General features: G+C 73.3%; 75 protein-coding genes. 10 read left to right on the top strand and 65 right to left on the bottom strand.

Annotation, left to right across the window (positions count from 1 at the left end; all coding sequences use genetic code 11):
* Positions 1 to 274 precede the first annotated feature (274 nt).
* From D5H75_RS38415 to D5H75_RS42415, 16 genes are all read right to left on the bottom strand, one after another.
* Positions 275 to 907 (bottom strand): hypothetical protein, encoded by a 633-nt coding sequence (locus tag D5H75_RS38415; protein WP_119931550.1) that lies wholly within the window; start codon positions 905 to 907, stop codon positions 275 to 277.
* 69 nt (positions 908 to 976) lie between these two features.
* Positions 977 to 1492: a hypothetical protein gene (locus tag D5H75_RS38410; RefSeq protein WP_119931549.1), complete on the bottom strand. Its 516-nt coding sequence runs from the start codon at positions 1490 to 1492 to the stop codon at positions 977 to 979.
* A 20-nt stretch (positions 1493 to 1512) separates the two neighbouring features.
* Complete coding sequence (locus tag D5H75_RS41075) at positions 1513 to 1722, bottom strand: hypothetical protein (RefSeq protein WP_147425433.1); 210 nt, start codon at positions 1720 to 1722, stop codon at positions 1513 to 1515.
* A gap of 1068 nt (positions 1723 to 2790) precedes the next feature.
* Complete coding sequence (locus D5H75_RS38400) at positions 2791 to 3045, bottom strand: hypothetical protein (protein ID WP_119931548.1); 255 nt, start codon at positions 3043 to 3045, stop codon at positions 2791 to 2793.
* A gap of 212 nt (positions 3046 to 3257) precedes the next feature.
* Positions 3258 to 3665, bottom strand: a complete 408-nt coding sequence (locus tag D5H75_RS38395) for a MarR family transcriptional regulator (protein WP_119931547.1) — start codon at positions 3663 to 3665, stop codon at positions 3258 to 3260.
* Between the two features lie 144 nt (positions 3666 to 3809).
* A complete protein-coding gene (locus tag D5H75_RS38390) occupies positions 3810 to 4199 on the bottom strand; it encodes an SLOG family protein (RefSeq protein ID WP_119931546.1) in 390 nt (129 codons plus the stop codon).
* A gap of 25 nt (positions 4200 to 4224) precedes the next feature.
* Positions 4225 to 5553, bottom strand: coding sequence for a hypothetical protein (locus D5H75_RS38385; RefSeq protein ID WP_119931545.1), 1329 nt, complete (start codon positions 5551 to 5553; stop codon positions 4225 to 4227).
* A gap of 85 nt (positions 5554 to 5638) precedes the next feature.
* On the bottom strand, positions 5639 to 6001 hold the full coding sequence (locus tag D5H75_RS38380; protein ID WP_119931544.1) for a hypothetical protein: 363 nt from the start codon (positions 5999 to 6001) through the stop codon (positions 5639 to 5641).
* The gene (locus tag D5H75_RS38375) at positions 5998 to 6543 is read right to left on the bottom strand and encodes a crossover junction endodeoxyribonuclease RuvC (RefSeq protein ID WP_119931543.1); all 546 of its coding nucleotides are present in this window, start codon (positions 6541 to 6543) and stop codon (positions 5998 to 6000) included. Before D5H75_RS38375 ends, D5H75_RS38380 begins: the two co-directional genes overlap by 4 nt.
* On the bottom strand, positions 6540 to 6842 hold the full coding sequence (locus D5H75_RS38370) for a hypothetical protein (RefSeq protein WP_119931542.1): 303 nt from the start codon (positions 6840 to 6842) through the stop codon (positions 6540 to 6542). The genes D5H75_RS38375 and D5H75_RS38370 overlap by 4 nt, the downstream gene beginning before the upstream one ends.
* A 60-nt stretch (positions 6843 to 6902) precedes the next feature.
* Positions 6903 to 7382 (bottom strand): hypothetical protein, encoded by a 480-nt coding sequence (locus D5H75_RS38365; RefSeq protein ID WP_119931541.1) that lies wholly within the window; start codon positions 7380 to 7382, stop codon positions 6903 to 6905.
* Positions 7382 to 7663, bottom strand: coding sequence for a hypothetical protein (locus D5H75_RS38360; RefSeq protein WP_119931540.1), 282 nt, complete (start codon positions 7661 to 7663; stop codon positions 7382 to 7384). Before D5H75_RS38360 ends, D5H75_RS38365 begins: the two co-directional genes overlap by 1 nt.
* Positions 7660 to 9225 (bottom strand): recombination directionality factor, encoded by a 1566-nt coding sequence (locus D5H75_RS38355; protein ID WP_119931539.1) that lies wholly within the window; start codon positions 9223 to 9225, stop codon positions 7660 to 7662. Before D5H75_RS38355 ends, D5H75_RS38360 begins: the two co-directional genes overlap by 4 nt.
* Complete coding sequence (locus D5H75_RS38350; RefSeq protein WP_119931538.1) at positions 9222 to 10292, bottom strand: hypothetical protein; 1071 nt, start codon at positions 10290 to 10292, stop codon at positions 9222 to 9224. Before D5H75_RS38350 ends, D5H75_RS38355 begins: the two co-directional genes overlap by 4 nt.
* A gap of 166 nt (positions 10293 to 10458) precedes the next feature.
* Entirely contained in the window at positions 10459 to 10806 is a 348-nt protein-coding gene (locus D5H75_RS38345) for a hypothetical protein (RefSeq protein ID WP_119931537.1), read from the bottom strand.
* A gap of 44 nt (positions 10807 to 10850) precedes the next feature.
* Positions 10851 to 11162 carry a helix-turn-helix domain-containing protein gene (locus tag D5H75_RS42415; protein WP_202638929.1) on the bottom strand — a complete coding sequence of 104 codons (312 nt, stop codon included), beginning with the start codon at positions 11160 to 11162 and terminating at the stop codon, positions 10851 to 10853.
* A gap of 197 nt (positions 11163 to 11359) precedes the next feature.
* On the opposite strand from D5H75_RS42415, the gene D5H75_RS38335 reads away from it, so the two are divergent.
* Complete coding sequence (locus D5H75_RS38335) at positions 11360 to 11890, top strand: hypothetical protein (protein WP_119931536.1); 531 nt, start codon at positions 11360 to 11362, stop codon at positions 11888 to 11890.
* Between the two features lie 109 nt (positions 11891 to 11999).
* Complete coding sequence (locus tag D5H75_RS38330) at positions 12000 to 12239, top strand: hypothetical protein (protein WP_119931535.1); 240 nt, start codon at positions 12000 to 12002, stop codon at positions 12237 to 12239.
* A gap of 50 nt (positions 12240 to 12289) precedes the next feature.
* Here the strand turns inward: D5H75_RS38330 and D5H75_RS38325 are convergent, their stop codons facing one another.
* The 4 genes from D5H75_RS38325 to D5H75_RS38310 all read right to left on the bottom strand — a co-directional run bounded on the left by D5H75_RS38325 (position 12290) and on the right by D5H75_RS38310 (position 14630).
* Positions 12290 to 12475, bottom strand: coding sequence for a DUF397 domain-containing protein (locus D5H75_RS38325; RefSeq protein ID WP_202638928.1), 186 nt, complete (start codon positions 12473 to 12475; stop codon positions 12290 to 12292).
* Positions 12469 to 13308, bottom strand: coding sequence for a helix-turn-helix domain-containing protein (locus D5H75_RS38320; protein WP_202638927.1), 840 nt, complete (start codon positions 13306 to 13308; stop codon positions 12469 to 12471). The genes D5H75_RS38325 and D5H75_RS38320 overlap by 7 nt, the downstream gene beginning before the upstream one ends.
* A gap of 223 nt (positions 13309 to 13531) precedes the next feature.
* A complete protein-coding gene (locus D5H75_RS38315) occupies positions 13532 to 13747 on the bottom strand; it encodes a DUF397 domain-containing protein (protein WP_119931533.1) in 216 nt (71 codons plus the stop codon).
* Complete coding sequence (locus D5H75_RS38310; RefSeq protein WP_119931532.1) at positions 13737 to 14630, bottom strand: helix-turn-helix domain-containing protein; 894 nt, start codon at positions 14628 to 14630, stop codon at positions 13737 to 13739. Before D5H75_RS38310 ends, D5H75_RS38315 begins: the two co-directional genes overlap by 11 nt.
* 268 nt (positions 14631 to 14898) lie before the next feature.
* On the opposite strand from D5H75_RS38310, the gene D5H75_RS42410 reads away from it, so the two are divergent.
* The 3 genes from D5H75_RS42410 (at position 14899) to D5H75_RS38295 (ending at position 16326) form a co-directional block, all read left to right on the top strand.
* Positions 14899 to 15039: a hypothetical protein gene (locus tag D5H75_RS42410; RefSeq protein WP_202638926.1), complete on the top strand. Its 141-nt coding sequence runs from the start codon at positions 14899 to 14901 to the stop codon at positions 15037 to 15039.
* Between the two features lie 553 nt (positions 15040 to 15592).
* Positions 15593 to 15826: a hypothetical protein gene (locus tag D5H75_RS38300; protein ID WP_119931530.1), complete on the top strand. Its 234-nt coding sequence runs from the start codon at positions 15593 to 15595 to the stop codon at positions 15824 to 15826.
* Positions 15823 to 16326, top strand: a complete 504-nt coding sequence (locus tag D5H75_RS38295) for an ATP-binding protein (RefSeq protein WP_119931529.1) — start codon at positions 15823 to 15825, stop codon at positions 16324 to 16326. The genes D5H75_RS38300 and D5H75_RS38295 overlap by 4 nt, the downstream gene beginning before the upstream one ends.
* A gap of 4 nt (positions 16327 to 16330) precedes the next feature.
* Here D5H75_RS38295 and D5H75_RS38290 read toward each other — a convergent pair whose 3' ends face one another.
* The 12 genes from D5H75_RS38290 to D5H75_RS38235 form a co-directional block, all read right to left on the bottom strand.
* Positions 16331 to 16741 carry a hypothetical protein gene (locus D5H75_RS38290; RefSeq protein ID WP_147425432.1) on the bottom strand — a complete coding sequence of 137 codons (411 nt, stop codon included), beginning with the start codon at positions 16739 to 16741 and terminating at the stop codon, positions 16331 to 16333.
* Between the two features lie 5 nt (positions 16742 to 16746).
* Positions 16747 to 17472: a hypothetical protein gene (locus tag D5H75_RS38285; RefSeq protein WP_147425431.1), complete on the bottom strand. Its 726-nt coding sequence runs from the start codon at positions 17470 to 17472 to the stop codon at positions 16747 to 16749.
* A 38-nt stretch (positions 17473 to 17510) separates the two neighbouring features.
* Entirely contained in the window at positions 17511 to 17915 is a 405-nt protein-coding gene (locus tag D5H75_RS38280; RefSeq protein WP_119931526.1) for a DUF6197 family protein, read from the bottom strand.
* Entirely contained in the window at positions 17912 to 18355 is a 444-nt protein-coding gene (locus tag D5H75_RS38275; RefSeq protein ID WP_119931525.1) for a DUF6197 family protein, read from the bottom strand. The genes D5H75_RS38280 and D5H75_RS38275 overlap by 4 nt, the downstream gene beginning before the upstream one ends.
* The gene (locus D5H75_RS38270; RefSeq protein ID WP_119931524.1) at positions 18355 to 18846 is read right to left on the bottom strand and encodes a DUF6197 family protein; all 492 of its coding nucleotides are present in this window, start codon (positions 18844 to 18846) and stop codon (positions 18355 to 18357) included. The genes D5H75_RS38275 and D5H75_RS38270 overlap by 1 nt, the downstream gene beginning before the upstream one ends.
* Positions 18843 to 19796 carry a hypothetical protein gene (locus tag D5H75_RS38265; RefSeq protein WP_119931523.1) on the bottom strand — a complete coding sequence of 318 codons (954 nt, stop codon included), beginning with the start codon at positions 19794 to 19796 and terminating at the stop codon, positions 18843 to 18845. The genes D5H75_RS38270 and D5H75_RS38265 overlap by 4 nt, the downstream gene beginning before the upstream one ends.
* A complete protein-coding gene (locus tag D5H75_RS38260; RefSeq protein WP_119931522.1) occupies positions 19789 to 20010 on the bottom strand; it encodes a hypothetical protein in 222 nt (73 codons plus the stop codon). The genes D5H75_RS38265 and D5H75_RS38260 overlap by 8 nt, the downstream gene beginning before the upstream one ends.
* Complete coding sequence (locus tag D5H75_RS38255; RefSeq protein WP_119931521.1) at positions 20010 to 20459, bottom strand: hypothetical protein; 450 nt, start codon at positions 20457 to 20459, stop codon at positions 20010 to 20012. Before D5H75_RS38255 ends, D5H75_RS38260 begins: the two co-directional genes overlap by 1 nt.
* Positions 20460 to 20541: 82 nt before the next feature.
* Positions 20542 to 20844: a hypothetical protein gene (locus D5H75_RS38250; RefSeq protein ID WP_119931520.1), complete on the bottom strand. Its 303-nt coding sequence runs from the start codon at positions 20842 to 20844 to the stop codon at positions 20542 to 20544.
* Positions 20832 to 21650, bottom strand: coding sequence for a hypothetical protein (locus D5H75_RS38245; protein WP_119931519.1), 819 nt, complete (start codon positions 21648 to 21650; stop codon positions 20832 to 20834). The genes D5H75_RS38250 and D5H75_RS38245 overlap by 13 nt, the downstream gene beginning before the upstream one ends.
* 19 nt (positions 21651 to 21669) lie before the next feature.
* Positions 21670 to 21933: a hypothetical protein gene (locus D5H75_RS38240; RefSeq protein ID WP_147425430.1), complete on the bottom strand. Its 264-nt coding sequence runs from the start codon at positions 21931 to 21933 to the stop codon at positions 21670 to 21672.
* A complete protein-coding gene (locus tag D5H75_RS38235; RefSeq protein WP_119931517.1) occupies positions 21917 to 22231 on the bottom strand; it encodes a hypothetical protein in 315 nt (104 codons plus the stop codon). Before D5H75_RS38235 ends, D5H75_RS38240 begins: the two co-directional genes overlap by 17 nt.
* A 327-nt stretch (positions 22232 to 22558) precedes the next feature.
* On the opposite strand from D5H75_RS38235, the gene D5H75_RS38230 reads away from it, so the two are divergent.
* The 3 genes from D5H75_RS38230 to D5H75_RS38220 all read left to right on the top strand — a co-directional run bounded on the left by D5H75_RS38230 (position 22559) and on the right by D5H75_RS38220 (position 24976).
* Positions 22559 to 23104: a ribbon-helix-helix protein, CopG family gene (locus D5H75_RS38230; protein ID WP_119931516.1), complete on the top strand. Its 546-nt coding sequence runs from the start codon at positions 22559 to 22561 to the stop codon at positions 23102 to 23104.
* 163 nt (positions 23105 to 23267) lie between these two features.
* The gene (locus tag D5H75_RS38225) at positions 23268 to 23975 is read left to right on the top strand and encodes a ParA family protein (protein ID WP_119931515.1); all 708 of its coding nucleotides are present in this window, start codon (positions 23268 to 23270) and stop codon (positions 23973 to 23975) included.
* On the top strand, positions 23972 to 24976 hold the full coding sequence (locus D5H75_RS38220; protein WP_119931514.1) for a hypothetical protein: 1005 nt from the start codon (positions 23972 to 23974) through the stop codon (positions 24974 to 24976). The genes D5H75_RS38225 and D5H75_RS38220 overlap by 4 nt, the downstream gene beginning before the upstream one ends.
* Positions 24977 to 25096: 120 nt before the next feature.
* On the opposite strand, the gene D5H75_RS38215 is transcribed toward D5H75_RS38220, so the two are convergent.
* The 21 genes from D5H75_RS38215 to D5H75_RS38120 all read right to left on the bottom strand — a co-directional run bounded on the left by D5H75_RS38215 (position 25097) and on the right by D5H75_RS38120 (position 41357).
* Positions 25097 to 26092 carry a hypothetical protein gene (locus D5H75_RS38215; RefSeq protein WP_119931513.1) on the bottom strand — a complete coding sequence of 332 codons (996 nt, stop codon included), beginning with the start codon at positions 26090 to 26092 and terminating at the stop codon, positions 25097 to 25099.
* Positions 26093 to 26311: 219 nt separating this feature from the next.
* On the bottom strand, positions 26312 to 27406 hold the full coding sequence (locus tag D5H75_RS38210; RefSeq protein ID WP_119931512.1) for a hypothetical protein: 1095 nt from the start codon (positions 27404 to 27406) through the stop codon (positions 26312 to 26314).
* A 132-nt stretch (positions 27407 to 27538) separates the two neighbouring features.
* A complete protein-coding gene (locus tag D5H75_RS38205) occupies positions 27539 to 27898 on the bottom strand; it encodes a hypothetical protein (RefSeq protein WP_119931511.1) in 360 nt (119 codons plus the stop codon).
* 135 nt (positions 27899 to 28033) lie between these two features.
* Positions 28034 to 28159, bottom strand: coding sequence for a hypothetical protein (locus D5H75_RS44450; RefSeq protein WP_277950004.1), 126 nt, complete (start codon positions 28157 to 28159; stop codon positions 28034 to 28036).
* Positions 28160 to 28213: 54 nt separating this feature from the next.
* Complete coding sequence (locus D5H75_RS38200; protein WP_119931510.1) at positions 28214 to 28459, bottom strand: hypothetical protein; 246 nt, start codon at positions 28457 to 28459, stop codon at positions 28214 to 28216.
* A 370-nt stretch (positions 28460 to 28829) separates the two neighbouring features.
* A complete protein-coding gene (locus tag D5H75_RS38195) occupies positions 28830 to 29330 on the bottom strand; it encodes a YkgJ family cysteine cluster protein (protein ID WP_119931509.1) in 501 nt (166 codons plus the stop codon).
* On the bottom strand, positions 29317 to 29562 hold the full coding sequence (locus tag D5H75_RS38190) for a hypothetical protein (RefSeq protein ID WP_119931508.1): 246 nt from the start codon (positions 29560 to 29562) through the stop codon (positions 29317 to 29319). Before D5H75_RS38190 ends, D5H75_RS38195 begins: the two co-directional genes overlap by 14 nt.
* Positions 29563 to 29627: 65 nt before the next feature.
* Positions 29628 to 30881: a DUF932 domain-containing protein gene (locus D5H75_RS38185; RefSeq protein ID WP_119931507.1), complete on the bottom strand. Its 1254-nt coding sequence runs from the start codon at positions 30879 to 30881 to the stop codon at positions 29628 to 29630.
* Positions 30882 to 30915: 34 nt separating this feature from the next.
* Positions 30916 to 31422: a hypothetical protein gene (locus D5H75_RS38180; RefSeq protein ID WP_119931506.1), complete on the bottom strand. Its 507-nt coding sequence runs from the start codon at positions 31420 to 31422 to the stop codon at positions 30916 to 30918.
* A gap of 371 nt (positions 31423 to 31793) precedes the next feature.
* Positions 31794 to 32264, bottom strand: a complete 471-nt coding sequence (locus tag D5H75_RS38175) for a hypothetical protein (RefSeq protein WP_119931505.1) — start codon at positions 32262 to 32264, stop codon at positions 31794 to 31796.
* The gene (locus tag D5H75_RS38170) at positions 32261 to 32704 is read right to left on the bottom strand and encodes a hypothetical protein (protein ID WP_119931504.1); all 444 of its coding nucleotides are present in this window, start codon (positions 32702 to 32704) and stop codon (positions 32261 to 32263) included. Before D5H75_RS38170 ends, D5H75_RS38175 begins: the two co-directional genes overlap by 4 nt.
* Positions 32701 to 33156, bottom strand: coding sequence for a hypothetical protein (locus D5H75_RS38165; protein WP_119931503.1), 456 nt, complete (start codon positions 33154 to 33156; stop codon positions 32701 to 32703). The genes D5H75_RS38170 and D5H75_RS38165 overlap by 4 nt, the downstream gene beginning before the upstream one ends.
* Complete coding sequence (locus tag D5H75_RS38160) at positions 33153 to 33620, bottom strand: hypothetical protein (RefSeq protein WP_119931502.1); 468 nt, start codon at positions 33618 to 33620, stop codon at positions 33153 to 33155. Before D5H75_RS38160 ends, D5H75_RS38165 begins: the two co-directional genes overlap by 4 nt.
* Complete coding sequence (locus D5H75_RS38155; RefSeq protein WP_119931501.1) at positions 33617 to 33973, bottom strand: hypothetical protein; 357 nt, start codon at positions 33971 to 33973, stop codon at positions 33617 to 33619. Before D5H75_RS38155 ends, D5H75_RS38160 begins: the two co-directional genes overlap by 4 nt.
* 5 nt (positions 33974 to 33978) lie before the next feature.
* Entirely contained in the window at positions 33979 to 34392 is a 414-nt protein-coding gene (locus D5H75_RS38150; RefSeq protein WP_119931500.1) for a hypothetical protein, read from the bottom strand.
* 68 nt (positions 34393 to 34460) lie between these two features.
* Positions 34461 to 35198 carry a hypothetical protein gene (locus D5H75_RS38145; protein WP_119931499.1) on the bottom strand — a complete coding sequence of 246 codons (738 nt, stop codon included), beginning with the start codon at positions 35196 to 35198 and terminating at the stop codon, positions 34461 to 34463.
* A gap of 307 nt (positions 35199 to 35505) precedes the next feature.
* Positions 35506 to 36744 carry an IS110 family RNA-guided transposase gene (locus D5H75_RS38140; protein WP_119931498.1) on the bottom strand — a complete coding sequence of 413 codons (1239 nt, stop codon included), beginning with the start codon at positions 36742 to 36744 and terminating at the stop codon, positions 35506 to 35508.
* Between the two features lie 201 nt (positions 36745 to 36945).
* A complete protein-coding gene (locus tag D5H75_RS38135; RefSeq protein WP_119931497.1) occupies positions 36946 to 37473 on the bottom strand; it encodes an NUDIX domain-containing protein in 528 nt (175 codons plus the stop codon).
* Between the two features lie 72 nt (positions 37474 to 37545).
* Entirely contained in the window at positions 37546 to 39246 is a 1701-nt protein-coding gene (locus tag D5H75_RS38130; RefSeq protein ID WP_119931496.1) for a hypothetical protein, read from the bottom strand.
* Between the two features lie 12 nt (positions 39247 to 39258).
* A complete protein-coding gene (locus D5H75_RS38125; RefSeq protein ID WP_202638925.1) occupies positions 39259 to 40719 on the bottom strand; it encodes an ATP-grasp domain-containing protein in 1461 nt (486 codons plus the stop codon).
* Positions 40716 to 41357: a nucleoside/nucleotide kinase family protein gene (locus tag D5H75_RS38120; RefSeq protein WP_119931494.1), complete on the bottom strand. Its 642-nt coding sequence runs from the start codon at positions 41355 to 41357 to the stop codon at positions 40716 to 40718. The genes D5H75_RS38125 and D5H75_RS38120 overlap by 4 nt, the downstream gene beginning before the upstream one ends.
* A gap of 135 nt (positions 41358 to 41492) precedes the next feature.
* Here D5H75_RS38120 and D5H75_RS42405 point away from each other — a divergent pair, with 135 nt between their 5' ends.
* Positions 41493 to 42830 carry an NsdA family TPR-like regulatory protein gene (locus D5H75_RS42405; protein ID WP_242454758.1) on the top strand — a complete coding sequence of 446 codons (1338 nt, stop codon included), beginning with the start codon at positions 41493 to 41495 and terminating at the stop codon, positions 42828 to 42830.
* On the opposite strand, the gene D5H75_RS38115 is transcribed toward D5H75_RS42405, so the two are convergent.
* The 4 genes from D5H75_RS38115 to D5H75_RS38100 all read right to left on the bottom strand — a co-directional run bounded on the left by D5H75_RS38115 (position 42827) and on the right by D5H75_RS38100 (position 44228).
* Positions 42827 to 43084 (bottom strand): type II toxin-antitoxin system RelE family toxin, encoded by a 258-nt coding sequence (locus D5H75_RS38115; RefSeq protein WP_147425429.1) that lies wholly within the window; start codon positions 43082 to 43084, stop codon positions 42827 to 42829. The two genes, D5H75_RS42405 and D5H75_RS38115, sit on opposite strands and share 4 nt — an antisense overlap.
* A gap of 6 nt (positions 43085 to 43090) precedes the next feature.
* Positions 43091 to 43384 carry a DUF6247 family protein gene (locus tag D5H75_RS38110; protein ID WP_119931492.1) on the bottom strand — a complete coding sequence of 98 codons (294 nt, stop codon included), beginning with the start codon at positions 43382 to 43384 and terminating at the stop codon, positions 43091 to 43093.
* 86 nt (positions 43385 to 43470) lie between these two features.
* Entirely contained in the window at positions 43471 to 43794 is a 324-nt protein-coding gene (locus tag D5H75_RS38105; RefSeq protein ID WP_119931491.1) for a hypothetical protein, read from the bottom strand.
* Positions 43791 to 44228, bottom strand: coding sequence for a hypothetical protein (locus D5H75_RS38100; RefSeq protein WP_119931490.1), 438 nt, complete (start codon positions 44226 to 44228; stop codon positions 43791 to 43793). Before D5H75_RS38100 ends, D5H75_RS38105 begins: the two co-directional genes overlap by 4 nt.
* An 85-nt stretch (positions 44229 to 44313) precedes the next feature.
* Here D5H75_RS38100 and D5H75_RS42400 point away from each other — a divergent pair, with 85 nt between their 5' ends.
* Positions 44314 to 44475, top strand: coding sequence for a hypothetical protein (locus D5H75_RS42400; protein WP_202638924.1), 162 nt, complete (start codon positions 44314 to 44316; stop codon positions 44473 to 44475).
* 217 nt (positions 44476 to 44692) lie between these two features.
* Here D5H75_RS42400 and D5H75_RS38095 read toward each other — a convergent pair whose 3' ends face one another.
* From D5H75_RS38095 to D5H75_RS38060, 8 genes are all read right to left on the bottom strand, one after another.
* Positions 44693 to 45382, bottom strand: coding sequence for an apurinic/apyrimidinic endonuclease family protein (locus D5H75_RS38095; RefSeq protein WP_119931489.1), 690 nt, complete (start codon positions 45380 to 45382; stop codon positions 44693 to 44695).
* Complete coding sequence (locus tag D5H75_RS38090) at positions 45379 to 45663, bottom strand: hypothetical protein (RefSeq protein WP_119931488.1); 285 nt, start codon at positions 45661 to 45663, stop codon at positions 45379 to 45381. Before D5H75_RS38090 ends, D5H75_RS38095 begins: the two co-directional genes overlap by 4 nt.
* Before the next feature lie 47 nt (positions 45664 to 45710).
* Positions 45711 to 46100: a hypothetical protein gene (locus D5H75_RS38085; protein ID WP_119931487.1), complete on the bottom strand. Its 390-nt coding sequence runs from the start codon at positions 46098 to 46100 to the stop codon at positions 45711 to 45713.
* 4 nt (positions 46101 to 46104) lie between these two features.
* Positions 46105 to 46449, bottom strand: a complete 345-nt coding sequence (locus D5H75_RS38080; protein WP_119931486.1) for a hypothetical protein — start codon at positions 46447 to 46449, stop codon at positions 46105 to 46107.
* A gap of 318 nt (positions 46450 to 46767) precedes the next feature.
* Positions 46768 to 47010, bottom strand: a complete 243-nt coding sequence (locus D5H75_RS38075; protein ID WP_242454757.1) for a hypothetical protein — start codon at positions 47008 to 47010, stop codon at positions 46768 to 46770.
* Positions 46994 to 47335, bottom strand: a complete 342-nt coding sequence (locus tag D5H75_RS38070) for a hypothetical protein (RefSeq protein WP_147425428.1) — start codon at positions 47333 to 47335, stop codon at positions 46994 to 46996. The genes D5H75_RS38075 and D5H75_RS38070 overlap by 17 nt, the downstream gene beginning before the upstream one ends.
* Before the next feature lie 18 nt (positions 47336 to 47353).
* Positions 47354 to 48517 carry a hypothetical protein gene (locus D5H75_RS38065; RefSeq protein ID WP_119931484.1) on the bottom strand — a complete coding sequence of 388 codons (1164 nt, stop codon included), beginning with the start codon at positions 48515 to 48517 and terminating at the stop codon, positions 47354 to 47356.
* Positions 48518 to 48968: 451 nt separating this feature from the next.
* A complete protein-coding gene (locus tag D5H75_RS38060) occupies positions 48969 to 49406 on the bottom strand; it encodes a hypothetical protein (protein WP_119931483.1) in 438 nt (145 codons plus the stop codon).
* Positions 49407 to 49528 lie beyond the last annotated feature (122 nt).

Genomic DNA, 49528 nt, shown 5'->3' with positions numbered 1-49528 from the left:
CCCAGGCCCGCGCGCCAGCACGCCTACGCCGGGCACGTGCCAGCACGCGTCGCGCTGGCGCGTGCTGGCACGTGCTGGCGGCCGATCCGCCCGCCAGCATGTGCCATGCCAGCATCCGCGCGGGCATGAGAAAGGCCCCCGGCTCGTCAGGGACGAGCCGGGGGCCGGTGGCCCCGGCGCAGCGGGCCGGGGTGTGCACGAGGCCCGGCGCGCGCTCGGGGCCGTGCGGTCCGCGTGCGGGGTGCAGGGAAGGCGCACGCGGACCGCAGCGCGCCTAGTTCAGGTTCGGGAGGCCGCTGTTGTCCACGACCTCCACGACCGTGACGTGCACGGCCGACGTGAGCGCGTAGGCCAGCGCGTTCACGACGATGGACAGGTCCCGCGCGCCGTACACGGCCGACAGGTCCGCGATCCGGTGGACCTCGCGCCGGACGGCGCGCAGGTCCTGCGGCTCGACGGCGGCGGTAGCCGCCCACAGCTCACCCACGCTGCGGATCACGGCCAGCGCCACGCGCCGGTCGAGGTCGTGGTTGATCAGCTCCTTTTCGATCACGGACACGGCGTCGTGGAGTACGGCGGGGTTCGCATCGACGATCACGTGCCCGGTCATCGGGCACGTGGTCACGTCCACGGACCGGCAGACGTCCTCGGGGTCGAGCCCCGCCATGACGAGCAGGGCGCGGGCGCGGGCGATGGCGTACCTCAGGTCCCCCTCCAGGGACTCGTGAGCCAAGGCGCACTCACCATCGGCGTCGGCCTGCTCGTGCACGTCGTAGACCTCGCGCCCGGCGATCTCGTGCAACCGGGTCGCGCGCTCCAACGCCTCGGTCACGGCTTCCCGGATGTTGACGTTGTGGAGCTGGGCGTTGTGGATCAGGGACTTCGGGAGGTTGATCGGGAGTTCCATGATCGGTCCTTGCTCTGGTCTGGGAACGGGGAAGGGGGGCGCTCCCCGCAGCGCCCCCCAGGGGTGGACCTACCTACGCGCCGTGGCGGGCTTGGGCGCGGGCTTGGGCGCGGACTCCGGCTTGGGCTCGCCGCTCTTGGCGGCCAGCTCCGCGCGAAGCCGCGCGATCTCCGCGTCCTTGGCGCGCTCACGCTGCGCGGCCCGGTACGCCTCGGCGGTCTGCCGGATCATGTTGGGGGTGAGCTTGGCGTACTGGTTCCACTCGTGCGTCGGGCTGATGCGGCCCAGCAGCGCGCGGCCCCGGTCGGACCGGAGCACGACCTTGGTCCCGTTGCGGTCCATGATCGCCTCGGGGAGGTCGCGCGCGTCGGCCGGGATGATCCCCTCCCGGGGGAACGTCTCGGGGGTCAGCTCCCCGGCGTCCGCGTAGGACATCACGACCGTGAGCGGGGGTCGCCACGCGGCGGCGCGGGCGAGCTTCTTCTCGTCCTTGCCGTCGGTGTCCACCCACCGCTCAAGCGCGGTGAGGATGGCCTCACCCGCGCTTTCGACGGCGGCGACCATGTCGGCGGTGTTGTCGGACATGTGATCTTTCCCTTCCGGGATCATGACGCGTCGCCCTGCTGCGGCGCGTCGGCGGGTGTGGGACCGGGCGCGGGCCGTGCCGCGTCCGGCGTCGTGGGGGCGGGCGCGTCCGCGCCCGCCGGGGCCGGAGTGGACTCCGGCGCGGCCTGCTGCGCGGCCTGCTGCGCGGCCTGCTGCGCGGCGGCCCTGCGGGCGCGCAGCGCACGCCAGGCCCACAGCGCGGAGATCACGGCCGCTGCCGCAGGGATGGCAGACCACGGAGACACGGGCGGCCCGGACTGCGGCCCTGCCGCACGCGGGCTTGCGTGCGGCTGTGCGGACGGCGAGTCGGCCGCAGGCAGGCCCAGCGCGGACGGGACCGCCGCGCCTGCGGGCGGCTGTGCGGGAGCCTGCGGTGCGCCAGGCGCGGCAGGCGGCGGCGCAGCGGCCGGAGGCTGCGCGGGCGCGTCAGGGGCCTTGGGGTCCTCCTGAGGGGGCCGGGCGGGCGCGGCAGGCGGCGGCGCGGCCGGGGGCGCGGCAGGCGCGGCGGGGGGCTGCGCGGCGGCCGGGGGCGCGGCAGGCGGGGCCTGCGGAGCCGGGGCCGGAGCCGGAGGCGCGGCGGGCGGCGGCGCGGCGGCCGGGGGCAGGGTCACCCGCTCGGTCGTGGTGGCCGTGGTGGTGACCTTGATCGTGACCGTGGCCGTGACCGTGGCCGTGACCGGGGGCGGGATCACCGTTTCGGTGATCTTCTCCGTGACGGTGACGGTCGGCATGATCGTTGTCGGCGTCGGGCACGTGCACGGGGGCGCGGGCGTCGTGGGCGTCGTGGGCGGGCCGATGATCGTCTGCGCCGGGACGCTCGCGCGGGCGCGGACGCCGGTGATCACGCCGGGGACGACCATAGCGGCAGCCGCGAGCGCGCCCGCCGTGTACCCAGCGATCTCCAAACCTGACCGTCGCTCTCGCATACCTCCATTCCAGCACACCGTTCCAAATGCACAACGGTCCGTTTGGATACAGCACGGTTACCATGAGAGCGCTTCTGAGCTGCGGAAACACAGAGATCGGAGATCGCTTCCCGGTCCGCATCCGGCCCCAGGGCGGGAAGATCATGCGCCGGATGCGGCGCATGATCACACCGGGTAGTCGGCGCTGCCGACTACCCGGTGTAGCTGGCGGTGGGCCATCAGGCAGACCGCCAGCGGGCAGGCCCCCGGCACAGCCGGGGCCTGCCCGCCCTCGGGGCGGGGTGCGGACAATGATCACTTTGCAGTCGCCGATCTTGTGCGTCGGCGCACGCGGCCGTGCGTGCGGGCCGCCTACTGCTGCGGGTCGTCCTCGTCCGGCGGGCGCGGCGGGATGGGCAGGGGCCCGCGCCGGTTGAGCTGCAGCTCTTTCCAGGTGGGCAGCGGGGAGCGGGGCGGCGTCCAGCCGCGATCGGACAGGTCCTGGCGGAAGTGGTAGGCGATCGTCCAGGCCGTTTCGGGGGGCAGGTGGGCGCGCAGCCGGGTGTACAGGGTGCGCAGCAGCCGTTCCCAGTGCCCCTGGGGGTCGTCGGAGTGCGTGTCGTCCATCGATCTTTGTTCCTCGGGTTTCCACAGGCGGACGGCGCGGCCGGCCTCCCTTCCACCTCAAGGTGGCAGAGGGCCGACCACAGCCGTAGGGATAGGGGTTGATAGGGAAGGTCCCTATAGGGATGGGGGTGGCCTCCAGGCCGGTCTCTGTGGCGTAATGCCTGGCCTCCAGGCCGGTCTTTGCGGTCGAAAGCCTGGCCTGGAGGCCACCCTTATCGACTCCCGCCGGGGACGTCCGGACCCGGTTGTCCACAGGGGTTCGCGCGGGGCGGCAGGGTGACGGTGGTGGGCAGTTCAGGCAGCTGGAAGTCGCAGGCGTGCCCGCGCCGGCCGTAGACGGGCCGGCCGCGCCGGTCGTACTTCAGCGGCACCCGCACCTCCAGCCCGCGGCGGGACAGGCGGCCCAGGATGCGGGTCAGCTGCCCGCTGCTGACGCCGACGCGGCGGGCGAGCAGGTCGTGCAGCGTGCTCTCGTCCGAGCGGTACCGCCACATGCGGCGGGACTGTTCGTTGGCCCGCTCGGCGATGATCATCAAGACCAGCCGCTCGGCCGGGGTGAGGCCAAGTGCGGCCGGGGTGTCCAGCCAGATGGCCACGTCGCCGACGAGCCGCGCGCTCATGTCCCTCTTTCCGTGGTGCGTGGGGTGCTGCAGGTCGTGCCGGTGAGGGGGCGGGCACGCGAGGCCCGGTCGTGCGTGGCGCTTGCTGCCGTACGGCGACGCCTGGCTCCCCGGCCGGCCAGCGTGCGGCGTACGGCGTGCCGCTCAGCGCTGGCGGCGTATCAGGGGGATGCCCAGGTGCTGGGCGTAGGCGGCGGTGTTGCGCGCGCCCTGGGAGGCGGCGGTGACGTGGGCCAGGACGCCGTCGGCCCCGCGCCCGAGCATGTAGCCGTCACGGTAGGGGCCGGCGGCGCGGCCGAGGGCGGACCAGGGGGCGGGGTGGCGTTCGATGGCCACGTCCAGGCCGCGCTCGGCGGCGTGGGCCCTCCAGGCCTCGGCGTGGGCGTCGCCGCCCCGGGAGCAGCTGCCGTGCACGAGCAGCAGCGGGCCGCGCCGGGCGTAGATGCCGTCCAGGTCGGCCCAGATGGTGTCCCGGTCCCCGGGGCGGTCGAGGTCGCGGGCTCCGGTGTAGAGCAGGCGGAAGCGGTCGCGCATGCGTCTGGTTCCTTCTCGGTCCGTCTCAGTCCTGAGGGTCGGCGGGCTGGATGAGGGCGGCCAGGCCCGACAGGCTCTGCTGGTAGCGCGCCAGCTCGGCGCGGGCCTCGTCGCGCTCGGCGCGCAGCGCCTGCAGGTCGTTCTGGTGGTCGCGGCGCAGCTCGGCCAGGGCGTCTTCGGCCTGGGCGGCGCGCGCCTCGCATTCGCGGGCCCATTCGCGGGCCTCGGCGGCCTCGGCCTTGGCGGCTCGGATCTGGGCGTTGATCAGATCGATCACCTCCAGCGGGTCTGCGGGCAGCGCGACCGAGGTGGGTTCGAGCACCCGCTCGGGCGCGGGCGGGCGGGAGGTGAGCGACGTCGAGCGCACGGGGACGGGGGCCGCGGGCGCGGTGGCCGCGGGCCTCGCAGGCGCGGGCGCGGCCTGCGCCGGGGCGGCGGGCTTGGGCTGCGACTCCTTCAGACGGGCGATGTCGGCCGGCGTGGGCCGGCCGTGCCCGTTGCTGGTGTGCGTGAGGGTGACCGGCGTGTCGTGCCACTCCTTGGCGACCACCCACAGGGGGTGGGGATGGTGGTACTGGCTGGCCAGCGCCAGATGCCGGGTGTCTACCAGGTAGGTGCGCACGGTGTTGTAGCGGTGGGGAGGCCAGTCGGGGAACCGCTGATGGGCCAGGTGCTTGAGCGCACCCTCCCATCGCACCCCGGACACCTCGGGGGTGCTGGCCAGAAGGTCGCCTTGCCTGCGAGCCTCCTCGCGCAGGACGTGCCACAGTTGACGGGCGCCGGTGACGGTGCTCGGCGCGGGTAGGGACGGGGGTGCCACGGGGGATGCTCCTTCGTCTGGGGGATGAGGAGTCGGCGGGGCTGCGGGCGCTGCCGGGGCGGACAGCGCGGCCAGGTGGGCGCGGACCTCGTCGCTGCGGCGGCGCAGGACTTCGGCGACGGCCAGGGCGTCACCGCCACGGGGTGCGGTGATGCGCACGTCGTCCTTGTCGTGACTGAGACTCAGGCGCACGCCCAGGCTGTGGGCGTAGTTCAGCAGGGCGGCGAGCGGCCACTGCTCGCTCTGCAGGCGGTCCTGGCGCCCGCCCTCCTGCCGCCTGCGGTCCGGGGGCGAGTCCGGCTGCGGGGTGTCGCCGGTCGCATCCGCTGCGGGCTGGTACTGCTTGGCGGCGCGTTTGATGCGCGCCACGGTGTTCCTCACGTGGCGGCTGGTGGCGTTGTTGCTGCACTGCGCGATGACGTGACCGGTCACCGGGTGCACGATGTGCCATCCCCCACCGGCGTTGATGACCGTGAGGCCGGCCTGGGCGGCGGCCTCCTTGATGGCCTTCTCGTTGTCGCCGCGCCGGGTCATGACCTCCTCCCGACGGCTCGCGCGGTCCGGGGTGCAGGCCGGCGGGCGTCGAGGGGCCGGGCGCCTGGGGACGGGGCAGGGGGGATCACGTGATGTCTCCTTGTCTGCGGCGCCGTGCCTCATCGAGCGGCACGACATCGCCACTACGGGTCGCGCCACGGTGGCGGCGGCGCGGTCGGGGGAGGCAGGCGCTGCGGTGGTCGCGCCCGAGGTGCTCCCAGGGGGCAGGGGGGAAGGTGCCGGGGCCCAGCGGGCGGGCCGCGATCGGGCTGATCCCGATCACGAGCAGCAGGGCGCGCCGCAGCGGCCCCTGCTCCCAGCTGTAGGCCAGGTCGGCCTGGAGGTCGTCGGTGGGCTCCACGGGCACCTCGTGCCGGCCCAGCCGGGCCCAGACGATGTCGGCGCCACAGCGGCGGCAGCGATCGAGGTAGCGCTCCTGCAGGCTCACGGTGGCGCTCCGATCGGTGCCGACCACGTCAGCCGGGACAGGACCGCGCGCTGTGCGGCCGGGACGCGGACCACGGGCTGACCGAGCACGTCGGCCCCCATGCAGTAGAGCCACCAGGCGTCGCACTCGTCGTGGCTGGCGAACTCCACCCCGGCCCGCTTGAAGGCGGCCAGCGCCAGGGCGGTCTTGTCCGCGCCGGTGTCCCCGGTGGCGTACTTCTTGAGGTGGTCGATGTTCACCACGGCGAACGGCACCGCCGCTCGCCACAGCGCCAGCCGTACCGCGCCGCCGATCTCGGCCAGGGTGTGGGCGGCGCCGCTGCGCACCCGGCGCGCGTAGTCCTCCACGAGCGCCACCTGGGGTCGGTAGAGGCGGATCAGCGCGGCGACCTGGGTGTCGATATGGTCGAGCCGACGCAGATTGTCGGCCAGGGTCCGGGTGCGGCCGGCCGGGGCGGGCGCGCGCAGGATCATCGTGCCGCCGGGGTAGGCGACCCCGCTGCACTCGGCCGCCAGGTCGAGGGCGAGCACCCGCGGGCTCATGTCCGCGCTCCCCCGCCCGGCGCTGGGCCCGGCATGGGGTCGAGCAGGGCGATGCCGGCCCGGCTGCGGCGGTGGTAGTCCTCGATCAGGTCCTGGACCGCGCGCCAGCCCGAGGACAGGACCGGGTGCGCGTCGCGGTGGGCGTGCAGCCAGGCGTCCACCGCGTCGTGGTGCTGGGGCGCGGCCGCCAGCGTGAGGCCTTCGGCCGACAGTCGGTCTTCGAGGTCGTCGATCGGCCCGCCCGCGTCGGTCCAGGCGGTGACCGCCAGGCGCAAGCGGCGCCGTACGTCGGGGTCCATGGGGAGTCCTTTGCTCAGGCCCGCGCCCGGAGCGGGCGGCCCCGGGCGCAGGCGGTGTGTTCAGGTGGCGGGCACCTGCGGCAGGGGCCGGGTGGGTGCGGGGGCCGGCGGCGGCGAGGGCGGTGAGCCGAACCAGGTGACTTCGTGGACGGCCTTCTCGGCCGCGCGCTCGATCGGCTGCGCTTTGCTCAGCGGCCATCCCGGCTTGGGGTCCTCCAGGGACGGGGTGGGGGCCGGGTCCGGGCGGGGCTGGCCGTTGCGCTCCAGGTCGGCGGCGAAGGCCGCCTCCTTCTCCCGGGCGAGCCGGGCCAGCCGTTCGGCCTCCTCGGCCATGTGCGTGGCGTTGGCGAGCAGCCGCTGCAGCCGGTCGATCTCGGCGCGCGCTTGCAGCCCGGTGTACTCGTGGGTCCGCGCCTGGCTGCCGTACTCGGTGTGCTGGCCGTAGAGGGTGTCCAGCAGGGTCTTGCGGGCGTGGTCGGGCAGCGGGGGGTGGTCGGGCGCCGGGGCGGGTTCGCTGTCGCGCTGGGGGGTGCGGGGCATCAGTTCTCCTTGGAGGGGTCGGATTCCAGCCCGGTGACCCGCCGCCAGTCCCGGGCGGCGGGGTCGTCCAGCGGGGTGGAGGACGATCGGGCGAGCGTGGTGGCCAGCAGGACGAGCGCGTCGGCCACCGCGAGGGTGGCTGCGGCCAGCGCCCGCTGGGCTTCGAGACCGGCCCGGTCCGCAGACCGGTAGTCGTAGCTGCAGGAGGTGCGCAGGCGCTCGCGCGCCGTGCGGTAGTTCCTGGTGGCGGGAGTCCAGGGGGGCGGGGTCGGGTCGGTCATGCGGGGTCCTCGGGGGCGATGTGGCCGGCCGTGAGCCGGGCCAGGAAGGTGTCAAGGGTGGGCTCGTCGGCTCGGTCGAGCCGGTCGCCGGTGACGGCGAGGAACGCCGCCTCCAGCGCGTCGGCGTCCAGGCCGCGGGCCGCGGCCTCGGTGCGGATGTTGGCTTCGAGCCTGTCGGCCTCGGCCGGCTCGGCCGAGGCGGTCGGCTCGGGCTCGGGTGCCGATGCCGAGGGCGGGGCGATGCCGGAGCCGGTGTCGATGCCCTCGCGGGCCTTGTCGGCCTCGCGGTCCCGCAGGGCGGCCTCCAGCCGGTCCAGCACTCGGCTGGCCTGCTCGCCTGTCAGCGCCATGGTGGAGTCCACCTGGTGGCCGATGACGTTCTGGAAGTAGGCCAGCCGGGCGGCGCGGGTGGTGATGCCCAGGGCGCGCAGCTGGGCGTGGATGCGGCGGACCTGCCCCTCGCTGGCGTTCGCCGACTCCTGCGCGGCCGGGGCGGGCGGCAGCGTGGCGGCGAAAGCCCGCAACTCGGCCAGGGTGGCGTGCTCGCAGGGGTGCCCGCAGGCCTGCTCGACGGCCTCGTTCAGCTCGGCGGCGGTGCCGTCGAACCGGGCGACGATGTGCTCCCACAGCGGGCCGACGTCCTCCAGTTCCTCCAGCCGCACATCGGCCTGCTCTTTGATGTGGCTGAGCACCGCGGTGGCGTCGGGGCGGTGGCGTAGCTCGGCGTACGCCTCGGACCAGATGCGCGCGGCCTGCTCCCGATCGGCCGCGCGGCGGATGAGCTCGGCGTAGTCCGGTCCGGGCGCGGCGGCCAGGGCCGGGCGTTCGCCACCGGCCTCCAGAGCGGGCGTGCCGGGCGGGCCGGCGGGGATCTGCGCTGCGGCCACGGCGCCGAAGCTGAGCTGGTGGCGCGGCTTGAGGACGGGCACCTGGTAGTGCTTGACCCTGCCGCCGATCATCTTGCTGCGCTGGGTGAGCAGCAACTGGATCGGCACCGCGACGTCGATCCCGTAGGCAGCCCGCAACAGGTCCACGATCGCCGGGAGCTCGCGCGCGGCGTTGCGCGAGTGCGTCTCGAACAAGAACAGGCCCACGTCGGGGACGTCGGGCAGTGCGACGTTGACGCGGGTGATCATCTGGCACGCCTGGTTGCCGGTGTCGGCGTCCAGGAAGTACGGCCCCCACTGGGCCTTGCAGAAGCAGCGTTTGCCGGTGCGGTCGAGCACCTGACCGTCGCAGCGGCGCTGCAGGCCGCCCCGGGTCCAGAACTCGTAGTGCTGGCTGACCGGGTCCTTCGGGCCGGGGGGCAGCAGCGCGTCGAGGGCGACCTCGTCGGTCACCACCCGCCATTGGGTGGGGCCGGGGCCTTGCGGGTCATAGGGTTCGGCCAGCCCGCCGTACATCTCGGCGGCGGCCGCCACCAGGTGCTCGAACTCGCTGGTGATGACGAACGTCTCGGAGGACTTGGGGCGGCCCTCGTACACCCCGGCGCGGATCTTGCCCAGGGTGCGGGTGGTGTGCTGCAGGTCCTTGATCCGGGGACCGCGCGGGATAGAGGTCATGCTGCCTGCCGGATGGGTGTGGTGGGTGGGTCGGGCGGCGCCAGGGGCTGCCCGATGACGGTCTTGGCCGCCCCGGTGGACCAGGCGGCCACGGCCTGGATGTGCCGGAAGACCGCGTACTCGGCGTCGCCGCACCGCACCGGGATCAGCCGGTAGCCGCCGGGTCGCAGGTGCAGCACGACGCCGACCTCGTGGCGGGGCGGCATCGCGATGCGCTCCCCGCTGCGCAGCCACCCGTAGGGGGCGGCCCGGTAGGCGGCCATCTGCAGGCCGGCCTCGGGGTAGACGCCGCGGCGGTGCCCGCCGTAGGTGATCTGGTCCAGCTCGCCGCCGGTCTTGGTGTCCCCGGCGAAGAGCGTGCCGGTCGGCACGCCCAGGCGGGCGGCCAAGGGGGCGGAGTAGAACAGGTAGTCCAGCGTTCCGGCGTACTGGTGGGCGTAGTGGGCCACCACCATCTCGCTGGCCTCGAACTCGACCTGCCAGTCGGCCACGAAGGCGAAGAAGTGCCGCAGGTAGGGACGCAGGCTGCCGTCGGCCAGCAGGGACGGGGGGACGGTCTCGCCCAGGATGCGCGCCTCGATGACGCGGTGCACGGCCTTGCCGACGTCGCCGCGGTCGTCGCGGCGGCGGATCGGCTCGGCGCGCAGCCAGTCGATCATCTCGGTGCGTTCGGCCGGGTTGCGGGCGGCCCGGACCAGGTCTGGGACCTGGTCGAGCGCCAGCTCGGCCACGATCTTGGCGGCCCAGAACGTCAGCGCTTCCTTGGCCGACCCCTGGTTGAGGGTGGTGGTGACCGAGCGCAGCCGCTGCCCGGTGACCGGGTCGCGGTACCAGCCGTCGCCGCCCCGCTTGGGGATGCGGGCCGGCCCGACCGGGACGTAGGAGCCGGGGCAGGGCAGCGGCACGCGGCGGGGGTGCTTGGACAGCCGCCCGTCGGCGTTGACCTTGACCCGCTCCCCGCAGCTCGGGCACGGGTGATAGGGCGGGACGCGGGGGGCCGGGTCCTGGACGAGCTCGGCCGGGTCCGGGGTCGCTCCCGCCGGACCGTGCGTGTCGTCCGTGCTCATCGGCTCCCCCGCGCCCGCGCGGCCGCGACGACCATGGGCGGGGAGGGTCGTCGCGGCGTTCTCATGGTCGCCCCATTGTGCCGCACGCGGTTTTGCGTGCGGCTATTTCGATCATCACAGGAGGCGGGGCCCCGCGTGGGGCAGGTGGTCATCGGCTCCCCCGCCGTCAGATCAGGGCCGCCGACGCGCGGCGGCGGCGACGGGCGGGGCGGGTGGTCGGCACCGGCCGGGCGAGGTTGAGCAGGGCGACCAGCGGCGGGTGGCAGACGTGGTTGTCGGGCGCGGCGTGCGGAGCGGCCTCCGACGCCACCTCCAGGCGATACCAGCTGCCTCGCAGCTGGCGCCAGCCGCTGGGGGTGGCGCGGTAGGCGGTGTAGATCGGCTCTCCGCCATCGGCGGGGGTGCGGCGCAGCAGGACCTCCACCGACCCGTCGGGGGTCGGGGCCTGCTGGACGATGGTCCAGGTGCCGCGGGGGGTGCGCAGGGTGCGCGTGGTGAAGTCCAGGCGAGTCACGGCGGTGTCTCCGCAGGGGGTGGGGCCAGGGGTGGCACGGGGGATCAGTGCGGGGTGAGGCCGGGTTCCACGGTCAGGCGGGAGGCAAGGTGGGCCACGGCGTGCGGACGTAGGATGCGGTAGCAGCGACGGCCCACGCGCACGGCCGGAAGCTCCTTCCGGTGGATCAGGCTCATGACCGTGGAGTCACTGCAGTCGAACATCTCGGCGACCTGAGTCACGCTCATCCACGGCAGCGGCTCCCAGGTGCGATAGTCGCCGGCGGCCAGCTTGGCCAAGACCGTATCGGCGGCGGTGCGCAGCAGTTCGCCCGCTTGCCGGACGCTGAGGTGCTCAAGCTCCGCGAGGTCCGTCATAACCTCCACGCTACGCTCAATTTTGCGAAAGTCAACATTTTCACGCAAACCTTTGCAAAATTTCGCGCTACGGTGCGAAGCGTGGCAAATCTTCGCATAGTTCCGCTAGCCAGCGCGTACCTGGCTGCTACCGTGGCAGCAAGAGCCACCCCGAATTTCCCGCCTCGGCGGAAAAGCGCACGACGAAGGAGAAGACTGTGGCGTCCAGCCTCTCAGCCTCTTCCCCGCCCCCTGAAGCGGTCCTCATCGCCGACCGCCGCACCAGCTTGGAACTGTCGGTCCGTGCCGCCGCCCGCGAACTGGCCAAATACACCGACCAGCCCTTCAGCAACACCACCTGGTCCAACATCGAAAAGGGCGCGGCCCGCGCGACTGACAAGCAATTGGTCGCCATGGCCCAGGTCGTGCGCGCCGTGCCCGAGCAGCTCGACCGCGCCGGCCGCCCCCAGGCCGCCCGCAAGCTCGCCGAAGCCATCGAGGCCTGGGCCCAGAAACGGCTCGCCGAGCAGGCCCGCACCATCACCCATCAGGACATCGTCGAAAAACTCTGGCGTGCCGAGCAGGAGATCCGGGGGTTGCCCGGCAGTGCCCGCGAGCACGAGCAAATGTTCCAGGCCCTGTTGCAATTCACCGGGGCGGCCGTCGACGCCCAGCTCACCCAGATCCGCCTGGCGCATAAGCGGCCGCCCGTGGCGACGGACCCCGGGGAAAACCCAGCGGGACCATAACGATCTGTCAACATGGGCGGTTACGGTTGGACGTGCAATTTTCACTAATGCCACAGTGAGGACTTTCGGGGGCACGTCAACCGTTCCAGAAGGCCAGAAGGGTGCGCTCATGAGTCGGTCCACGCTCACGGGGGCTCTGGCGGTGGTTGCCGCCTCGGCTGCGGTCGCGATCCTCATCCTCGATATCGCGATCAATGGGTGGTGGGAGTCCCGCCACCTGCCCCTGGCGCTGTTCTCGGCGTGCGCGAACCTGGCCGCGGTACTGGCCATGTACTCGCTGCTCGCCCGCGCCCAGTCCGTGCGCCAGGCCTATGAGCTCGGACTGAAGCACGGCGCCGACCTGCGCTGATCTGCGACTGGTCCCCGGTCCCGCCAGCGGGCCGGCGGGACCGGGGCTCGTTAGGACGGCAGGTCGAACGCCCCCGTCTTGACCTCGCGGACGAACACCCGCCACTCGGGCGCCGTCGCCACCACGGACGGGCCGCCTGTGGTGTTGCGCACCAGCACCCGCCCGTGCTCGTCGAGGCGGGCCTGCAGGCAGCCCGTCCCGACGTCGGAGGCGGTGAGCCAGTCGTGTGTCAGCACCTGATCTCCCTCGCGATCTTGGCGATCAGTACCGCCGACTCCCCCGTAGGGAGCGCGTGCGCTTCCAGCCACCGGTATCGCCGGTCGAACTCAGCAACGGAGGGGATCGTATCGATGATCGACTCGGCCGGACCCCCCTCGGTGTGCACGACACGCCGATCATGAGGCAGCTCCAGCACCGAGAAGCCGCCCTCCAGGCCCGGATGCCCATGCGGGCGCTCGGGCAGTACCCGCACGCTGAGGTTCGGCCGGCTCGCGCACTCGGCCAGGGCGGACAACTGCGCGGCCCACAGCGGCGAGGGCAGGATCCGGCGCCGCAGCAGCGGCTCCCACAGCACCATGCGCAGCCGCAGCGCGTCCGGCCCGCTCAGCTGCACGCGCTGACGCATCTGCCGCGCGGTCACCGCCAGCTCGGTCACCTGGGGCGGGGAACCGGCGGCGGCGAAGACCGCCCGGGTGTAGTCCGGGGTCTGGACCAGCCCCGGCAGCAGCAGCGGCTGCCAGGTGCAGATCCGCACCGCGGCGGTCTCCAGGGCCGCGAACCGGCCCGGCAGCACCGCCTTGTAGGGCGCCCACCACGGCTCGGCCAGGGCTCCGTCGGTCAGGGCGACGCAGTGCCGGCGGGTCTCCTCATCCGCGCCGTACACCGCAAGGACGGCCTCGACGACGTCCCGCTGCGGCCGGAACGTGGCCGTCTCGATGCGGCTGAGCTTGGCGGCGCTGACACCGGTCCGATGCGCCACCTGCGTCATCGTCAGATTCTGCGCCCGGCGCAGGCTGCGCAGGAGTTCCCCGAGTTCACGGGCCAATTCGGGCGGGGAAATGCGCGCCATGCACGCGATTGTGACTGCCCGGTAGGGGCACGCCCTGTAAATTTCACTGATCGCGACGAGGTTGTAATGCATCGTTGAGTCGGCGTTCGGGCGGTGAGCTGCGGCGGCGCTCCTGCCGCGCCTGTCAACCCTCGTCCCGACAGTAGCGCCGGGCATATCCTGACAGAGCTACGGTCCTCAGGCCCCCCACGTCGTGGGGGGCCTGAACCTTGCGAACCCGTCGTTACCGGTCGAAGTCGCCGTTCTTGACGCTCCGGACGAACGACGCCCAGGAGCCCGCGCCGAAGCGCAGGGCCGGCCCGGTGGGATTCTTGCTGTCCCGGACGTGCACCGCGCCGCTACCGTCGGTGCTCGGGGCCAGTTCCACGCAGTTGGATGCGTCTCCGCTGTAGCGGCTCTTGCGCCAGCGGAGCTGATCGTGGGACGTGCTACGGTCCATGATCGCCCTTACGTTGTTCGAGTTGGTCTACACGCGTGGCCAGCCATGCGCGCGTCTGCTCGGGCGTCAGCGCCAGCAGACTGGCCTGATTGAATACGAGGGTATGCCTTTGAACCTCGGACGGCCCGTCGAGGTAGAGGTCGTGACTGGCCAATTCCACGAACACCATGCTCGGCGGCATGCCGTACGGGAAGTCCAGCATCACGAAGCTGGAGTGCATGGCCAGGTACGGGCCGGACTCGTCGGGGAGGACCTGCAGCTGGATATGGCCCCGCACGCTCAGCTCGAACAAATGCCGAGCCTGATCGGCCATCACCTTGGGTCCGCCCACCCGTTTACGCAGCGCTGATTCGTCGATCACTACCGATATCTGGGGCGGCTCCTCTCGGTTGAGAATGGCGTTCTGGCGGGCCAGGCGTGCCTCGACCCGCTGCTGCACCACATCGTCACTCAGTGCCTGTCCACTGCGGACCATGTGGGCGGCGTACTCGGCGGTCTGGAACAAGCCCGGCACGCGCATCAGCTCGATCAAGCGCAGCTGGGAGGCGGCCGCCTCGAAGCCGGGATAGGCCGAGCGGAAGGCGTCCTTGTACTTGTTGTACCAGGGGGTGCGCCGCGCCTCGTCGACCAGCGTCAAGATCAGCTGGCGGTCGGGATCGGCGGTGCCGTAGTGGTCCAGCAGGACGGTGATCAGCGTGTAGTCCGGGCGTTGCCACTGGCCCCGCTCCCAGGCCGCCAGCCGGCCACGTCCCCACCGGAGCGCCTTCTCCACGTCCGTGACATTGCGCAGGGCGGGGTTGTCTTCGGCGGACTCCAGTCGCACCCGGCGCAGCTCCATGCTCAGCCGCAGCAGCAGCGGCCCGGGCGGACTGAACGAGGGCATGCCATTCCTCCTGGCTGGATGTGCGACTGAATCCTACGCGGCCCCAACGCGCTAGAACAGAATCGTCATATTGCGGACCGCGCATTGAAAACCTCTATGCGAGAGTCCAGTATGGGTCCATCACCACAGCGTCACCTTTGGCAGCTCGACCCGCTCCCCACCCGTGACGGGACGTGATCATGTGATGACGACGGACACATTTGTCGCGCTATGTCGTGATCACCCGCGCTGGCACATCCGCACCTACAAAAACGGGCGATTGTGGGCGGTGCTGCGTCGCGGCCTGACCGTCCAGGAGCGTCAGCGCGGGGGCAAGGCCACCGCCGACGCGGGCAGCGTCGCCGAGATGCGCGCGGTGCTGGCGGCGCGCGAGCGGCTGCTGGACGACCTCTGGGAGGTGACCCCATGATCCGGCGACGGCGCGGGACGATGCCGCTCACTGACTCCCCGGCGTGCGGCTCGGCCGCCGCGCCGTCGCCGCCCCCGGCGGGTGACGGGTATTCGGTTCCCGCGACGAGCGGCCCGGCCACGCCCCGCCCGTCACCCGCCTCGGGCCCTGAGGATCTGGAGCGGACGCGCCGGCAGATGGCGCGGCAGTCGGCCGCCATGGCCCGCGCGGCGCTCGCACGGCTGCGTGCGGCGACCAAGGCCGGGTCCCCGCCGCCCCGGCCCCCGCCCTGATCCCCCTTGAGTTCGGTCGTGCGCGTGTGGACGCGGCCTTCGCCCCGAGGACGGCGGGTCTTCCCACATCGCATGACCGCGCGCGGCCGCACCTTCCCCCGGCCAGGGCAGTGCCGGGCCCCCCGATGCGGCCGCACGCGGGGCTCGCGCCCGCGAGGGTGCGGACGGTTGCCCTGGGCGCGAGCCCCGCCCCACCTCCTGGGCCGTCCGGCGCCGAGGCCCTCGGCGCCGGACCCGGCCGGACCCTGGCCCCACATCCCGCTCACCTTGGGAGAGTTCCGATGCTCACCGACCACTACGCACACGTTCCGGCGCGTCCTCGCGGCGCGCGCCCGGACGTCCTGGGCAATGGCCTGCGGCTCGGCTTCGGCGGCGGGTGCGTCGTCCGCGCCCCCGAGCTTCCCACGCTGGCGGAGGTCATGCGCCTTCCCCACCCGTTCCCCGAGGACCTGCCCGCCCGTCCCGTCACCGACCACGCGCTCGACGGCTCCGCCGAATCCGGGGCCGGCTCGTGAGCACCGTCCGTACCGGCCCGGCCGGGCCGGCCGTGGCGATGGAGCACCTGGTCGATTGGCACGGCCGGGCGCCGGCGGTGGCGATGCTCACCGGCGCCTCCACCCGCGCCGAGGCCGCCGCGCTGGGGGACCTGCGCGCCCTCGTGGATCAGGTCCTGCGCCGCGCGGGCTATCCCGCCGCCCTCGCCGCGGACGCGCGCCTGATCGTCAGCGAGCTGTGGACCAACAGCCTGCGCCACAGCCGTACCGCCCGCCTCGGCGGGCAGATCGCGGTGCTGCTGTGGCGGCTGCGGCGCGGCGTGCGCATCGAGGTGCACGACGCCGGCGCCGATCAGGTCCCCGTCCTCCGCCCGCACACCGACTTCCCGCAGCTGGGGCACGGCGCCGGTCTGCACCTGGTCTCGGCGCTCAGCTCCGCCTGGGGGTATTGCGGCTGCGTGCCCCCGGGTCTGCGGACCTGGGCCGACCTCGACCAGGCCGCCGCCCTCGACGTGGCCTGACCGGTCACGCCGGCGGGCCGCTGTCGGACAGCGCGATCTGCCGCAAAGTGTGCACCGTCAGCCCGGTGATCTCCGACATCCGGCGGATCGGCACGATCCAGGCCTGCTTGGCGCCGGGCAGCACCTGGGCGAGCTCGCGGACCGTGGTGTACAGCTCCCGGGTGGCCCGCTCCAGCCGGGCCGAGGCCTGCTCGGCACGGTCGGCAGGCAGCAGCCGCGCGAAGGCCAGGTGCGAGCCGCGCACGATCTCGGCCATGGACGCGGTGGCCCACACCGGATCGCCGGTCTGCGGGTCCCGTAGCGGGAAGGCGAGCGCCTCATGGAAGGCCGTGGCGGAGGCGATGAGCCGCCGCACCCCGTCCACCCGTAGCTGTTCTGGTTCCACCACAGACCGTGTGGACGGCGAATCGGTCATGATGCTCACTGTAGGTCACCCCCTCCCGTGGTCACCAGCGCCGCGACCCGGCGGTGGTACTCCGCCTCGGTCCACAGCGCCGCGCAGCCGCCGAGGAGCTCGGAGCACTCGATGTAACGTTCCCCGGCCACCCGGATCAGCGACCGCCGATCACAGCCGGGACAGGGGCCGACCTTGGGCTGCACGTGCAGCCCCCACGGCTCGATCCCGTACGCGGTGTGCCGCAGCGTGTCCAGCTCGCCGGCGTAGTCCCCCGCCCAGGGCCGGGTGATGCTCCAGTCCAGGTGACCGGCCAGCCAGCTGCCCAGCTCGCGCAGGTCGGCCGATCCGGGCGGATGCACCTGGCGCTCCCCGGCCACCAGCTGGGCCCAGGAGGCGAGGGTCCCGGGGAAGGACGGCGGGCCGCACTGATCCCCATAGGGATCCTGGACCGGGCCGGGCGCTCCGGGCAGCAGCGCCGACAGCACCTCCGGCCGTACCGGCAGGCCCGGCTCCTGGGAGCCGGAGACGTACTCGCGGGCACCGCGCCGGCCCCCGGCGGCCACATGCGCGGCCAGCCAGTTCCCCAGCGCCCCCATGCAATCCAGATCGCGCCGCAGCCGGGCGACGCACACCCGGCACAGCACGGCCGGCGGCTCGGCCGCCCGCGGTTCCCCCTCGATACGGCAGCGCGGTCGCGCGCACTCGGCCATCTCCCCGGCCTCCCCGAATATTCGCACATGGAGCCGCACGCACGGACGCGTGCGGCTCCATGGTAGGTCGCACCCGGTCAGACCGGGACGATCGGCACGGGGCCGGGAGGAGACGGGTCGGCGGCGGCCTGCCGCAGGTAGGACACGACCTCCGCCCGGCTGGGCAGGCGACGGTCCACCCACGCCAGCACGGCCTTGACCGGGTCGCGGCGCATGGGCACCGGTGCGCACGCCGCCAGGCGGCGCACGGCGGTCTCGGCCAGGATCAGCCGCTGCGGATCCTCGTCGGCCCCGGGGTGGTCGGGGTCCGGGTGCAGGCCGCTGGAGTGCCGGATCGCCCCCACCGGGCACATGCTCTGCTCGGCCAATCGCGTGGCCCCCAAGGGCGAGGTGTACAGGAAGTAGACCATCCCGTACCGGTCCAGATGATCGGCGGCGCGCTGCAGGACGGCGGTGGAGTCCAGGACGAGATCGCCGCTCACGCCGCCTCCCGCCACAGCAGCGGGAGGCCCTGGTCGTCGGTGCGCCGCGCGGCGGCCCGCATCACCTCCAGGATCTCGCCCTTGCTCTGCGCGACGTAGTCCACCCAGTGGATCACCGTCACGTGGATCTCGCCCCGGGTTCGCACCGGCGCGGCGAGACGATCACGATCCCGCAGCTCGCGGACCAGGGCCCAGGCGGCGCCGAACGCGGCCCGGATGGAGGGCTCGTTCTCCCACAGCTCGCGCTTGTCGGGGTCCAGGTCCAGCCACAGGTCCGGCTCGTGGCCGCAGGCCACGGCGATGGCGCCCATCGGGCAGACTCGCCGCCGGGCCGGTGGGAGGTCGTCCTGATCGCGATCGTAGTACGCGCCGCACACCAGACCCTGGGTGCGCAGCACATCGAGGGCGCTCGTGAGCACCGCCTGCGGGGTGCGGTCCATCATTCCTCCGTGGGATCGGACTGGGGCGGGGCCGGCCGCTCCAGGTCGTCGGGGTCGGGCACGGGCTGCTCGCGGCCGTACTCGGCCGCCAGGCGCAGCTCGATGAGGACGTCGGTGGCCGTACGCTGCGGCGCGTCGGTCCACTCGCCCACCAGGCGCAGCGGGTGGGTCTCGACCACCGGGATCTGTCCCCGGCGCTGCAGGTGCTCCAGCAGGAGCAGCAGGGCCGTGGCGGCGGCACGCTGGGCGGGGTCGGGCGGGCCCAGATGGACCCAGTCCCACGGGTCCAGGCCGCAGACCAGTGCGATGGCCCCGGCCGGGCACAGCGCGCACGCGCGCCAGGGCCGTCCGTCGGCGCGGTGCTGATCCCGGTCCACGAAGGGCCCCTTGTACAGGCCATTGGTGGCGATCAGCGTGCGTGCGCGGTCCAGGACGTCGGGCGCGGCGGGTTCGGTGGATTCGGTGGATTCGGTCGGTTCGGGTGCGGTCATGGCGAGGGTTCCTCCGGGAGGGGGATCGCGCTGGCCGCCTGGGCCAGCAGGACGTAGGTGGCGGGAGTGGGTATGGCCGCCTGGTCGCCCGCCAGGAAGGCCTCGGCCCGGCGCAGAGCACGCGCGCAGGCGGCGCAGCACCGCGGCGTGACCGGGGTCAGCGCGCGCAGGTCGGGCCGGCCGTCGCGGCGCCGATGCTCGGGCGCCGCCCGCTCGCTCACCCACCCGGCCAGATGCCAGATTCCGAAGGTGAGGGCGCCGATGCCGTGCTCGTGCAGCACGGCCGTGGCCGTCCTCATCGCCGCGTCATCGGAGTCGTGCCAGGGCGCCGCCCGGGGGGTGGTGCGCAGCTGGGCCACCAGATCCTCGGCGAAGGTGACGGCGGCGATGAGCGGGGCGTGCTCACTCCACCGCTGGTCGGGGTGCCCCGAGGCTGGCGCCCGGGCCGCGTCGCTGTGCCGGGCGTAGGCGGCGACCACGGTGAGCAGCGGCAGCAGGACCTGCACGAACCTCTCGTCCCCGGCGGCCAGGGCGGCCAGCTCGTCGGGGACGGACTCGCCGCGCAGCCGCGCCAGGTGGTGCAGGTCCAGGCACGCCGCGATCAGCGCTCCGTGGGGCAGCAGCCACGCCGCCACCTCGTGGGACGGCAGCCGGGTCCGGGCCAGGATGCAGGCGCAGCAGACGCCGACCGTGCCTTCCTCCAGCTGATGAGCGGGGGGATCGGTGGCCAGGATGTGCCCGGCCAGCACGTCGAGCGTCTGGTAGGGCAGGTCCCGCACGTCGCCGCGCAGCCGCCCGAACCGCTCGGTCAGCGCACGGGACGGGGCCACGGACAGATGCCCGGACTGGAACACGGCGGCGACGTCGTCGATCAGCTGCCGTACGGCCTCATCCAGCGCGAAGCTGTGATGCAGGTCCGGCCGGCCCGGGGGCGGGGGGCCCTCAGTCATGGGCCAGCTCCTCCAGCAGGCTCAGGCGGCAAGGGTGGGTGTACGGCTCCGGTGCCTCCAGGCAGGGCTGGCACAGGACCTCGTCGTTCTCGCGCAGGTGATGCACGCAGCACCTGCAGGCGGACAGGGTCTGCAGGTGCTCGTGCTCGCAGCCGACCCGGATCGGGTATCGGCCCCAGGGGCAGCCGCAGACCTGGCAGGCCGAGGCGTTCATCAGGCGCCCCCCGGGTCGGCGTTCCACCGCACCCAGGCCGCGACGGCGCGGGTGAGGGCCTGGTCGAGCTCGACGACGAGCTCCGGGGGCAGATCCCCGCCGGTGATGGCGGGAAAGTGGCGGCGGACCGCCTCCCACAGGGCGCGCTCGCCCTCGGCGACGGCGGCCGCCAGGTGGGCGGCGCTCACGCCGCCGGGCAGCGGCGGTGGTGGGGCAGGGTGGGGCATGACGTCTCCCTCAAGGGGTCGGTGGGATCCGGATGCGGGCAAGGGCTGGATCGGGCAGGTGTGGCCGGCCCGGCCGCACGGGCCGCACATGACCTCGCCGGCCTCCAGCAGGGCCAGGCAGTCGGCGCACAGCGGCAGGGTGTCCACATGCTCGTGGACGCAGCCAGCGCCGACCGTGGCCACGGTCGGCGCCCCGCACGGCAGGGCATCGAAATAGGACATGGGGCAGGGGGTGGTCATCGTGGCCTCGCTGGGGTGGGCGGGTGCGGCGCCGGGGCGCCACGACGAGCGTCGCGGACGGCGATCATGGGACCTCCGTCAGGCCGAGCAGCACGCGGGCGTGCGTGCGGCCATGCGTGGTGAGCTGGTAGTAGGTGCGGGCACGAGCTCCGTTCAGGGCGGGCTGGTGCTCGCAGCGGACCCATTGCGCGTGGCGAAGCTTGGACAAGATCCCGAAGGCGGTGTCGCTTCGGACCTGGGCCAGGCGTGCCAGCGTCTGGACGGTCGGGGCCGAGGCCGGGACGAGCAGGGCGGTCAAGATCCGGCGGGTGCGCCGGGTGCCCCGCACCCCGGCGATGACGGGGGCGCGGCCGATCACGGGATCCACCCCTGATCCCGGGCGTAGCGCTCCAGGGACGCCTGGACGGCGGCGCGCTGGTCGGGCGACAGTCCGGCGGCCGGGTCCTCGGGGATCCCCTCGCGCAGCAGCCGCAGGACCCGGTCGCGCTCGTGCCGATGTGCGGCGCCGAGATAGGCCGCGGTGGCGTCGAGGCCGGCGGTGCCGTCCAGGACGCCGTTCTCCAGGTCGCCGAGTACGGCGGGCGCGGGGGGATCGTGGGCGGCGGCCAGCAGCGTGGCCAGCGGGTCGATCAGGTCGGCCCCGGGGCGCAGGTGGAGGGTGTAGGCCAGCCCGTCCGTGTCGCTGTGCACGTCGAGCCGGGCCAGGCCCAGGTCGAGCCGGTCGGGCGCGGTTCGGCGGGCGTGCGGCAGCCGCGCGGCCAGGCGGTCGCCCTCGGCGCGCTCGGCGGCCTCCTGACGCTCGCGCCGTTCGCTGAACTCCAGTTCCCGGGCGATCTGGCGGCAGTAGGCGGGTAGCAGCTTGCGGGTGATGTCGGCGGCGATGGACTTGGCCGACCGTCCCATCGCGACCTCGATGGAATGCCCGTACGGCCGGGCGTACGCCCGGAGCGTGTCCGTCGGGGAGACCCCGGTACAGGTGAGCCGGCCGTTGCGGAAGGCGGCGGCGGTGCGGTGGTAGACGGCGATGCGCAGCGGGCCGCTGACCAGCAGGACCACCTGCGCGGCGTCCTGCTCGTCGTGCCACATCTGGGCGGTGAAGCCCTCATCCAGATGCTCGGCGATCTGGGCGGCCAGGGCGAGGGTGCCGGCCGGGTCGGCGTAGTAGCCGTACATGGTGCTGCCTCCGTGGGGGTCAGCGGGTAGAGGGGTCCTCGGGGGGGTCTTCGGGGGTGCCGAAGGCGATCCAGGCCAGCAGGAGCACGTGCCACCAAAAGACCACCAAGAGCGCGGCGACGAGGGCGGCCAGCGTCGGGCCGTAGCTGGGGACGATCACGCGCCCGAACCAGCGGCGCAGGCCGGCGTTGCGGGCGTACTCCCGTGCCCACCAGATGCCGTGCACCGAGCCCAGGAGGGCGTTGGCCCCGTCGAGCCAGTCCAGCTCACCACTCGTCATCATCGCTGGTGACGAGGTGGACCAACGCGTCCACGCGCGCGGTCAGCTCACGCAGCTCGGCGCTGGCGGTGAAGCCGGTCAGCGCCGAGCTGGTGCAGGCCCGCTCGCCGTGCAGCGCGTTCCAGGCCAGCCGCTGGTACTCCGGCCCCGGGCCCAGGGTTCGATAGGTCTCGGCCACCGCGCGGACGGCGTCCTCCAGGCCCCACGGGTAGTCCAGCATCGGGTCGGACGGATAGCGGCGCTCGTACAGCCAGGCGACGGCGTCTCCCAGCGGATCCTTCGAGCACAGGGGATGCACCATGGCCTTCCTTTCTGCACGCGTTCGTGCGTGCGGCTAGGGGGGTACGTGCCGATGCGGCGACGGAGGTGGGCAGGGCGGGCGCGCGCGGCGGGCGGGGCGGCGAAAGGAGACCCGGCCCCCTCAAGATCGCAAGTGCGCGCAGTCCTGCTAGCTTCCTCTCATTCTAACATATCTGTAGTGATATCGCAACAGCTTGTATCTAAGTCAAACAATTCGGTTGGGGACCGCCAGGTCCCCGCCACGCCCAAGAACCCCAGCTTGCGAAAAAACCCAAAACGTGAGACCCATTAGAGACACCCCCGCCGGACCGAACCCCGGGAGATCCGCATGCCCGAACAGCCCCCGCGGCGCGAGGTGCCCGAGGCGCTGTTCCAGCCGCCCCTGCCTGACGCGCCCACCCCGCCGGCCCCGGCCCCACCCGCCAGCGCCGCCGCGCCCCGTCGCAAGCGCGTGCGCGCCCGCGCCGCCCGTGCCGCGGCCGAACGCAAGCGCATCCAGTTCCGGCTCGACGAGACCCTCAACCGCCGGCTCACCGTCGCCTGCCGGCGCACCGGCGACGGCCGCCAGGACATCATCGAGGCCGCGCTGAACCGTCTGTTCGACGAACTGCAGATCCCCGCCGAGCCCACCCCCGAAGAGGTCCAGGCGGCCGCTCCCACCCGCACACCCACCCCGCGGACCTCCCCGCCCGTCTGGGTCCATGACTACCCCGTCACCGTCTGGCTGCTGCACCGCACCCGGGATCGGCTCAAGCTCGCCTGGGACCGCACCGGCACCATGCCCAAGTACCTGGGGATCGAGGCCCTGGAGCACTATTTCGACGCCCTCGGCATCCCCGACGACCCACCCGAGGATGATGCCGCCGAAGACTGAGCGGCTCCTGGCGTAGGCTGGGCACATCCCCTGCGACGGGGTGCGAAAGGCCGTCCCGGCTCAGCGCCGGACGGCCTTTCGCCGTGCTCGCACCGAAACGCCTCTCTAGGATGTCGCTTGCGCCCTCCTCACGGCGGGCGTTCCGTCGCAGGAGGTACCGCCCATGTCCATCACCGCCGCACGCCCCGCCCGGAGCGAGCGCAGACTTCGCCTTCCCCGGCCGCTGGTCATCACGGTCGGGATCCTGAAGGGAGGCGCGGGCAAGAGCACCAGCACGTTCTTCCTCGCGGTGTTCTTCGCCAAGGTGTACGGCCTGCGCGTGCTCGTCGTCGACGCCGACCCGCTGTCCCAGACCTGCTACTCCTGGTACCGCAACCTCAAGCGCCGCGGGGTCGAGCTCCCCTTCACCCTGGTCACCTTCCCCAGCCCGCACGTGGACGACTGCATCGACGACCACGTCGAGCAGGGCGCCTATGACGTGATCATCGTCGATACCGGCGGCGAGAGCCCCGACATCTTCAAGGCGGCGCTGCGCAAGTCGCACGAGCTGGTCATCGCGGTCGCGCCCACCCCCGGCGAGCTGGAGCGCGTGCCGCCGACGTTCAAGGCGGCCGAGGAGGCCGCCCAGGACGTGGCGCACGAGATCGGGGTCCGGGTCCTGCTCACCAAGGTGCCTTCCCCGCCCTCGAACGAGGGGCGCGACGCCCGCGCCTGGCTCGGCCGGCACGACTTCGAGGCGTTCCAGGCGCAGGCGACGAACTGGAAGTGGTACCGCCAGGCCATCCACAGCGAGAACCCGCTGCACGACCTGGCCGAGTACGAGGACGTCGGCGACGAGCTGGTCGCCCCCTACGATGAGGACGCCGCATGAGCGCCGAGACCGATACCGCCGCCGCCGGGGCGGAGCCGGCCGCCCAGGCCGAGGACTCCGTCACGGCGCCCCGCCGCCGGGCACCGCGCGGCCGCCGGACGATCGGCGGCGGCACGGCCGCGCTGGACAAGGTGGAGTTCTCCGAACCGGTCTCGCCTCAGGCCGACGCCGAGTGGGCGCCCACGTCCCGTCCCGCGCCCGCACCGCCGGCCCTGCCGGACACGCCGGAGAAGGCGCTGCAGAACTACTTCGCTCTGCTGCCCACCTTCGACGAACCCGAGGGCACCCCGGCCGAGCAGCTGGCCGCCTGCGAGCGGGCGATCCGGGACGCGGCCGAGCACAAGCAGCTGACGGACCGGTACATGCGCCGGTACATCGCCGCCTCGATCGGGGGTGCGCTCGCGCACATCCAAGAGCACGGCCTGGTGCCCAACTTCGAGGTCTACGCCGAGGAGCGGTTCGGGTACAAGCGCGCGCACGCCTACCGCCTGATCGAGTACGGCCGGGTCGTGCGCACCTGGCCCGACCTGGAGCTCGACTGGTCGTTCCGGCAAACCAGCATCCTGGGCCCGCTGATTAAAAAGCATGGGCCCGACAAGGCGCGCGCCGTCTTCGACCTGGCGAACGCCGAGGGCGACATCGGCGAAGCCGGCTTGAAGAGGGCGCGCACGGTGCTGGGGCTGGGCGAGCCCAAGCAGCTGGAGCAGTTCACCGGCGAGGCACCGAAACGGGTGCGCTCGACCTACCAGCGATATGAGGTGGCCGTGCGGACCGCGACCCAGGCCGCCGAGTCCATGGCGATCAGCGACGACGCCCGGCGCAAGAAGCTGCGCGACCTGGTCGAGTACTACCCCGAAGGCGCGGCCGCCCTGCTGCTGGATACACGGCGGATCCTGCAGGCCCTGCAGGATCTGACCACTGAGCTGGAGGCCGACGTTCCCGAGGACATCCTGGACGAGGTCGTCCAGCGGCGCACCCGTGAGCTGGAGTCGGGACAGTAGCCCCGTCGCAAGGTGTCTCACGCGTGAGACACCCGCGCGTCTGTCTCACGCGTGAGAGACGAGGACTGTCTCACGCGTGAGACATGGTCCCGTGTCTGTCTCACGCGTGAGACACCTCGCTCACTCCGGCCGTTCGGGCCGGGGAACGCGATCGGACATGTCGTCCAGCTCGAACGGCACCTGGGCGGCGAGCAGGGCACCCTCCTCGTCCAGCTCCCACAGCGCTTCGACGTTCCCGGGGTCCGGCGGGTCAGGCACCTCCCCGGCGACGCTCACCGGGCCCACGATCAGCAGGATGTGCCGGGATCGGCCGACGGCGGCCAGCCATTCCCACGACGGCGACCAGGCCCCCAGGTACACGTGGTCCGGCGCGACCCCGTCCCGCGCAGGCGTGGCCCGGACCGCCACCCACTGCGCGGTGTACGACGCGGGATAGTGCTCGACCACGCGAACGCTCCACCCCTCGGCCTCGCCGGGGTCGTCCAGGGTGCCGAAGCCGGCCTCGCGCAGCATGAGCTCAAGCTGCGACAGCCACGCCGCCGCGCCCGCGCCCGCGTCCTTGGTGACCTGGACGGTGGTCATCAACGCCGGCTGCTGCTCCCCTTCCCCGTCGGGCAGCAGGATCGGGTGCACCTCGACCGACAGCTCCGCCGCCAGATCCGGCTCGGCGATCGCCGGCAGCGACAGGAACGTGGGTCCCTGCGGGATCTCGACGTTGTAGGCCCAGTGCACCCAGCAGCCGCCGCAGGCGGCGTGCTGGCGCCGGGAGCTGATCATGCCGGTGACCGGGCTGATGTCGGGGTCGTAGGCGGCCATGACGAGGCCCAGTGTGGTGTCCTCGATCCGGGCGTCGCCCTCCCGGTGGCACACGTCGCACTCGTAGCGCGGAGTGCGACGCGCCAGCCACGCGTCCGCGGGCTCGACCTGGGCCACGCCGCGCAGCCCCTCTCCGGCCAGGATGGCCGCGACCTCGCCGGAGAGCACGTAGCGGCGGACCCGATCATGTTCGGGGTCGGCCCGGCGCGCGCGGAGCTGGGCTTCGGCCCGCTGGTAGGTCAGGCCGTTGCGGGTGGCGTACTCGCGTGTGTGCTGCTTGCGGTCGGCATGCCGGGGCATGGAGCGTCCTTCCGGGCGGAGCCCTACGCACCCCGCCCAGAGGAGAACCCAGTGCCCGTGCGGGCGTGAACGTCTGAGGGGTGCGCGGTCCGCTCGGGACCTTCGCCGTCGGCGCCCGGTCCCCGGCGTAGGCGGGGTCGGACTGGGCGGGCTGTGCGCGAGCCGTACGGCACGCTACACCATCGCCCGCCCGGGGTGATTCCTGATGGTGGCCTCCGCTCACTCCCGCGCGGTGTCGTCCCAGGCCCGCAGGGCCGCCCGGTCCCTGGCGAGCTGCCGCAGGGCCTCCTCGACCTGTGTGGCGTCATCCTCGTCGTACGGCAGCTCCCGCTCGGCCATGCCCGCGTAGTACTCGGCGTACAGGACGAGGTCGTAGCCGCGATGCTCCATCCCGTCGGCCAGGTGCTCGCGCACGATCGCCAGGACGTCCTCGGTACTGAGGCCGGAACCGACGCCGTGGGGTGACCTCAGGGTGCTCGCCGAGCCGCCCCAGCTCGCGGCGGCGGTGACGACCGGGTCGGCGGCGTTGAGATCCTCCCTCAGCTCAGGCCATCCCAGGTAGGACTGGGTGTGCCGATTCCACCGGGCCAGGGTGTGCTGGAGCTTCCCGCCTGCGGCCGGGAGTCCCGCGTCGGTGTGCAGCGCCATCGGCGCACTACGGTGGCCGAGGGTGAGCGCCGCGCGGCTGGTGCCGATGACCACGGCGATGGGCCCGTGCACACGGATCCGGAGGTCGGCCAGAGCCGTGCGGGCCTCATCCAGGGCGCGGGCGCGATAGCCGGCCATGGCCTCCTCCGCCGCCGGCCGCCCCCGCAGCCAGTCGGCGAGCAGGTCGACGCGCTCGGCCACGGACCGGGCGGGGTCGGCGGCCGCATGGAACACGGGCGTGGCCGGGCCTACCAGGTCCTCGGGCGTAGACGTCGGCTGCGGTCCCGGCCACGGGGCGGCCGCCGCGGCGTCGGCCGCCGCGATCAGGCGGACCCGGTCGAGTACGCCAGCGTCGAGCGGTCGTTTGGCCGCACGCAGCGCCAGCACGGCCATCGCGCCGAGGCTGCCCGCGTCCGGGTCGGCCGTGACCAGGGTCGTCCCCGCCGGCGGCAGGGGGCAGGTCAGCGCCGACTCGATCGCGACCGTGCCGGTGCCCTCGTCCTGATCCTCGGGGCCGATGGTCCCCAGGTCGCATGCGGCCGCGACCTGGGGCGCGGTGACCTTGATGCCCAGGGCGGGCTGGACGATCACCGCCGCGTTGTGCTCCCGCGCCTCGGGGACGGGGCGAGGGTCGAGGGCGGCGAACCGGTACGCGTCTTGGCTCATGACGTCTCCCTGCACTGCGGTGGGTGACCCCCGGTCGGGCCCTTCACTCACTACAGATGGACAAGAGCCGATCCCTCGCTTTGGCCGGACTCGGGAGGGGCCGCAGGGCGGACGCACGTCCGCCCGATGCGGCTACGGGCGGTACTCGATTGAGATGCGCGCGTCCCGGTCGTACGGAGCGGCCTTGTACCACAGGCGCAGCCGCCGCTGCCCGGCGCGGTCGTACACCAGAACGCTCCGGGAGTCTTCCGGATCGAGACGGCGTTGCCATCCCCGGGGCAGGGTCGCCTCACGGAACAGCGGATCGACGGGATCGACGGGCCCAAGGGTGAACCCGAGCTCGGTCAGCGCCTCGTCGCTCAGGCCCTTGGCCGGGATCACCTCGCAGTCCTCCGCCGCCAGCTCGGCGCGGCCGTACGCTTCGAGGGTCTCAACCCCGAGATCCAGCAGCTGTATCAGCTTGGCGGATGAGGGCGGGCTGGGGCGGCTCATGGCATCTCTCCAGAACGGGTGAGGGTTCCATCGGGCAGCCCGGGGCCCGGCAGACGAGCCGGATCCCCGGGCGGCCACCGAACTTGACGGCCTGGCCGGCGAGCGCGACGGGCGTAGCACCACGACGCGTTCGGCCTAGACGGTCTCGGCCCGGCAGGCCGGGCAGAGCGCGCAGGGAAGGTCCCCGTCGGCGGCGACGCGAACCGTGAGAACCTCGCCGCCGGGCCGGCGGTAGGTCAGCACCAGTGTGGCCCCGTTCACGGGCGCAGGCATCGTTTTCGCCTCATATGGTGCGGTCGCGGTACGGCACGGGGTTCATCGCTGCGGGTCGCGACAGTCGATGTAGATCCCGCACGCGGGGTTCGAGCAGTGGTAGAGGCCGGCCTCCCAGTCATCGGTGGGCTCGTCCAGTACGGTTCCGTCGGCGGCCGCGTAGGCGAAGCCCTCGATGTGGGGCATGTTGCCGCAGCGGCAGGCGAGCTCCCCGTCGTGCGACAGGAGGAGCTGGCGGGGAAAGGCGGGGAGATCGGGTACGAGGCGGGGACGGTAAAAGATGGGCATGGTCGTCGGTCCTCTCGGCAGAGGGGTCGGGGGACGAATATGGCTGCTGGCCTGGGGTTTCCGCCCAGGCGGGTGAGGCACCAGGACCCGTGATAAGCCGGATTATCACGGGTCTCCAATGCCTCCCAGGTTGCGCTTTCGCGACGCGTGAAACCTTTTCGCGCGCCGCGAAAGCGATTACTGACAGGGGGTGGCGACGGTGCGAGGCGGGATCGACACCTCCCCGGGGGGATGCCCGCAAGGCGCTCGCCCCGGCGCGAGGGCCGCGAGGACGGCGTCTCACGCGTGAGACAGGAGAGCCGTAGCCCCGGACCTGCGGCCGGTGAGGCGACGTCCAGATGTCTCACGCGTGAGACACCGCGACGACGGCCTAGCCGGGGAGGGGCGGCCGCCCCAGCCGGGTGCGGGTGACGTACTGGCGCATCGTCACGCGCGTCGCGGGATTGGCCAGACTGCGCCGCAGCCGGTCGATCGCGCCGTCGTCGAGCTGGGGGTTGGCGATCGCCAGCGCCTGGGCCAACAGTCCGTAGGCGTCCTCGTCGCTGAGCAGGCCGCCCTGGGCCGGGCGGCAGCCGTACGGGCACACCAGCGTCTGGGCCGCCCCCCAGAGCCGGCAGATGACCGGGCGCAGCTCGTACACGCTGCATCGGCCCTCGATCAGGGCCGGGCAGCTGTAGTCCCCGGTGCGGGCCAGGACGTCGAGTTGCTCCTGCCACGGCGGGATCGGCACCCCCGCCTGGGCGATGCGCTGCCGCTCGCGGGGATGCATCTCGATCGGCCCGCAGACGTCGGCGCACCGGCCGACGCAGCCCACCTCGGGGATCTGGTCGTAGATGGCCCGCAGGGCGGCATCGATGTCACTGCGGCGCACGGTCGCCTTCCTCACCGTCCTGGCCGCCTCCGATGTAGTGCGCGTCTCCCTGGTCGTCCTGGTCGGCGTGGCACTCGGTCCACACCTCGGCCAGGTCCGGCCGGCCCATCGCCCGGAACAGCCGCGCCAGGATGTCGAGCTCGGTGCACGTGAGACTGGCCGCCAGCGCGTCCGCCGGTTGCGCGTCGAAGGCGCCGACAAAGTCGGCGACGACCTCGTCGTCGATCTCCATTCCTCCACCACCCTCCATGGGGGGCGCGGCCGGGGCCCACCCCGGCCGCGCCCGGGATTGATCGGTCAGGCGCGCACCAGGCGCATGAGCCGGCGGTGCACGGTGGACTTGCGCTCGTCGTCGGCGCCCTCCAAGAGCGCGGTGGCGCGGGCCACCTCCTCGCTCATGGTCCGGCTGCCCCGGGGCTGGTAGTGGTCGAGGAAGTCGGTCATGGTCCGCTCCGCGGCGTACGCCGAGCGGCCCAGGCGCTGACTCTCCCCCTCGAACAGGGCCATGATGTGGTCGGCCCTGGTGTGGTGCCGGGTGCGAGCGGACGCGTCGGCGTCGTCCTTGAGCGGCCACAGCTCGTCGATCAGGCCCCGCACCTCGTCCAGGAGGATGTCGGTGCGGGCGAGCTGGGTCTCCTCCTGCTCCCACTGCTGGGCGTACTTCAGGGTCAGCCCCAGCGTGTCCCGCGCCTGCGCCACGCGCTGCAGCGCGTTGGGGGTGTGCCGGATCTTCCAGCGGGTGCGGGCGTCGCGGACGGCGAAGCGTTCGGTATTGCTGCAGGCGATGCGCCACGGGGTGACGACGGCCTCGGCGCCGGAGCGGCCGTCGTGGGAGTTGATGACGGCCAGGTAGAGCTGGATCTCGTCGTCCAGCCCGCCCCGGTCCACGATGATCGACTCGGGGATCTGCGCGGTGACGAAGACCTTCCGGCCGCCCCGCAAGGCCCCGGCGGTCTCCCACACGACGTCGCCGCTCTCGGTCAGGTCCTCCAGGAAGCGGAACATGTCCCGCTGCTGGATCACCTCGTACAGGCCGCCGACGCGGCCCAGGCGCGCGCCGGTGTCCTCCCGGATCACCACGTAGTCATCGGGCGAGACGCGCAGGTCGGCGGCCGACAGGGTGGACAGCGCCGGGTCGTCGTCGGCCAGGGTGGTGTACCGCAGGCGCTTCTTGGTCGCGCGCCAGTCGATCCGCGCGGCCCGCAGGACCGACTCGATGCTGGTCAGCCCGTCCGGGATCACGGTGCCGACGTTGTGCCACTCGGGGCGGCGGGTGTAGAGGGCGACGCCGCCGGTGCTGGTGTCCAGCCCGTGCTGGGCGACCACCTCGACCTGGTCGCCGACGCGGCGGACGGTGAACACCTCCCCGGCGTCCCATCCGGTCAGGACGCGGTACCGGTCGGGGCCGATCTGTTGCATGCGGCCGGCGGCCACCTGCGACTCGATCCAGGCGGCCTTGTCGGCCTCGGCGGCGATGGCCGCGTCCCGGGCCTCGCGCTGGCGCGCGAGCTGGTCCCGCTTCTCGGCCAGGAAGGCCGCGTTGACGTCCATGTGGAGTCCTTTCGGGGTGGTTCTTTCGGGGTGGTTACGGTGCGGGGGTGTCGAAGCGTCGGGCGAGGCGACGCAGGGCGTTGGGCATGCCGAGGTCCTGGTCGCCGAGGGTGATGCTGAGAACCTCGGCGGGGTCCTCTTCTCGGTAGGGCTGATTGATCATGAGCACGTGGCCGCAGACGCTCGCCCCGACGACGAGGACGCCGTCGGCATCGCCGAGCAGGCTCTCCAGCGGGTCGAACTCGGCCGGCCCGTAGCTGATGACGAACATCGCCCCCAGGACGCGCTGCTGGCGCCCCAGTCGGGCGCGGAGGAGGTCGATGACGCTCTGGGGTATGGCGTCGATCGCCGCCGTCGCCGTCACCTGCCCGTCCGGCGGTGTGAGATCCGGCCACCACAGGTGGCTCGCCAGTCCGACGACGGCCGACCGGTGCGAGTCGACGGCCAGGTGCTCATCGAGCATCAGGGCCAGGCGGGGCGGCTGTGGTTTCTCGGACTGGCCGAACGCCGCGCTGGCCAGCTCCACGTTCGTGGTGACCATCTCGGCTGCGCCGGACCCGCCGCACAGCGTGCAGGGGGCCAGGCGCTGGGCACGCGGCCGTGGGCGGCGGCCGGGCCCGGAGCCCGGCGGGCGCGTGCTCACGGCCGCGCGGCCGCGGGGTGGCGGCCGCTCGTACGTAGATCCATGTCCTCTCCCGTCAGGGGGGTGCGGAGGAGCGTGGGGGGCGAGGCTGCGGCGCGGACGGGTCCCCCACCCAGGTCCGCGTCGCAGCCTCGCGACGGCCGCCGACCCCGGGACGAGTTCGGGTCCCGGGACCCCGTGTCGGCCGGCCGCGATGGGTGGCTCCGTCCCTGCCCCCGAGGTCTGGGGACGGAGCCACGTGAGATGCGCTGAGGTGCGGGATACGGCCCCTACGACAGCGGGGGCGGCGGGCCGGGCAGGGGCCCGTCGGGCACCTCCTCGGGCCACAGCTCGCCGATCATGTACCACAGCATGTACAGGTCGAGATCGGCATCGAACAGGCCGTGGTCGGTGCGCCCCAGCAGGCGGTTGGCGCGGTCCGGCACGGACACCACCGGGATGTCTTCGTAGCGGCGGATGTGGTCCGGGCTGTCGTCCGGTTCGGCGTGCAGGTACGCCAGGGGGCCGTACGGCAAGGCCTCCCGGAAGAAGTCGAGCCGCTCGGAGCCGACGTACCAGCCGGAGCGATCGGGGTCCCAGTGCGCCAGCCAGCGGCCTCCGCTGAGCTCGGCGATGTGCCCGGCCAGGCACATCGAGGTCCGGCAGCGCCAGTCGTTCTGGTCCCAGGTGTCGGGGTTGTGGGCGATGTGGGTGATGGCGGCCACCGCCAGGGCGGGGCCGCGCAGCGGGGTGCCGGTCATGCGTCCGACCCCCCGTCGTAGGCCGCCTCGATCAGGCCGGCGAGCGTGTCGGGCGTGTTGCGGTCCCCGAACAGCAACGTGCCCCCCTGCATGTGGCAGACGGCGGGATTGAGATGCAGCAGCAGCGCGGCGCGCCGCTGCACGTGGACGACCGGGTGGCCCTCCCAGTGGGTGATCCAGACGGGCGGGTCGATCGCGGGCTCGGCCAGCAGCAGGGACGACTCGAAGCTCATCGCCCTGCGGCCGTCGGGCAGGCAGAGCACACCGTGGTCATCAGGGGTGGCCAGCCAGCGGCCGCCCGCGAGGTCGGCGGCCCAGGCGCCGAAGCACATCGTGGCGTCGTAGCGCCAGGCGGTGGGGTCGAAGCGGTGCGGCTCCCGGCGGATGGCCTCCAGGGTGGCCTCGGCCAGGGCGCGTCCGCGCAGTTCGGTGGTGCTCACGCCTCAGCCCTCTCGGTGTAGGCCGCCTCGATCAGGCGGGCGAGCGTCCAGAACGTGTTGTCGGGGTGGAACAGGCGCGACGCCTCGTACACGTGGTCGAGATCGGGGTCGAGGCCCAGCGTGATCGCGGCCCGCTCGCCAACGTGGATGACCCGATAGCCGTACTCGGAGGTGATGTACCTCTCCGGGTCGATCTCCGAGTCGGCCAGCAGGAGGTGCTGCGCGTAGAAGCTCGCGCCGCTCGCGTATTCCCCGTTGGGCAGCAGTCGCAGGTCGCCGTCCTCATCGGGGGTGACCAGCCAGCGGCCCCCGGCGAGCGTGGCGGCCCAGCCGCCGAAGCACATCGTCGAGCCGCACCGCCAGGAGGTGGGGTCGAATCCGCCGGGGTCCTCGCGGATGGCCTCCAGTGCGGCCAGTGCCAGGGCATGCCCGCGCAGCGGGGTGCCGGTCATGCGTCCGACCCCCCGTCGTAGGCCGCCTCGATCAGGCGGGCGAGCGTGTCGGGCGTGTTGTCCCGGTGGAACAGGCGCGTGCCCGACGACAGGTGGACGGAGCTCGGGTCGAGGCCCAGCACGAGCGGGGCGCGATCCATGATGTGGACCACCCGGTGGCCCTCCCGCTCGGTGACGAGGTCGGGCGGGTCGATCTCGTCGGCCAGCAGGTAGCCCAGCGCCTCCTCGTCGTCGGTCCAGCCCCCGTTCGGGAGGTACAGCTCGCCGTCCTCGTCGGGGACGACGAGCCAGCGGCCCCCGGCGAGGTCACACGCCCAGCCGGCGAAGCACTTGGAGTACGTGTCCCGCCAGACGGCGGGGTCGAACTCCTCGGGGTTGGCGCGGATGGCCTCCAGCGTGGCCAGGGCCAGGGCGTGGCCGCGCAGCGGCGGCGACGATACAGGGGCGAGGGTGGGTGTGGTCATGGCAGGCTCCATTCCGATGAGGTGGCGGCGGCCGCCGCGGCCGCCGCGTAGGCGCGGGTGAGCTCGTGGGCCAGGCTCACGGCCAGCCAGAGCTCCAGGTTTTGGGCGATCACGTCGGGGGCGCCGCCGCCGACACGGGCGCGCACCTGGTCGCCGGAGGCTTCGTAGGTCATCCAGGGCAGGCCGTCGGCGGCCAGCCCGTGCTGCGCGCCGTGGTCGGCGGACTCGTTGAGGAGGTCCACGACGCGGCGGGTGCGCTCCCCGCACAGGCCCCACTTGAGCGTGCGTGCGCGCTGGCCCGGGGCGTGGACCTTGATGCCGCCGGTGAGCGGGTCCAGATGGTAGACGGGCATGGCCGTCAGTCCCGGGCGGTACGGCTCGGCCCGTAGTAGGCGTCGGCCAGGTGGGCCAGGTCCTCCCAGGTGTTCCACCCGCTGAACGCCTGCTCGGCCTGAGTCGCGGTCAGGCCGAGCAGGCGCCTGGCCCGCTCGTGGACGTTGACGAGGCGCAGGTCTCCCGCCTCGGCGATGTCATGGGGGTCGTCCTCCGGCTCGGCGTGCAGCCAGACGCGCCCATAGAAGTCGAGATCGGCCCAGGTGCCGCCGGCCAGGGTGGCCGCCCACCCCGCCAGGCACATGGCGACGCCGGACTCCTTCTCGACGCGGTAGACGTACTGGTCCCAGGCGTCGGGGTGGCGGGCGATGTGCTTGAGGGCGGCGCGGTACAGGGCCTCGCCGCGCAGGGTCGGGTCGGGGGTGACGGTGAGGGGCATGGTGATCCTTTCGGGGGAGGGACCGCCGAACGCGACGTTGCGTGCGGCTATTGTGCCGTGGAGGTCTGTCAATTCGACGGGAACATGCGCGCGGCCCGGTCCAGGTCCTCCAGCGGCCAGCCGGCACCCATCAGCGGGTGACTGGGCTCCAGGTCGAGCAGCCGGATGGCGCGCAGCTCGGTGTGGATGACGCGGTGGCCGTACAGCTCGGTGGTCTCGGCCGGGTGGTCGCCGTCGTCGGCGAGCAGGTACGCGGTCGGGGCGGCGGGCTGGTCGCTGACGTAGCTGTCGTCGTTGGGCCCGTACTGGTACGGCGGCGTGACGGGGGTGCCGTCCGGGAGTGAGGCCAGCGGGTAGTCGCGGTCCCAGCAGCCGCGCCCTTCGGGGTCGGTGAGCAGCCAGGTGCCGCCGGCCAGGTCGGCGACGTATCCGGCCAGCAGCCACAGCCGCTGATCGCTGAAGGCCCAGATGGGCCCGTGGAAGACGCGCATGGTGGAGACGGCGGCGCGGGCGAGCAGTCCGCGGTGGTCGGCCAGGCGCTCGGTCATCACGCGGGTGGCGGCGTCGGCGGCCTCGGCGCCGAGGTCGGCGGGGGTGGGGGTGCCGTGCACGGCCGGGACGCGGGCGCGGGCGTGGGCGGCGTGGGCGGCCTGGCGGACCCTCTGGTACAGGCGGCTCTGGTGGGGCAGGTCGGCCGGGTGCAGGACGCTGGTGGCGCCCCACGCGGCGGTCTCGACGATCTCGCGGTCGGTGGGGTGGTTGAGCTGGAGCAGGGCGGTCTGGACACGGTGACGCAGCAGGCCCATGGGGTGTGCCTCTCGCGACGGGGGGGTGGGCGCGGTGTCGTGCGCCCGAGGGGGAGCCGGGACGGGGGTCCCGGGAGGGTGGACGGCGGAGTGGACACGCTGTCCATGATCATGATCGCGCGCACAGAAAGAGCGCGCTACGTCCAGTATCGCATAGATCGTGCGAATACGCAACAGACTGATACGTGCCCAAACAAGTGCGGGAGAGCCGTGCGGCGGCCGGGGCACCAATCCCACGTCAGGGCTCGACGCCGCCCTGGGTGATACTCAGGTGTGTTCCCCGGCCGCCCGCTCGCAGGCCCCCGACTCAGGCCGCCGCGATCGAGGGGAAGGCGATCTCCTCCCGGTAGCAGACCCCCGTCCGCAGGCACCCGTACAGGCACGTCAGCAACCGCCCGGCCAGGCGGCGCAGCGCGGCGGCGAACCCGTCCCCCGCCTCCCGCCGCCGGTCGTAGTACGCCCGCGCTCCCACCGACCGGGTCAGCGACGCGAACGCCCAGTGGTGCCCGGACTCCCGCAGCAGCCCGTTGAGCGCGAAGCGGCGCGCCCGCACCGTCCTGGTGCTCCCGCTGGCCCACGTCAGCGGCGCCGCCCCGGCGTAGGCCCGCAACGACCGGGCCGAGGCGAACCGGTCCAGATCATCACCGATCTCGCCGAGCAGCCGCGCCCCGATCACCGGCCCCACCCCCGGCATGCTGCGATATAGGGGCGCGTGCGGATGCGCCTCGAACGCGCTCGTCATCTGCGCGGTCAGCTGCTCCACCTGCGCGCACGCCTGGGTGGTCAGCGCCAGCGTGGCCAGCATCGCCTCGCCCATCGCCGCCTCGATCTCGGGCGCGCGGCGCAACTGCGGCGTGCGCAGCCGCTCCCCGATGCGCGCGGCCTGCTCGTCGATCAGGCGGGTGCGCCCGGCCGCCACAAGCAGGTCGGCGATCTGCCGGTGCCGCAGCCGGGCCCCGGCGCGCGGCGTGGGCGCGGCCGCCAGCAGCGCGCGGGCCTCGGGACGCAGCAGCCCCGACCGTCCGTCGAAGGCCGACAACGCCGCCGGGTAGTACAGGCGCACCAGGCTGCGCAGCCGTCCCAGCTGCCGGTGCTGCTCGCGCACCGCGTGCCGCTGAGCCCGCGACAGCTCGGTGACCACCTGGGCCTGGAGCCCCGGCCGGGGCAGCGGCCGGTGCAGGTGGGCGTCGACCCGGATGATGTTGGCCAGCAGCTCGGCGTCGCCCCGGTCGCTCTTGCGCCGCCGGGCCGGGGACACCCGCCCCCGGTATCGGGCGACGACCATGGGATTGATCGCCACGACCTGCAGGCCGGCCTGGCGCAGGGCGTGCACCAGCAGGATGCGACTGGTCTCGATCGCGATGGGCACCTGGCGGCGGGAGTGGCGTTTGGAGGTGCTCAGCCCCGACAGCAGCGCCAGCAGCTCCTTGACCCCCTCGGGGGTCTCGCGGATGCGGGCCCGCGCCACCACCTGGCCGTCCTCGTCCACGACCGCCACATCGTGCAGGCCCTCGGCCCAGTCGATCCCCATCCACCACCGCGCCACGCGGGTGTCCTCCTTCGCCCTGCCGTGCTCGTTGGAGCCGGAACGGGGCCGCGCGTTCTCAGAATGAGGACTGCGAGGGGCCCAGGATCGCAAGGGGCGTGCCGCGTCCCGGCGATAGCACTCTAGGGGGGCGTGACTTCCGATATGGGAGTTTCGCCCTCAGGGGAACGCGGTCAGGGGAACGCGGTCAGGGGAACGCGGTCAGCGCCAGGTGTAGGTCGCATCCGTCGCGGCCGGCAGGAGAACGGCGTCGATCGGGGCCCGGGGGTGGGCAAGAGCCGCAAGGGCCTGGCCGACCAGCGGGAACAACGGCAGCCGGTCCGCCTTGCGGTAGTCCACCCACTCGATGACGCCCGGCTCGGCCGAGCCGTCGGGCTGGGCGTCGTACTCCACGGTGGCCAGCCCCTGGCGCACCTGTGGCGTGATGTGACACCGGAAGATCATGTGGATCTTGCGGGGCGGCGGGGTGGGGCCGGGCCGGGAGACCATCTGGTCGCAGATCCAGGCCAGCTCGGGCGCGCTGGCCTCGGCCAGGTCTAAGTGCAGCTCCTCGGACATCTCCCGGGCCAGGGCATCGGGCAGGGGCTCGCCGGCGCGGACGTTGCCCCCCGGCGGGGTGTAGTGGCTGCCGGTGGGTCGGTCGCGGCGGATGAGCGCGACGTCGTCGCCGCAGAACACCACGGCGCCGACCCGGATCTTGATACGGGAGAACGGCTCTGGCTGGCTCATGCAGGGCAGTATTCCCGGCGCGGGCGGCGATCGCGGGTGAATCGGTGATCGCCGCCCGCGCCGGGACCAGTCTCAGGCGACCGGGAGCAGGCCGGGCAGGCCCAGGTCGGCGCGAGCCTGGGCCAGGCTCACCCGCTCGACCTCGACGCCCGTGACGGTGAAGCGGCGCAGCCGGGTGCAGCTGCCGCGCATGACGGGCCGCAGGTGGCAGGGGTCCAGCTCCTCGATCACCACGGTGGGTCGATCGGCGACGCTGTTCTTGCCTCCGGCCAGGGCCGGCGCCAGCTGGCCCCCGTCGGCGTACGGCACGGGGGCGATGCGCCAGATCGGGCCGCGCACGCTGGACAGGGACGCGGCGCCGAAGCCGCGCTCCTCACGCGGCGTCATCGGCTCGCCGTCCAGGCTCACCAGCCCCCGGAACAGGCCCATGGCCCGGCCCTGGTTGACGATCTGCCCGGTGTCCACCGAGAAGTCGCGGGAGAAGAACGTCGCAGGCGGATAGTCCGCCAACTCCAGCGCCTGGGCGTAGCCGCGGGCCATCGGGATGACCACCTGGGTCAGGTGGTCGGCCGCGCGTGCGTCCACGCCGCTGGCGAGCGCGGCGGCGGTGGCCTCCAGGTCGGCCAGGACGGCGGCCACGTCGCCCGCCGTGGCCGCCGCGAACGGGTCGCGGCGTCCCAGGTCATGCGCGGCCTTGTAGGCGAGCAGCGTGTTGAGCAGCCAGCGGGTGGCGTCGGTGTAGCCCGAGCGGGTGCGGGTCTCGGTCGCCGGGTACAGGTGCAGGGCGCGGAAGGTGCCGTCGATGTGGAAGTCGGGGTCGGCGGCGTAGTAGTCGCCGTCGGCGGCGTTGGCGAAGCGGTGCAGCTGCACGTGCCGGGCCCGGTGCGGCACCGTCAACTCCCCGGCCAGCGCCGCGCGCACCGTCGCCGGGCTGACGTCCAGATGGTCGCCGACCAGGTGCAGGTAACGGCGGCCGGGCTCGGTGAACACCGGCTGGGTGCGCTCGTCCAGCCGCGCGATCTCGGTCAGCGGCAGGCCCTGCCCGTCGTGCTCGTCACAGGCGATGAGCAGGTGCGGGCCGCAGCCCAGCACGTGCCGCCCGGCCATCACGGTGTCGACCAGCTCGGCCAGGCCCAGCAGGGGCGCGAATCGCATCTCCACGGCGGCGGTGGCCGGGCCGTGGCCGAGCTGGTCGAATACCGGCCGGTAGGTGGCCAGGGCGTGGGCGAAGTCGGCGATGAACTCGGACCGGTCGGTGCCGGGATCGGCCCCGGTCCAGCCGATGGTGTACGGCGTGAGCGAGAGCCGGATCCCGTCGAACACCGCGCCGTGCTCGGCGGCGATCCGGGCGTGCATCGCCACCAGGTCCGCGTTGTGCCGGGAGAAGCCGACCGAGGAGACGCGCAGCCGCACGTCGAGCACGTCGCGGGCCAGGCCGCACAGCACGTCCAGGTGCGGGTAGCTGAAGATGTCGTTGTCCAGGTAGGGGAACAGCACCCCGGGCCGGTGGGCGCGGCCGCCGGCGATGTGCAGCCCGCGCTCGCGCGCCACGGCGGCGAAGGCGCGGGTGAAGGCGGTCAGGCCCGGCGCGGTGAATTGCCAGATGTCGCGGCCGGCGGCCTGGCTACAGAAGGCGCAGCGGTTGGCGCAGCCGGCGGCGGGCGTGAGGTACTGCAGGCGGGTGAACGCCTCATCGGGCAAGGTGCGCAGCTGGTCCAGCAGCGCCGAGTCGAGCGGGGCGGCCGGAAGGGCCGCCACGGGGGCGAGGGGCATGAGTGACCTTCCTCAGTGGGGGTGGGGGGTGAACAGCGCGTGCACGGCCGCGTGCACGCGCTGGATGAGCTCCGAGGCCGAGTCGGGACCGTCGAAGGGCTGTCTCACGCGAGCCTGTCCCTCGATGGTGCACAGCTCGGCGCCGGGCAAGCAGGTGATGTCGGGGGCGGGCAGGTTGGCCAGCAGCACCTGCCCGTGGTCGAGCGCGGCGTCGGCCGGGTGCGCGCCGGGCCGGACAAAGTGCAGCCGCCCGTCCTCCTCCAGTCGGTAGACGCCACTGGGGTTCTCCCGGGCGATGCGGGCCGGGAACGCTTCGCGCCACCGGGTCTTGACGTAGAACGGGCCGCCGCCGGCGGCGGCCTGGGCGACGGTGGCGCGGTTGAACGCATCCGGGTCGCCCAGCCAGTCGCCGACCCGGCCGCCGAGCTGGCAGATCAGGTGCGCGGCCAGGAACGGCGGCAATCCCCGAAGCTGCTGGTTGACGCCGGACACCTCGGTGGTGCCCTGGTTGCGCCAGTTGATCTCGTTGAGGTGGACCCGGCCGTCCTCGGTGATCAGGGCGTCCAGGCCGAACAGGCCGCAGGCGCGGTGCTCGCGCCAGGCCCAGGCGGCGATGCGCTCGGCGCAGTCGATGAGCTGGACGGTCACCGGCGCCGGCCAGGGCGACGACCAGTCGTTGCCCGCGCTCTTGGCCTCGCCGATGCCCAGCGCGGCCACGCCGACGCTCTTGTGGCTGGGCCGGTCCACGTACACCCGGATGCCGTCATCGTCAGGGATCGACAGCACCGTGGTGTTGGACGGCCAGCCGTCGATATAGGCGGCCACCCGGTACGGCCCGCGCAGTGCGGCGGCGCGGTCCAGGTCGGCCGCCTCGCGCACGATGACGGTGCCGCGGCCGCCGGAGCTGACCCCGGCGGCCTGAACCACGACGACCTCGCCTCCCACGGCCCGGCGCAGCTCGGCCAGGGCCGGGAGGCGATCGAGGTGGACGCAGGGGATGCGCGCGGACGCGGGCACGCCGGCCTGGCGCAGGACCGCGTCGAAGGCGATCTTGTCCTCGATGCGGGCGCGCACCTCGCCGGCGGTGGCCGCCACCGTCCCGGCCGGGCCGGCCAGCTCGCGCAGCAGCGGCATGCCGTACCACGCGGCGATGACGGCAGAGCGCTCCATCGCGCCCAGGAGCGCGGCGGCCGGGTGGCGGACCAGGTTCAGCCAGTCGCGCCGCGTCTGGGGTGAGCGCACCCGGCTCAGGTCCTCGGCGGCGATGACGGCCTCGGGCTGGGCCGGCTCCCAGGACCGGTAGCAGCCGATGCTCAGCGCGGGCCGCAGCATCGGCAGCGGAGCCGGTCCGCAGTAGCCGGTGCGCCCGGCGGCGGTGAAGCGCTCGACCATGACGAGCGGGCGGCCGTTCAGGGCCGCCGCCAGCTCATGCCCGGCGGCGTCGGCCCGCGCGGCGTCCAGGGGCGTGCTCACGCGGCGCGCTCCACCGCGACGGGCGCGGGCTGGGGCGCGAGCAGGTCGGCGATCTGGCGGGCCATGCCCGCCGGGCATGAGCTGGCGGTGTCGAAGACGAGCAGCCGCTCATGACGGCGGCCCATCCCGCGCACGAGCATGGCCTCGAAGGTCGCGGCGAAGCTGGCGTCCTCGACGCTGCGCACGTCCCCCGGGTCGGGGTCGGCGCGCTCGGCCAGCCGGGCGGCGCGCACCTGGCGGGGGGCGTGCAGGTACACGGCGGCGTCGAAGGGAGCGAACAGCGGCCAGCGCAGCGCCAGGCAGGCGGCCAGGTACGGCCCGCCCGCCATTCCGAACGCAACCGTGCGATCGGCATAGCCGTCCTGAATCAGGACGGTGCCGGGCGGCTCGGGGGCGCGCAGCCGCACCAGCAGGGCGTCGAGCAGGTAGCCCGGCCCCAGCAGGGCGGCCGTGAGCAGGGCCGAGTCGGGCTGGCGCACGCGCGGCAGGCGCCGCAGCGGCCCGGCCAGGGGGTGGTACGGGGACAGCATCCAGGTGTGGGAGCGGGCGGGCACGCCGCGCTGGCCCAGCTCGGTGATCAGGTGATGGACCAGGGTGGTCTTGCCGGTCAGGTCGAGCCCGTCGATCAGGACGCGCATGGCGCTCCTCCGGGTGGTGGTGATCGGGTTGTGGCCTGCACCTATACGGTCACAGCTCGTGCTATTGACGGTGCACCGCGTAGGGCGCAAGGTCGAGGGGGCGTGCATGTGAACCCGATGTGAATGGGGATCAGGGTGACTCCTCCGCGCACGCGCCCGATCGTCAACGAGGCGCTGAACACGCTCATCCGCCAGGCCCGCTGGACGCGAGCCGCCGTGGCCGCCAACGTCAACGCGGTCGCCGCAGAGATGGGAGTCAAGCTCAGCTACGACCATTCAACGGTCGGCCACTGGCTGACCGGGAGCGTCCCGCTCCCGGCGGGTATATGCGCGGCGACGGAGGCGTTCCGCCGCCGCCTGGGCCGCCCCGATCTGACCTCGGCGGATTTGGGCTGGCCCCTGGTGGCGATCGCGGCGCCAGGGCACGATCTATGGCAGGGCGACCCGGTCGACCGGCTGGCCGCCCTGGGGGAGGATGACATGCTCCACCGCCGCACCGTGCTGACCGCGGGCGCGCTCGCGCTGGCCGAACTGACCGCCGTGCCACCCCCGCCTGACCATCCGCCCGCGCCCCGGCGCGGCGGCTCGGCCGATGTGGAACGGGTGCGGGCCAGCACGCGCGTGTTCGCCGACCTGGACGACCTGTACGGCGGGGGCCATGCGCGCGCGGCGGTGGCGGCCTACCTGGTGAGCGAGGTCGTCCCGCTGCTGCGCGGGACACGCGGCCGGGCCCAGCCGCAGATGTTCGTCGCGGCCGGCGAACTGACGTACCTAGCCGCCTACATGGCGGCCGACGACGGGGCCAATGGGTTGGCCCAGCGGTACTACGCCAGCACGGTACGGCTGGCCGACCAGGCCGGGGACCGGGTGCTGCGGGCCACGGCGCTGCGCTCGATGGCCGCCCAGGCCGCCGAGCTCGGTCACGTGCGCCAGTCGCGGGACCTGGCCGACGCCGCCGCAGCGGCGCTCGGGGCCGGCGGTTCGGCGCGGACCCGGGCGTGGGTGCGCGCGATGCAGGGCGAGGCGCAGGGCGGGATGGGTGACCGGTGGGCGTCGCTGAGCCTGCTGCGTCAGGCCGAGTCGCTGCTGGAGCGGGCCGACTCGGTGCCGCAAAGCGAATGGACGGGGAACTTCCGGCGCGAATCGCTAGAACACGCCACCGCGTTGGCGCTGGGCAAACTCGGCGACGATGCGGGCGCGGCTCGGCACTTCAGCGCCTCGATGGCCAGCCGTCGTTCTGTGGAGCGCCGCACCCGGGCGCTGATCGGCGCGCGCGCGGCGCAGGCGTGGCTGCGTGCGGGGGAGGTGGATCACGCGGCGGCGGTGGCGCTGGATCTGGGATCGGTGCAGGACATCAGGTCGGCGCGGGTGCAGCAGGAGGTACGCCGCCTGCGCGCGGCCTGGCAGCCGTACCGGCGCAATGCCCAGGTGGCCGACGCTGACCGGCTGCTGTCGGCTGTGCCGGGGCGTTAGTCCAACCAGGTGATGTCGAAGACGTGGATGAGCGCGCGTTCCTGATCCACGCGGTAGGTGATCAGGCCCTCGCCGCCGCGCGTGTCACTGACGGTCACCATCCGGTACTCCGGCGGCGCACCGTAGACGGGCAGGCCATGCCAGGGGTTGGTGCGGATGCCGGCCAGGGCCGAGACGATGGCGACGAAGGCCAGCTCGGGCAGGCCGGGGATCTGGGCCGCCGCGGTGGCGGCGAACTCCACCTGATATTTCACCGCGGCCTACGACCGATTGGCCCAGCCGGGGATGACGTCCTCGGCCGGCACGCCGGGCTCACCGCGCTCGGCGTCGGCCATCCGCTGCCGGTAGGTGGGGTCGGAGAGGGCCACGGCCTGCAGCCGCCACAGGCGCAGCACCTTGTCGATGGCGTCGTAGCGGGTGGGGTCGTAGGCCTGCTTGAGGGCGGCGTGGTATTCGACCAGGAAACCGCTCCGGTACTCCTCCGGCAGGTGCGACAGGATGGACTCGGGGGTCAGGCTGGGCACGTCGGCTCGCGAGCGGTGGATGACGCTCATCGCCCCTCCTGGGATATGCACGGCGGTCACGGTTTTCCAGTGTAGGCAGATGTACGGCGGGGCGCCGGGGAAGAGCGCCGCGCCCGCTATTGCACCCGTCGTCCCTCAGGATCGAGGACCGGCACGTCCTCGTACGCCTCGGCCCACCCGTCGAGGGGGTCGAGCTCATCCTCCTCGTACCAGCCGAGCAGCCACACGAGGGGCTCGCCGCGCACCTGGAACCCCACCGTCTCGACCAGGACCGGCCAGGCGAGCAGGGCGCGCAGCGTTCCGTCGCTCAGGGCCAGCCAGAGCGCGAGCTTGCGCTGCGGGGGGCGGTGGCCGGCTCCGCGCAGGCGCACCAGGGGCAGGCCGGGCAGCGCGTCCAAGTCCAGGCCGGCGCGCGCGAGCCACGGGTTGATCGTGCTCACCGGTCCGGGCCGGGGTCGACCCGTGCCAGTCCGCCCACGGCGGACTGGAGCCGGTCCAGCAGCCGGGACAGCTCACCGGCCGCGGCGCAGGCCTGCCGGGTCAGCTCGGTGGTCTCGGCGGCGGCGGCCTGGGCGTGGCCACCGTGGGAGCCGTAGTCGGGGTCCTCGCGGACGGTCCCGTCGGCCACGGCGTCGGCGATGTGCTGCTCCATCTGGGTCAGCGCCTGCGGGAGTCTGCGCGCCGCGTCCGCCAGGCTGCCGTAGATGCTGTAGACGGCGGCGGGGCTGGCCAGGTGGGCGCCGCCCCAGGTGGCGTGATTGAGCAGGCGGACGGCCTCGCCGATGCCGGCGGCGATGATCCGGGCGCCCTCGCTGCTGTGCGGGCCCTCGGCGGTGAGGGGAGCGCCGTCCTGCGATATCCGGATCTCGATCATGTGCACTCCTTCGCTGGAGTGCTCAGCGTAGGTCGGGACTAAGCGTAGGTCGGGACTAGGGGGCCCCACCTGGCACCCGCCCGGCGTGGCCTACCTCGGCGTCCCGCTCGCCCCGTCCTGGCGGCGGCGCATGCTGCGTGAGCGCCGCGACCGCGCCAGCGCGGCGGTGCTGGACCCCTGCGCCAGCCCGCACCTGCTGGTCGGCGGCCTCCCCGCCGAGGCGATAGCCGAGCCCGGCCGGCACTGAGCCGTCCGGGTCCGGCTCGCGTGAGCCGGACCCGGACGAACGCCGTGCTGGGGCCGGCCGCCAGAACGGGACGAACGGGGTTCACCCCCACGGACGTGGGGAGCATGCCGGGCCGTGGTGGGGCCACGGCACCGCCAAGGGGTCATCCCCGCATGCGCGGGGAGCAGGACAGGCGGTCGGCCGACCTCGGCAAGGCCGCCCCCGGGCCATCCCGGCCTCAGGGATTGGTCCAGTCTTGCACGATCTGGTCGAGGTATGCATCGATCTGCGCGTGGCGGGCGAGCACGGACCGATAGCGCTGGCGGACCAGGGTGCGCACCCGGGAGGTGCTGGTGGCGGCGCGGGCGATGTCGGCCAGCATGGGGGTCAGGTCCACCCCCTCGGCCTCGGCGCGGCGGGCCATCCAGGCCAGGCAGTGGGCGGCGCGGGCGGCGGGCTGGACGGGCAGGCGGTTGTGGGCGCCGCCATGGGCGCGGGCGACGGTGATCTGCAGGCGCCGCCCGTGGTCGGCGATCTCGCGCAGAGCCTCGGCCGACAGGTGCCGCCGGGAGCGGTGCAGCCGGTCGGGGTCGCTGTCGGGCTGGACGCAGGCCCGGACGATCTGCACGATGTCCGCCTCGTCGAGCATGAGACGGACCGGGCCCGTCTCGATCAGGCGCAGCCCGTGCCGGACGGCGGCCAGCTCGGCGTTGCTGCTGCTGCCCTCCGGGCGGCGGGGCGCCGGGCGGCGGAACGCACCGGCGATGGCGCGGCCGTCGCCGAGGACGGCCGCATACCCACAGATGGTGTGCCCGCAGGCGTCGGGACCGCTGGAGCCGTCGGTGGCCAGCAGGTGCGGCCCGCCGGGGCCGGCGGGCAGCTGCAGGGGCAACTGCAGGGGCAGGGGCTCGGGGTCGGGCTCGGTCATGGGGCGACCACCAGTCCGAGGTACTCGGCACCCTTGTGGTTGGCCAGGACCACGGCGAACTCGTGCCCGTAGGCGCAGGCCAGGGCGATGTGGACGTAGCCGCCGCGGGTGCCGATGGGGCTGTGGTACTCGTCCCGGTCCGGGTGGAGGGTCACCGCCCGGTGGTCGGGGCCCGGGGGCTCGCGGTCCAGGTCGGGGCTGTGGCAGCGCGGGCAGTGAAGCTGCCAGCGCACGCAGGTGCGCGTGCGGGTATCGGGGACGAGCAGGGGGTGGGCGGGCATGGGGGCTCCTTGGTGGGAAGACGGCCGGGCGCGTCAGCCGGGCCGGGTCAGGGACAGGTCAGGGACAGCAGGGGGGCGTCCTCGGCCGAGGGCAGCGTGCCGCAGACCCGCAGGCTCATGTGCGTGCCGGAGCTGGTGGGGATCGGCAGCAGGGTGCCGAGGGTCAGCCGGGTGCCGTGGTCGGCCAGGACCAGGGCGGCCTCCACGGCCAGGCACAGGAGGTTGGCGGCGCGCAGGCGGTCCTGGGGCGCGAGCACCAGGTCGAAGACCAGGGCCAGGCCGCGCCCGGGGGCGCCGCCGAGGGGGCCGGCGTCGTCCAGGACGGCGATGCGCCAGCGCTGTCCGGTCAGGACGTAGCTGGTGGCGCCCGGCAGGGGGGTCAGCTCGGGGGCGGGCTCGCGGATGAGCCGGCCCGGTAGGCGGCGGCTGTGCGGCATGGGCTCAGCGTAGGCCGTCCAGGGCGGCTTCGACGGCGTCGGCGAGGTTCTGGGCGGCCTCGTGCTCGGCGTCGGCGCCAAGGGCGTGGCTGTCGCAGTCGCTGGCGGCGGTGCGGTAGGCGGCCAGGGCGCGGCGCAGGCGGCGGTTGTCGGCGTCGCGGGCGTCGACGAGTTCCAGCAGGGTGCGGGGGGCGATGGCGATCACCTCGGCCGGGAGGCCGCCGAGGTCGGCGCGGGGGAGGTCCTCGATGCTGTCGCATCGGGCGACGGCGGCGCGCAGGTCGGTCTCGGTGGGGGCCTGGACGTCGAGGGTGACGACGGCCACCAGGTCGATCTTGTAGGTGGGCATGGGTGCTCCGTTCGGCGTGTGTCGGGCGTGGCGGTGCCGGAGCCGCGGGGGTCCGGCGGCTAGGGTGGTCGGGTCGGCGCCGGGGGACCCGTTGCTGCGGCAGAAGGGGCCTGGCCCCGTCCCCCGCGCACGTTCTGGTCTACTTTGTAAAGGCGGGTCTGAAGACCGTTCTCGGGGGGAGGGCCGCCGTACGGCGGGCGCTCCCCCTCCTGGTAATCCGGACAGTGCGGCATGGGCCGGGCATCTGGTGCGGGGTTGGCCGGCGGAGCCGGCCGGGTTCGTCGAACAACACCGGGCGGGGGTGCGGTCCCGGCGGCTTTACGTTGTAGATTCATCGGGCGGCAGGGTGCCGATGATCAGCCGCTCCCGCGCGCCCGTCTCGGGATCGTAGAGATAGATGATCTTGCCCTGGCGGCGCGCCTCCTCCACCTCCTCATATACCTGCACCGCCCGGTTGATGATGTCGGTGCGCGTGTCGCCCGAGCGCTCGTGCTCGCGCGCCAGCGCCTGCGTCGTCCGCTTGGTCAGCGCGACCGTGATCACCTCATGCGCCCTGGTCATCGCCGTCCTCCCGCTCCACCAGCTCCGGCGCGATCACCCGGCCCAGCAGCTCCGGACCGTCATAGAGCCGGCACGTGCACCGCTCGCGCACCGGCTCGTGCCCGTGGCCGTGGCCGTGGCCCCAGGACGGGGCCTGCCGGTCGACCCGGCCGTGGCAGGGGCCGGTGCCGCCCTGATGGAAGCCGAGCGTATGTCCGCAGCCGCACACCGCCCGGGGCACCGGCGGCCGCACCTGCGCGCGGCCGTGCGCGAACCCCACGAGGTATCCGGACGCCAGCCCGGCCAGGAGCACCAGCAGCGCGATGAGCATCTGCATCCCCATCATCGTCTCCTTCGCCCCGGTTCATCCGGCCGACAGTAGTTCGTCCGCCCTCGCGCGCGCGTGCGGTTCGGGCGACCAGGGAGGATCTGCCGGACGGCCGGACGGCGCGGAGGAGCGCAGCGCCAGCGTCTTGGCGGCCGCCGGGCTCGCGGCCGCCAAGGCCGCCCGCGCCCGCGCGGCCTGGGCGCGCACGTCCACCCGCCGCTCTTGCAGGGCGGCACGCTCGGCCCGTCGTCGCTGCTGCTCTTCGTGCCGCCGCGCGGCGGCGGCCGCCCGAGCCTGCGAGGGCAGCGGCGCGCGCAGCGCGCCGTCCTCGCCCACCCAGGCCGCGACCCGGTGCCGGATCCAGCCCGGCAGGTAGCGCGGGTCCTCGGTGCGCGGGAAGCGCGTCTGCTCCGGCGTCCAGGTCAGCGCGTACTCGACATCGCGCGCGCTCGCCCCGTGTATCAGCAGCGGGCGCAGCAGGGAGCGCAGGTGCCGAGCCGACACGCGCGCCAGCCGCTCGTCCTCGGCCTGCAGCCGCGCGCACAGCAGCAACCGGTCGGCCCTCGATCTCGGCGTTTGATCGAGCGGCCACGCGAGCTGCGGTGTCGAATCCGATTCGGTCAGCTCGCGCGCCCGCGTAGGGTCAGGGTTTGCAAGGGGGAGTGTTGGAGAATGAGGAGTCCGACTTTCGCCCACAGGGCTCTGACCTGCGGTTTCACTGACCACGGTGAGACGGGGTCGCAGCAGCGTGGCCCCCTCTGGCCACGGCGTCATCTCATCGGTGACCACCACCGCCGAGTCCGGCAGCGGCTCCTCCGGGACCGGCTCCTCGGGCGCCAGCGGCGCCGGCAGTACCAGGGCGTACTCGGCGGCCAGGTTGCCCAGCCCGTCGTCGTACATGCCAAAGCAGGTGCCCGGCCGGGTGCGCGGGATCGAGCCGGTCATCACCACGTGCAGCAGGTCCTGGCCGCGCAGCCAGGCCAGCTTCTCGGCGAAGCAGGACCGGCTCAGATGCGCGGCCGCCGCCATCTCCGCCCAGGTCGCGCCTTTGGCGGGCGTGGTCACCAGATACTCGTCGGTCCGGACGGCCAGCTGCCAGCAGGCGGCCAGCAGGCCGCGCCGCCAATGGGAGCGCCGCCCCGAGCCCCCCGCCACCTCCTCGACGACGGCCAGCCAGTCCGCCCGCGAGGGCGCCAGCACGACACGCGGGGAGAGGCTTGGGTCTAATGCCTGGTCACGGGGGTATTCGCCCCGACACGGGGCTTGGATTTCTCCGCTCGCTGGGGAATTTGGGCATGCGGATGCTACAGTCAACGAAAAAGTACCTCCTGGCCCCTCGGGGCCGGGAAACCTCCTGGCCCCTTCGGGGACTGGGAACCACCGCCCGCCATCAGCGGACGCACCGGGCCCTACGGCACGAGGCGGCCACGACGGGTGGATGCTCCGACCAAGCGGGGCCTCGGCTTTGGCAGGCGAAGAGGCCTCACCCGGAAGGGGCGATAACTAACTGGTAAAACTGGCTGCTCAACCGTCCGTTACAACATCGGCAGCCAGTGGGCAGAACGCCCTGGGGATGGCCCGCTACGCGGGCCTCCTCTCTTTTCTACGTCGCTACATCACTCCTCGGATCTGCGCCGTTACACCCTGCGGGTCAGGCGGCAGACTGCTTCTTCGTCGGGGCATCGAAGGCGAGAACGTCCTGCACCCCCGCCGGGACCACGGACATCGCCCGGCGCGCGGCCTCGGGCCGCAGCAGCGTCTGGACGAGGTAGTCCACATAGCGGCCCGCGGGTACGCCCAGCTGCGCCGCCAACTCCCGCACCTGCGCCAGCAGGGCGGCGTCGGCGAAGCGCACACTACGGGCGATGCCGCCACCGGCCCCGGCCACGGCCAGGATCTGCGCCGTCGCGGGCCGGGGCAGACCGGGCCCGGCGTGCAGGTCGCCGACCAGCTGTCCGACGTAGTCGCTGAAGGCGAGGTCGCGCGCCTTGCACCAAGCGTCGATCTCGGCCACCAGCTCCCGGTCGGAGAAGCGGATGGACAAGCGCTCACCGCCCTTGCGGCGGCGTCCTCGTCTGCTCTCGCTCATGACAAGCATTCCTAGCCTAATCAGATTTAGTGCGCTAGCGGAACACGCAGCTTTCACAGGACTTTTTTTGCATCGCAGCTCACCGCGCTGCCGCGCGCGACACGCCGAGACCGATCCGGCCC

The organism is Bailinhaonella thermotolerans (genome assembly GCF_003594875.1).
GTDB lineage: Bacteria > Actinomycetota > Actinomycetes > Streptosporangiales > Streptosporangiaceae > Bailinhaonella > Bailinhaonella thermotolerans.
This window is presented reverse-complemented; position numbering and strand designations above follow the sequence as displayed.

What these genes read in the sequence shown, in the direction of transcription:
- D5H75_RS38095 (WP_119931489.1), bottom strand. Translation starts at nt 45,382, where the DNA reads ATGACCGAGCCCGACCCCGAGCCCCTGCCCCTGCAGTTGCCCCTGCAG.
- D5H75_RS38400 (WP_119931548.1), bottom strand. Translation starts at nt 3,045, where the DNA reads ATGGACGACACGCACTCCGACGACCCCCAGGGGCACTGGGAACGGCTG.
- D5H75_RS38395 (WP_119931547.1), bottom strand. Translation starts at nt 3,665, where the DNA reads ATGAGCGCGCGGCTCGTCGGCGACGTGGCCATCTGGCTGGACACCCCG.
- D5H75_RS38375 (WP_119931543.1), bottom strand. Translation starts at nt 6,543, where the DNA reads ATGAGCCCGCGGGTGCTCGCCCTCGACCTGGCGGCCGAGTGCAGCGGG.
- D5H75_RS38150 (WP_119931500.1), bottom strand. Translation starts at nt 34,392, where the DNA reads ATGCCCCTCACCGTCACCCCCGACCCGACCCTGCGCGGCGAGGCCCTG.
- D5H75_RS38070 (WP_147425428.1), bottom strand. Translation starts at nt 47,335, where the DNA reads ATGATGGGGATGCAGATGCTCATCGCGCTGCTGGTGCTCCTGGCCGGG.
- D5H75_RS38265 (WP_119931523.1), bottom strand. Translation starts at nt 19,796, where the DNA reads ATGACTGAGGGCCCCCCGCCCCCGGGCCGGCCGGACCTGCATCACAGC.
- D5H75_RS38270 (WP_119931524.1), bottom strand. Translation starts at nt 18,846, where the DNA reads ATGACCGCACCCGAACCGACCGAATCCACCGAATCCACCGAACCCGCC.
- D5H75_RS38060 (WP_119931483.1), bottom strand. Translation starts at nt 49,406, where the DNA reads ATGAGCGAGAGCAGACGAGGACGCCGCCGCAAGGGCGGTGAGCGCTTG.
- D5H75_RS38300 (WP_119931530.1), top strand. Translation starts at nt 15,593, where the DNA reads ATGCTCACCGACCACTACGCACACGTTCCGGCGCGTCCTCGCGGCGCG.
- D5H75_RS38260 (WP_119931522.1), bottom strand. Translation starts at nt 20,010, where the DNA reads ATGAACGCCTCGGCCTGCCAGGTCTGCGGCTGCCCCTGGGGCCGATAC.
- D5H75_RS38230 (WP_119931516.1), top strand. Translation starts at nt 22,559, where the DNA reads ATGCCCGAACAGCCCCCGCGGCGCGAGGTGCCCGAGGCGCTGTTCCAG.
- D5H75_RS42415 (WP_202638929.1), bottom strand. Translation starts at nt 11,162, where the DNA reads ATGACGGACCTCGCGGAGCTTGAGCACCTCAGCGTCCGGCAAGCGGGC.
- D5H75_RS38370 (WP_119931542.1), bottom strand. Translation starts at nt 6,842, where the DNA reads ATGGACCCCGACGTACGGCGCCGCTTGCGCCTGGCGGTCACCGCCTGG.
- D5H75_RS38390 (WP_119931546.1), bottom strand. Translation starts at nt 4,199, where the DNA reads ATGCGCGACCGCTTCCGCCTGCTCTACACCGGAGCCCGCGACCTCGAC.
- D5H75_RS38315 (WP_119931533.1), bottom strand. Translation starts at nt 13,747, where the DNA reads ATGGACCGTAGCACGTCCCACGATCAGCTCCGCTGGCGCAAGAGCCGC.
- D5H75_RS38190 (WP_119931508.1), bottom strand. Translation starts at nt 29,562, where the DNA reads ATGGAGATCGACGACGAGGTCGTCGCCGACTTTGTCGGCGCCTTCGAC.
- D5H75_RS38290 (WP_147425432.1), bottom strand. Translation starts at nt 16,741, where the DNA reads ATGACCGATTCGCCGTCCACACGGTCTGTGGTGGAACCAGAACAGCTA.
- D5H75_RS38180 (WP_119931506.1), bottom strand. Translation starts at nt 31,422, where the DNA reads ATGGTCACCACGAACGTGGAGCTGGCCAGCGCGGCGTTCGGCCAGTCC.
- D5H75_RS38240 (WP_147425430.1), bottom strand. Translation starts at nt 21,933, where the DNA reads ATGATGACGAGTGGTGAGCTGGACTGGCTCGACGGGGCCAACGCCCTC.
- D5H75_RS38185 (WP_119931507.1), bottom strand. Translation starts at nt 30,881, where the DNA reads ATGGACGTCAACGCGGCCTTCCTGGCCGAGAAGCGGGACCAGCTCGCG.
- D5H75_RS38220 (WP_119931514.1), top strand. Translation starts at nt 23,972, where the DNA reads ATGAGCGCCGAGACCGATACCGCCGCCGCCGGGGCGGAGCCGGCCGCC.
- D5H75_RS38165 (WP_119931503.1), bottom strand. Translation starts at nt 33,156, where the DNA reads ATGACCGGCACCCCGCTGCGCGGGCATGCCCTGGCACTGGCCGCACTG.
- D5H75_RS38145 (WP_119931499.1), bottom strand. Translation starts at nt 35,198, where the DNA reads ATGGGCCTGCTGCGTCACCGTGTCCAGACCGCCCTGCTCCAGCTCAAC.
- D5H75_RS38075 (WP_242454757.1), bottom strand. Translation starts at nt 47,010, where the DNA reads ATGACCAGGGCGCATGAGGTGATCACGGTCGCGCTGACCAAGCGGACG.
- D5H75_RS38320 (WP_202638927.1), bottom strand. Translation starts at nt 13,308, where the DNA reads ATGGCGCGCATTTCCCCGCCCGAATTGGCCCGTGAACTCGGGGAACTC.
- D5H75_RS38090 (WP_119931488.1), bottom strand. Translation starts at nt 45,663, where the DNA reads ATGCCCGCCCACCCCCTGCTCGTCCCCGATACCCGCACGCGCACCTGC.
- D5H75_RS38175 (WP_119931505.1), bottom strand. Translation starts at nt 32,264, where the DNA reads ATGACCGGCACCCCGCTGCGCGGCCCCGCCCTGGCGGTGGCCGCCATC.
- D5H75_RS38100 (WP_119931490.1), bottom strand. Translation starts at nt 44,228, where the DNA reads ATGATCGAGATCCGGATATCGCAGGACGGCGCTCCCCTCACCGCCGAG.
- D5H75_RS38255 (WP_119931521.1), bottom strand. Translation starts at nt 20,459, where the DNA reads ATGTCCTATTTCGATGCCCTGCCGTGCGGGGCGCCGACCGTGGCCACG.
- D5H75_RS38080 (WP_119931486.1), bottom strand. Translation starts at nt 46,449, where the DNA reads ATGCCCACCTACAAGATCGACCTGGTGGCCGTCGTCACCCTCGACGTC.
- D5H75_RS38365 (WP_119931541.1), bottom strand. Translation starts at nt 7,382, where the DNA reads ATGCCCCGCACCCCCCAGCGCGACAGCGAACCCGCCCCGGCGCCCGAC.
- D5H75_RS38215 (WP_119931513.1), bottom strand. Translation starts at nt 26,092, where the DNA reads ATGCCCCGGCATGCCGACCGCAAGCAGCACACACGCGAGTACGCCACC.
- D5H75_RS38120 (WP_119931494.1), bottom strand. Translation starts at nt 41,357, where the DNA reads ATGCGCGTCCTGATCGACGGGCTCGACCTGACCGGCAAGACCACCCTG.
- D5H75_RS38200 (WP_119931510.1), bottom strand. Translation starts at nt 28,459, where the DNA reads ATGCCCATCTTTTACCGTCCCCGCCTCGTACCCGATCTCCCCGCCTTT.
- D5H75_RS38210 (WP_119931512.1), bottom strand. Translation starts at nt 27,406, where the DNA reads ATGAGCCAAGACGCGTACCGGTTCGCCGCCCTCGACCCTCGCCCCGTC.
- D5H75_RS38410 (WP_119931549.1), bottom strand. Translation starts at nt 1,492, where the DNA reads ATGTCCGACAACACCGCCGACATGGTCGCCGCCGTCGAAAGCGCGGGT.
- D5H75_RS38130 (WP_119931496.1), bottom strand. Translation starts at nt 39,246, where the DNA reads ATGCCCCTCGCCCCCGTGGCGGCCCTTCCGGCCGCCCCGCTCGACTCG.
- D5H75_RS38205 (WP_119931511.1), bottom strand. Translation starts at nt 27,898, where the DNA reads ATGAGCCGCCCCAGCCCGCCCTCATCCGCCAAGCTGATACAGCTGCTG.
- D5H75_RS38415 (WP_119931550.1), bottom strand. Translation starts at nt 907, where the DNA reads ATGGAACTCCCGATCAACCTCCCGAAGTCCCTGATCCACAACGCCCAG.
- D5H75_RS38110 (WP_119931492.1), bottom strand. Translation starts at nt 43,384, where the DNA reads ATGAGCGTCATCCACCGCTCGCGAGCCGACGTGCCCAGCCTGACCCCC.
- D5H75_RS38225 (WP_119931515.1), top strand. Translation starts at nt 23,268, where the DNA reads ATGTCCATCACCGCCGCACGCCCCGCCCGGAGCGAGCGCAGACTTCGC.
- D5H75_RS38350 (WP_119931538.1), bottom strand. Translation starts at nt 10,292, where the DNA reads ATGAGCACGGACGACACGCACGGTCCGGCGGGAGCGACCCCGGACCCG.
- D5H75_RS38330 (WP_119931535.1), top strand. Translation starts at nt 12,000, where the DNA reads ATGAGTCGGTCCACGCTCACGGGGGCTCTGGCGGTGGTTGCCGCCTCG.
- D5H75_RS38135 (WP_119931497.1), bottom strand. Translation starts at nt 37,473, where the DNA reads ATGAGCCAGCCAGAGCCGTTCTCCCGTATCAAGATCCGGGTCGGCGCC.
- D5H75_RS38235 (WP_119931517.1), bottom strand. Translation starts at nt 22,231, where the DNA reads ATGGTGCATCCCCTGTGCTCGAAGGATCCGCTGGGAGACGCCGTCGCC.
- D5H75_RS38245 (WP_119931519.1), bottom strand. Translation starts at nt 21,650, where the DNA reads ATGTACGGCTACTACGCCGACCCGGCCGGCACCCTCGCCCTGGCCGCC.
- D5H75_RS38385 (WP_119931545.1), bottom strand. Translation starts at nt 5,553, where the DNA reads ATGACCCGGCGCGGCGACAACGAGAAGGCCATCAAGGAGGCCGCCGCC.
- D5H75_RS38310 (WP_119931532.1), bottom strand. Translation starts at nt 14,630, where the DNA reads ATGCCCTCGTTCAGTCCGCCCGGGCCGCTGCTGCTGCGGCTGAGCATG.
- D5H75_RS38085 (WP_119931487.1), bottom strand. Translation starts at nt 46,100, where the DNA reads ATGCCGCACAGCCGCCGCCTACCGGGCCGGCTCATCCGCGAGCCCGCC.
- D5H75_RS38160 (WP_119931502.1), bottom strand. Translation starts at nt 33,620, where the DNA reads ATGACCACACCCACCCTCGCCCCTGTATCGTCGCCGCCGCTGCGCGGC.
- D5H75_RS38360 (WP_119931540.1), bottom strand. Translation starts at nt 7,663, where the DNA reads ATGACCGACCCGACCCCGCCCCCCTGGACTCCCGCCACCAGGAACTAC.
- D5H75_RS38355 (WP_119931539.1), bottom strand. Translation starts at nt 9,225, where the DNA reads ATGACCTCTATCCCGCGCGGTCCCCGGATCAAGGACCTGCAGCACACC.
- D5H75_RS38275 (WP_119931525.1), bottom strand. Translation starts at nt 18,355, where the DNA reads ATGGACCGCACCCCGCAGGCGGTGCTCACGAGCGCCCTCGATGTGCTG.
- D5H75_RS38155 (WP_119931501.1), bottom strand. Translation starts at nt 33,973, where the DNA reads ATGCCCGTCTACCATCTGGACCCGCTCACCGGCGGCATCAAGGTCCAC.